The sequence below is a fragment of the Pseudundibacterium arcticum genome, assembly GCF_042646465.1.
Classification (GTDB): domain Bacteria; phylum Pseudomonadota; class Gammaproteobacteria; order Burkholderiales; family Burkholderiaceae_D; genus Undibacterium_A; species Undibacterium_A arcticum.
The window spans coordinates 1-56894 of the sequence record NZ_JBHRTP010000022.1 but is presented as its reverse complement, the minus strand read 5'-3'; the positions used below and the strand labels follow the sequence as shown (position 1 = coordinate 56894).

Sequence of the window (56894 nt, the reverse complement as noted above, 5' to 3'; positions counted from 1 at the left end):
CGATGACTTACAGCAATGCCTATGGTCGTTTCAGCGTCGCCGATAATCTGTGCGGACTGAGCTTCGGTGCCACCGGCGCCGCCACCTCAGCGACTCCAAATGCCCCCGTCGCCGCGGCAGCGGCAGCAGTGGCAGGCAGCTTCGGTACCGGCAACGGCGTGCCACCCACCGCCGGCATCAATATCATCAACAACCTGAGCGTCGGCGGACCGCTGCTCGACGCCGCGTCGTTCACCAGCGCCGGACTGCAGGACTACGACAGCGGCGCCGCCCTGTGCCAGCGCGAACTGGCGATCGGCAGCAGCGCCAATGCGAGACGGGTCCAGCAGGGCGTCAGCGAAGCGCTGCGCAATGGCAATCTGCATGGCAAGCCGGCGCTGATCGTGCATGGCCGCTCCGATACGCTGATTCCGGTCGCGTTCTCGTCGCGGCCCTATTTCGGCGTGAACCGCATGGTGGAAGGCAACACCAGCAAGCTGTCGTATATCGAAATCGAGAACGGCCAGCACTTCGACGCCTTCCTCGGTTTCCCAGGTTTCGCCAATCGATACATCCCGGTGCACCGTTACTTCATTCAGGCGATGGACCTGATGTATGCGAACCTGAAATCCGGCACCGCGCTGCCGCCGAGCCAGGTGGTGCGCACCGTGCCACGCGGCCTGAATGGCAGCATCGCCAACCCGATCGCGCTGGCCAATGTGCCACCGATTTCGATGACGCCGGTGGCCGCCAACCAGATTAGCTTCAATGCCAATGTGGTGATGATTCCGAACTGACGGCGGCGCCCGCCTGGCAGCGTGACGTCCGTACTCCGGGCGTCACGTTGTTGAAATTCATGGGAGTATAGTTAAATAGCGAAGGGTTTAACTGCGGATAATCAATATAATCATCAGGAGTATATTGCATCAGGGCGAGTGGCCGCAGCCGCGCACTGCACTGAGGCTGACCGCAATGGACAAGACCCGCGATGCGTCGCTGCATCGCGGGTCTTGTCCATTGCAATTGCCTGCTTACCTATGGCCCGCGGTTTCAATCCGCCAGTCCGGCTACTGCGCGGCGGACTTCTGCGGATCGTCGGCCGGGTTAATGTAGACGATATCGAGCGGCCCTTCGCCATTGTTCTGCACCACCGTCGGCGACTTGGTGAAGGCGTAGTGATGGGTCTTGCCCGGCAAGACATGAAAACCGCCAGCCTTGAGTGCGTGCGCATGCGCCGTGTCCATCTTGTCGCCTATGCCCATATACAGCGTGCCGGAAATGACCGTCAGGTTCTCGGTCTGCGTGTGCCAATGCGGCGGCACCTTGTAGCCGGCCGGCAGCTTCAGGCGCACCACGATCGGTCCTGCCTTGCTCGGGTCGCCGGACAGTACCGCGACCTTGGCTCCCTTGGGCATCGACGGCGGTGCATTCTCCCATTTGAGGTCGCCGCTATTGATCATGATCTGATCCGGTGCGGTATCGGCCGCCATTGCCGGCAGTGACGGTAGCGACGATACAAGCGCCGCCACGGCAAGGGACAGCGCGAGCGGGCGGGTGATGTGATGCAAGGCAATCATGATGGTCTCCTGTCTCGATGCGGCCATACTTTGTTGTTCCGGATGACGGATGGCGCGCGATACCGGTGTCCGGGTCGCAATGCCTGCGGTCCAGGCACTGCGTGCTGTAACAGTATCCAGAGAGTAGCCAATATGGCATGCGACCTGGTTCAGCATTGCGCTGAACCAGGCCCGGCGTTAGCGGCTTTGACCGTCGCCGTTGAGACTGGCCACGGCGGTGATCGCATAGCCTTTGGCATCGATTTGCTGCCGCAACCCCGCAATCGAAAAGCGCGGCAAGGCATCGGCGTTGTCATCCAGGTCGACGCTGCGCTCGGCCGGTTCCCAGTCGGTGTTGGTCGCCTCTTGCGGAATCAGTTTTCCTTCCGGCACGGCGAGATAACTGAATTGCCCTGCGCTTTCCGAGCGTTTGTAAATGTCCACACGCATACTTGCCTCCTGTCAATGTTGCGACCAGCCCATCCCTGCCAGGCTGGCGTTGCCGATCAACGATGCCCGGTGCATCGGGCAAAAGTCCCTATTACACAATAGCAGGTCAGGCGCCGCCTTGTCGGATCGGTCACAGACTTCAGCTGAATCCGTTTTTCAGGCTGGGCCGGGCGATGTTACTAGTGTTGAGAGTGGTGGCGAGGCCGTGGCGTTTCTATGCCCACTTGCGCAACAAATGACGATCCGGATCAGGGGTGGGGGTTGCCGGCGTGGTGGTCTGCACCACATACGCTGCAGCCGGCATTGCGGGCAATCGCGATCGAGGTCCACTCCATGCCGAGGGCATCCAGCAGCAGCAGCCGCCCGGCCAGCGACTGGCCGATGCCTGCCACCAGTTTCAGCGCTTCGGCCGCCTGCATGCTGCCGATGATGCCCACCAGCGGCGCGAATACGCCCATCGTCGCGCACGCGACTTCCTCGTATTGCTGCTCCGGCGGAAACAGGCAGGCGTAGCAGGGCGAATCGGCACGGCGCGGATCGAACACGCTGATCTGACCGTCGAAACGAATCGCCGCACCGGACACCAAGGGCACCTGGTTGGTGACGCAGGCCTGGTTGATCGCATGGCGGGTCGAGAAGTTGTCGCTGCAATCGAGCACCACGTCGGCGCCGCGCACCAGTTCGTGCAGGCGTTCGCCGGCCAGCCGCTCGGTCAGCGCCAGCACCGCGACTTCCGGATTGATGGCGGCCAGCGTCCGTTGGCCCGAATGCGCCTTCGGCTGGCCGACGCGCTCGGTGTTGTGCAGGATCTGGCGCTGCAGATTGGTCAGGTCGACGCTGTCATTGTCGACCAGCGTGATCCGGCCGATGCCGGCCGATGCGAGATACAAGGCCACTGGCGAGCCGAGTCCGCCAGCGCCGATTACCAGCGCATGCGCGGCCAGAAGGCGGGACTGGCCTTCGATGCCGATTTCATCGAGCAGGATATGGCGCGAGTAGCGCAGCAGCTGGTTGTCGTTCATGGCGTTGGATGGGTGTGGTGGGCGTATTGTGGTGGGCGTATTTAAGCGCAAATAAGCAAATTTGGGTTGGCTGCGATATGCCGTCAGGCTCCCACAAAACAAAAGGCCGCATTGCTGCGGCCTTCATTCGGCGCCTGTCGGCTGTCGCCATGGCCGACCAACAGCTTACTTCTTCACGCCATTCTTCTTGTCGTCTTTCTTGTCATTGATCGACATTTCCTTCTTCGGCTCTTCCTTGACCTTCGACAGTTGCACCGGCAGGCCTTTCAGCTGGTTCAGCGCTTGTGCCAGCTGGAAGTCTTCCTTGCTGCCGTAATCGAGCGGCTTGCGCTTGCGTTCCTGTGCGATCAGGCGCTGCTCTTCTTCCAGTTCGTCGCGTTTCACCTTGACTGCTTCCGGCACCTTGTCGAGGTCATTGCTCAGATGTTTCTGCAAATCGGCCTCGCGCACCCGCAGGCCATTGAGGCCGTCGCCGTCAGCGTATTCATCGACCATCAGGTCCGGCACGATGCCCTTGGCCTGGATCGAGCGACCGTTCGGTGTGTAATACCGCGCGGTGGTCAGCTTGACCGCGGTGTCGAGCGATAGTTGGCGGATAGTCTGGACCGAGCCCTTGCCGAAGCTCTGGGTGCCCATGATGGTCGCGCGCTTGTAGTCCTGCAGCGCGCCGGCCACGATTTCGGACGCAGAAGCCGAGCCGGTATTGACTAGCACGACCATCGGCACTTTCTTGACCGCATCCGGCAGCTTTGACAACGGATCGCCGGTGCCGCGCGATGCGTAAAACTCGCGTTTGGCATAGAAAGTGGCTTTCGAATCCGGCAATTGGCCGTTGGTCGACACCACCACTACATCCTTCGGCAGGAAGGCAGCGGCGACGCCGATCGCGCCCGGCAGCACGCCGCCCGGATCGTTGCGCAGATCGAGTACCAGACCCTTCAGATGCGGCTCCTGGGTGTACAACGCATTGATTTTCTTGGCCAGATCGTCGACCGTGGGTTCCTGAAATTGCGCGATGCGCAGCCAGACATAGCCGGGCTCAACCACCTTGCCCTTGACGCTCTGGACCCGGATTTCTTCACGCGTGATAGTCGCGATGATCGGCTTGTCCTCATCCTTGCGGGCGATGGTCAGCGTGATCTTGCTGCCCGGTTCGCCGCGCATTTTCTTGACCGCCTCGTCCAGCGTCAGGCCCTTGACCGGAGTCGAATCGAGCCGCGTGATCAGGTCGCCGGCCTTGATCCCGGCGCGGTAGGCCGGTGAGTCCTCGATCGGCGAGATCACCTTGACGTAGCCGTCTTCCATCCCGACCTCGATGCCGAGGCCGACGAATTTGCCCTGGGTGCCTTCCTTCAGCTCCTTGAATGCCTTCTTGTCGAGATAGGCGGAGTGTGGGTCGAGTGACGCCACCATGCCGGAAATCGCCTCGGTCAGCAGCTTCTTGTCTTCGACCGGTTCGACATAATCGGACTTGATCAGGCCGAATACATCGGCCAGCTGGCGCAGCTCATCGAGCGGCAGCGGCGCGCCGGCGTTTTTTTGCGCCATCGCCGAAAACTGCATCGACGCCGCAACACCGGCAATCATGCCTAAACCGATCAGACTGAAATTCTTGAGTTTGCTGCCCATGGTTCACCTAGTAGTTGTCCAGCTTTTTTTGCCTGGCGTATTTGCCAGGCGCATTTACCAAACTTATTGGTCAAACTTATTTGCTGAACTTAATTGCCAAACTTATTTGCCAAACTTAATTGCTCAGTCTGACCCAGCCGAGCGGGTCGAACGCGCGGCCTTGATGCCGCATTTCAAAGTATAAACCCGATTGTTCATTGCCGCCGCTATTACCTGCGCTGGCAATGGGTTCGCCGCTCTTGATGGCGTCGCCGGCACGCTTGAACAAGCTTTGATTATTGCCATAGATCGTCATGTATTGGCCGCCATGATCGATGATGAGCAGGTTGCCGAAACCGCGCAGCCAGTCGGCAAATACCACCCGGCCGCCGGCCACTGCCTTGATCTCGCTCCCTTCGGCGGCACGGATGAACAGCCCCTTCCAGCTCGGGCCGTCGTCGCGCGTGCTGCCGAATTTTGCCGCCAGCGTGCCACGCACCGGCAGTCGCAGCCGACCGCGCAACTGCGCGAAGGCCGCTCCTTGGAGGCTGGCGTCCGCGCTTAGTTCATTCTTTGATTCATTGCTACGGTCGGCGTTGGCGTCGCTCTTGCCATCGTGTTGCGCCACCACCCTGGCCGCTGGCTCGTCATCGTCGATGGCGTCCGGATTGGCCGGCTTGATCTTGCCGGCGGCCTGGCGCGACCGCTGGCGTTCTCGTTGTGCCTGGTTGCGCGCCTCCAGCTCGCGTGCCTTGGCCTGCGCCTGTTGCTGTTGGCGGCGTTTTTCCTGGGCCGCCGCATCGGCCTTCTGTTGTTGTTCGACCAATAGTGCCAGTTTGTCGACCAGTCCGGACAGGCGCTGCTCGTCACGTTGCAGATTGCCGGCCTGCTTGCGCTGCGCGCTCAACTTGCTGGACAGTTGCGCCAGCAGCGTGGCGCGGCGCGCCTGTTCCTTGAGCAGCAGCGCGCGCTGGTCGCGTTCTTCCTGGGCGATTTCGTCCAGTTCGTCGTTCGCGTTCTGGGTCGCGGCCTTGTTGCTTTCGACTGCCTGCAGGTTGGCGCGCAGTGACGTCACCAGCCGCGCCTGGGCCTGCGACAGATAGCCCATGTATTGCAGGTCGCGGTTGATACGGTTCGGGTTGTCGCCGGATAACAACAATTTGATCCGGTCCTCGTTGCCGGCGACGTAGTGTTCGCGCAGCAGTTTCGCGAGGCGTTGTTGCTGGGATGCAATAACATTGCTCAGGTCGATTTGCTGTTTCGACAATTGTTCGAGCCGCGCACGGGTCTGGCTCTGCTCGTCGCCCAACTCGCGCAGCGAGCGATTGGCGTCCGAGATGGCGGCTTCCGATTCGGCCAGGGTGTCGGTCGCACTGTCCCTGGCGCTCTCGGTCTGGCTGATATCGCGTTTCAGGCTCCGCAGCTGGTCGTGCAACTCGGCACGTTCCGCCTCGGCCGCACTTTTTTGCTTGCTGCGTTCGGTGACCTTGCTGGCCGCCAACGTGCTGCCGGACAGCGATAGCAATAGCGTCGCGATGCCGCAGACGGCCAGCAGCCGCCCGGCGGCAGCGCTAAGCCGGCCGCTGCGGCAGGCAGCGGTCAACCTGCCGGCGCGGATGACGGGGTGGATGCAGGTGTGGATGACGGTGAAAATTATCGCGCCTTGCCCTGACTCGCGACTGCCTGCTGCGCGGCCTCGATTGCGGCCGGATCGCCCAGGTAGTAGTGGCGGATCGGCTTCAGGTCGGCGTCCAGTTCATACACCAGCGGCTGGCCATTCGGAATGTTCAGGCCGACGATATCCTGATCGCTGATCCCGTCCAGCATCTTGATCAGCGCGCGCAGGCTGTTGCCGTGGGCTGAAATCAGGATCCGCTTGCCGCTGCGGATGGCCGGTGCGATCGCGTCATCCCAGGCCGGCATCACGCGCACCACCGTATCTTTCAGGCATTCGGTCAGCGGGATCTGTTCGCGCTTGAGACCGGCGTAGCGCGGGTCGTGGTACGAGGTGCGCGGATCGTTGACGTCGAGCGGGTCGGGCGGAGTGTCATAGCTGCGGCGCCACACCAACACCTGCTCGTCGCCATACAATGCGGCGGTTTCGGCCTTGTTCAGGCCCTGCAGCGCACCGTAATGGCGCTCGTTCAGGCGCCAGTCATGCTCGATCGGCAGCCACATCAGGTCCATTTCGTCGAGCGTCAGCCAGAGCGTGCGAATCGCGCGCTTCAGCACCGAGGTGTAGGTCAGGTCGAAGCTGAATCCGGCTTCGCGCAACAGCTTGCCGGCCTCGCGCGCTTCGGCTTCGCCCTTGGCGGTCAGGTCGACGTCGGTCCAGCCGGTGAAGCGGTTGTCGAGGTTCCAGGTGGATTCGCCGTGACGCATGAAAACAATTTTATACATAGGGGAGATTGGCTAGTGATTGGACAATGTGTGCGTTGACTTACCGAGATTTCCGGTCGCCGGGAATCGTGATCCCATCGCATCCTGCCATCTATTTTATAATGGCAGGATTGACTTAAACCATTGGAAATCCGTGAAATTCATCGTAGACAATATTTTTCTGATCGGCATTGCCCTGGTCGCGGGCGGCGCGCTGCTGTTTCCAAGCCTGCAGCGCCGCGGCAGCACACTGTCGTTGTTGCAAGCAACACAACTGATCAACAAGGGCCGTACCACCATCCTGGATGTGCGGGAACCGGCCGAGTTTGCCTCCGGTCATCTGCGTGACGCAAAAAACATCCCGCTGGTGGAATTGCCAAACCGGATCGGCGAACTGGAAAAGTCGAAAGCCAAACCACTGATCGTGGTCTGCCAAACCGGCACGCGGTCGGCCAAGGCCGAGGCGCAACTCAAGAAGGCCGGTTTTGCCGAGGTTTCTTGCCTCGGCGGCGGCCTCGCTGCATGGCAGGCGCAGGGCCTGCCGACTGTGAAATGAATAGCAATAAAGCAGAAACAAGCTGAAATAAGCTGAAACAAGCAGAAATAAGCTGAAACAAGCAGAAATGAAACAGGATTAATGACATGACCAACCCCGTTTTAATGTATGGCACCGCCGTGTGCCCGTATTGCGTGATGGCGGAGCGGCTGCTGAAGTCGAAGGGAGTCGACGCGATCGAAAAGATTCGTATCGACCTGGAGCCGGGGCAGCGCGAGGCGATGATGGAACGAACCGGCCGCCGTACGGTACCGCAGATTTATATTGGCGAAACTCACGTCGGCGGATTTGACGACTTGTCGGCGCTCGACAAGGCTGGCAAACTACTGCCTTTGCTGCAAGGTAGTTGAGGTGGTCTTATGATCCTGCCGCGCCGCGCCTTATCAAGTCTGGTTTGCTCGCCGTACCTTGGTACGGCGCTATCCATTGCCTTGATGCCGCGCCGTCCGCACCGGTTTTCTGAGCGCTCCGACCACATAACTCCCGGATGGCAATGCCGTCCATTCCCAATCTCATTGAAAGCGTTTCATGGCTGACGAAAATCTGCAACCCGTATTCCAAATTCAACGCGTGTACCTGAAGGATCTGTCGCTGGAACAGCCGAACTCACCGGCCATTTTCCTTGAGCAAAGCGCACCAACGATCGAAGTGTCGGTCGACGTCGGCGCCGAACAACTGGCCGAAGCGATCTTCGAATCGAGCGTCACCATCACCGTCACCGCCAAGATCAACGACAAGGTCGCGTTCCTGGTCGAAGGCAAGCAAGCCGGTATTTTCGAAGCACGCAATATTCCGGCCGACCAGCTCGACCCGCTGCTCGGAATCGGCTGCCCGAACATCCTGTATCCTTACCTGCGTGCCAATATTGCCGACGCCATCACCCGTGCCGGCTTCCCGCCAGTGCATCTGGCCGAGATCAATTTTGAAGTGTTCTACCAGCAGCGCCAGCAGTCCGGCGCCGCGCAGCAGGGCAACGGCGCAGCAGTGCCAAGCACCGAAGCAGCGAGCCCGACACTGAACTAAGTCGGCCTTGAGGCGACCTGCGGCCACGATGCATTGCATGGTGACCGGCAGGCTCGCCATCAGGTTCCAAGTTGAATCACCACACGCGCCGGCGTGCGCCATGTGTGCCAGAGCCAGTCAGGCTGATGGCGGTTCGGGCAGCGCGCTCCGGTAGCACATTCTGCTGAAGGCGCCGCATGAACTTCCCAGGCATCAAATCCCCTCGTGTCGTCACCTTCGCGACGCTGCTGCTGGCCGCCGCCGCGGTGCATGCGGTCGAGTTCAGGGCGATCGGTGCCGCGCCCGCGGTGCTGTATGACGCGCCCTCGGCCAAAGGCATCAAAGTCTTTGTCGCCCCGCGCGGCATGCCGGTCGAAGTGATCCTGACTTACGGCGAATGGAGCAAGGTGCGCGACGCTGTCGGCGGCTTGTCCTGGGTCGAGTCGCATGCGTTGGTTAGCAAGCGCAGCGTGGTCGTCACCGTCGCCAATGCCAAGATACGCAGCAGCGCCGACGAAGCGGCGGCCATCGTGTTCAGTGCCGACAAGGGCGTATTGCTCGATCTGGCCGAACCGGTCAGTTCGAGCTGGCTCAAGGTCAAGCATCGCGACGGCCAGAGCGGTTACGTCAAGGCGTCTGAAGTTTGGGGCGATTAGTCTTCGATCGGGCGTCGGATTGGCGCGCCCGATTCCCGGTCACGATCAAAATGGCGGCAGTATGCTCGAAAATACGGCTGCGCCCCATGTGATTTGGGCGAATTAGATATATACACCTGCCAGTATAATTCACGATCCAATCCAGAAGAGGCACCATGCAAAGCCATTCCGCCGACCAAGCCAGTCATCGCATGAACATCACCGTGCTCGGCGCCGGTGCCTGGGGCAGTGCAATGGCGATGGCGCTCGCCGCCCGCCACGACGTAATGCTGTGGGGCCGCAACCCGGCCGTCATGGGCGAACTGGCAACCCGGCGCGAGAACCACCCGTATTTGCCAGGATTCAGGTTGCCTGATGCGCTGACGGTGACGGCCGATTTCGACGCTGCGATCGACCATGTGGCATCGACGGCGAGCCGAGCGGGCTCGCTGCTGATTGCGGCCTGTCCGGTCGCCGGCCTGCGGCCATTGGCGCAGCGGTTGCAGGGGACGGCGATCGCGAACCTGGTCTGGCTGTGCAAGGGTTTCGAAGAAAACAGCCGGCTGTTGCCGCACCAAATCGTGCGCGAGGTATTGGGTGCGGACGTCGCAGGCGGCGCCTTGTCGGGGCCTTCGTTTGCCCAGGAAGTCGCGCGCGGCGCGCCGTGCGCGCTGACCATCGCATCGGAGTCGGCCGCATTGCGCGAACGGGTCGTAGCGGCGGTGCATAGCGGCAGTCTACGGGTCTATTCCACCGACGATGTGGTCGGTGTCGAGGTCGGGGGCGCAGTCAAGAATATCCTGGCGATCGCGACCGGCGTTGCCGACGGCCTCGGCCTCGGACTGAACGCGCGCGCCGCGCTGATCACACGCGGGCTGGCCGAAATCACGCGGCTCGGCGTTGCGCTCGGCGGGCGCGCCGAAACCTTCATGGGCCTGACCGGCGTCGGCGACCTGATCCTGACCTGCACCGGCGACCTGTCGCGCAACCGCAAGGTCGGCCTCGGCCTGGCGCAAGGCCAGACGCTGGACGCGATCGTCGCCGAACTGGGTCACGTCGCGGAAGGGGTGCGCTGCGCGCAGGCAGTGCGGGCGCTGGCGCAGCAGTATGGGGTCGAGATGCCGATCACCAATGCGGTGGCCGGCGTGTTGTTCGATGGCGATTCGCCGCGCGACATGGTGACGCGCTTGCTGGCACGCGATGCGCGCGACGAGGTCGATCGCAGCTAAAACCTGAACCCGGAGCACGGACGGGGTGCCGGCGCGCCTAGGCTGGGTGCAACAAGATGGTCAGCAGCGCGGTCGAGTTTTCAAGCGCCAGTAAGGCGTGCGGTGCGCCGCCAGCCAGGTAGACCAGGTCGTTGGCCCCGAGCTGGATGGCGCGGCCATGCGCGCTCAGTTCGATCGAACCGGCCAGGCATTGGAGTGTGACCGCTCCGGGGACTTGGTGCTCGGGCATTTTCTTGCCGGTCGGCATCGTCATTCGGATGACTTCCAGCTGTTCGGTCTTGATCAGCGCGATCGACGAAAATTCCGACAGAGGCGCGGGCGCCGGATCCAGATGCAGCAATTCGCCTGAGTCGGCATGGTGCAATGACATTGCGAACTCCTTGTCGTGTGTGACTGCGGTGCGCGATGCTGACGAACCTCGACCGAATATTGCAATCGCTCACTAACGCCAGTAGCCGTTAACATCGGCACTTTAGATAAATTATGCTGTCACATCTGTCAGTTGCCATTGCTCCGCATCAAAAATATCAATTGCCAAATGCGCGCAGCATGGTTCAAATCCCACTTCGGCCTTATACTTTGATTTTTGATTTCTTGTTGACAACAATTTTCCTATGATCACAACACAACTTCCCGCCGCTCGCCGCCCACTGGTTCGCGCTATCGCGCGCGGCTTCACGCTGATTGAGATCATGGTCGTGGTCGTAATCATGGGCATTCTGGCCGCGCTGGTGGTGCCCAAGCTGATGGGGCGCACCGACGATGCACGCATCATCGCCGCCAAGCAGGACATCGCGACCGTGATGCAGGCGCTCAAGCTGTACAAGCTCGACAACCAGCGCTATCCAACCACCGAACAGGGTCTGCAAGCCTTGATCGTGAAGCCGACCACCGGTCCGGCCGCGAACGGATGGAAGACCGGCGGCTATATCGACAAGCTGCCGAAAGATCCGTGGGGCAATGCCTATCAATACCTGTCGCCCGGCATCAAGGGTGAAATCGATGTGTTCTCCTTCGGTGCGGATGGTCAGGCGGGCGGCGCCGGCAACGATGCCGACATCGGCTCGTGGGAATTATAAGCAACGGCACTGCACGACGGCGGCAAATCCTCAGGCAGGATTCGCCGGGGTGCGGCATGGGCGGAGCGCGCGGCTTCACGCTGATTGAATTGCTGGTGGTGCTGGTGATCGTCGGCATCACGCTGGGCGTGGCCGCCTTCAACGCGATGCCGAGCGACCGCCAGGCATTGCAGAACGAGGCGCAGCGCATCGCCCTGCTGCTGCAACTGGCGCGCGATGAGGCGATCGTGCGCAATCGTCCGGTCGCGTTCGAGGCCGAGCCGCAGCGTTACCGTTTTCTGGTGCGCGACGACAATAGCTGGAACATCATCACGCAGGCGCAGGACGATCTGCTGCGCGAACGCGAGTTTCAGCGCGCCCCGGTCACGCTGTCGATCAACCCGCAACTATCGACCCAAACCAATCCGATGCGCATCGTTTTTGGCCGCGAACCGGTCGACAAACCTTTTGTGCTGACCTTCTCGGCCGGCGATGCCAGTGTCGCGATCCGCGCCGATGGCATCGGGCATTTTGTGGTCGAATGACATGAGCCATCGCCACCGCCACCGCGCCAGCGGTTTCACCATGCTCGAAGTGCTGGTGGCACTGATCATCGTCGCCACCGCGCTCGGTGCCAGTCTGCGCGCGGTCGGCAGCCTGACCCAAAACAGCAGCGGCTTGCGCGCGAGCATGATGGCGACCTGGGCGGCCGAGAATCATCTGGTGCAAATCCGACTCGCACATGACTGGCCGCCGATCGGCAAGAATTCGTCCGAATGTCCGCAGGGCGAGCTGAAACTGGTGTGCGAGGAAGAAGTGATCGCGACGCCAAACCCCAACTTCCGGCGGGTCGAAGTCAGCGTATTCGATACGCTCAGTCCGGAGCGGCGCATCATCAAGCTGGTGCAGGTGGTGCCCCATCTCTAAGCCTATGAAAAACTCCAGTACAGGTTTCACTCTGATCGAGCTATTGGTCGCGATCACGATCCTCGCGATCGTCGCGGTGCTCGGCTGGCGCGGACTGGATGGCATCGCGCGCGCGCGCGTTGCGCTCACCAGCGATCTGGAACAGACCCGTGGCATGCAGCTGGCGTTCGCGCAACTGCAAAGCGATGGCGAACATATCGCCAACACCACCAATATTGCCGGACGGCCGGTGCTGGCCGCCGACGACGGCCGCCTGACTCTGGTGCGCACGACATTGGCCGAGAACCAGCCGACCCGATTGCAGGTCGTGGCCTATCGCATCCGCGACGGCGTGCTGGAGCGGCGCGAATCAACCGCCGTCCGCGATCTGGCCGAACTCGATGCCATCTGGAGCGCGACCTTGGGCGACACCGACAACACGCAGGCGGTGGCCCTGCAAACCAATGTCGCATCGATGACCATGCGCTACTGGGCTGGCAACGGCCCTTGGGCCACGGCCACCGCCAGTGCGCAATCGGGCAAGGGCGCGGCCAACCTGAACCAGGCCACCGGCCTCGAACTCGAGTTGACACAAACCGGCCGCGATGGCGGCATGAGCAAGGTCTTTCTGTTGGGGGCGGTGTGAGGCCGCTGGCGCCGCAACGCGGGGTGGCGGTAGTGACGGCGCTGTTGCTGACCACGCTGGCGATCACGATTGTCGCCAGTCTGTTCTGGCAGCAACAGGTGCAGGTGCGCTCGATGGAAAACCAGCGGCTGCAATTGCAGGCCAAATGGATTCTGCGCGGCGCGCTCGACTGGTCGCGGCTGATCTTGCGTGAAGACGCAAGAAGTTCGAATGTGGATCATCTGGGTGAGCCGTGGGCGACACCGTTGGCCGACACCCGGCTCGACGACTACGTTGAAAAGGGCCGTTCCGACAGCGATACCAGCGACGCCACGTTGAGCGGCAATGTGGTCGATGCGCAGTCGCGCTTTAACCTGAACAACCTGGCCGAAAACGGGGTGGTCAAGCCAAAGGAGGTCGCGGTCTTTGCGCGTCTGCTGACCAATCTGCATGCCAGCCCGGCGCTGGCGATGGCGACGGCCGACGCGGTGGCGGCGGCGCAAAAGAAGCTGGTTTCCGGCGGTGACGCGACGGCAAAGCCGCCTGCCACTGCAGCGGCACCATCCGCCTCCGAGCCCGGGATGACCGGTGCCGGACTTACCGGCGCTACCAGCGGAACCAGCGACACCGCGGTCCCGACCGGCAACGCCAAAGCGCAGGCCGCCTCAGCGATCGCACTGACGCAGGTCGACGACCTGCTGGCGGTGCCGGGCTTTACCGCCGACACGGTCAACAGCGTAAAGGATTATGTCGTGATCCTGCCGGGAATCAGACCGATTAATGTCAATACCGCGTCGGCCGAGGTCATCGCGGCCAGAATTGATACACTGTCGCTGGCGGATGCCACGGCACTGGTGGCCGGCCGCGACCGGGCCTACTTCAGCGATCCGAACCAGATTGCGCAGCGCTTGCCGGGCAAGCAAATTGCAACGGAAAATGTGTCGGTCAGTACTGATTTTTTTATCGTGTATGGCAAGGTTCGCCTGGACCGCGCAACGCAGGAAATGCGGGCGCTGATCGATCGCAGCGGCGGTAATCCCAAGGTCTTGTGGATACGAGAAAACTAAAAATATAAAAATACAAAGGGAACCTCTTGAGCACACTGTATATATGCCACCCCTCGAAAGCCGCAGCCGACCATGCGCCGCCTGGAACCACACTGGCCTGTCCGTTCGCCTGGGTGTCGGACGCCGGCGCAATTTTGCGTGAAGGCAGTTCGGCGCTGTCGGCCTTGTCCGGCCTGATTGCAGAAGCCAAACGCGTGGTGCTGTTGTTGGCTGCCAGCGACGTGAGCCTGTTGCGGGTGACGGCGCCGCCGCTGTCGGCGCCGAGACTGAAGGCTGCACTGCGCAGTCTGGTCGAGGACCAGCTCATTTCCGATCCGGCCGACTGCGTGCTGGTTGCCGCTGCAGCCGATCCCGCAGCGGAAGGCGTGCGCACCGTCGCGGTAGCACAGCGCGCCTGGTTGACACAGCTGGCAAATAGTCTGACCAGTTTGGGCGCACGCCGGGTCGAGATGCTGCCGGCACAACTGTGTCTGCCATATCAGTCCGGCCAAGTGACGGCCGCAGTCAGCGAAGGCAACGAGGTCGAACTGACGCTGCGGCTGTCGGCGCAGGAGGGCATCGGCTTGCCGGTGCTGCCGGAACACGATGAAGCACGTGCCCAGGAAGTGCTGCAAAACCTGCGCGTGATCGTGCCGGCAGCGGCGGTGACGCTGTATGTGCCGGCCACCGAAGTCGGCGACTACCGCCGTCTCGCCGATCAGAATATGACGGTCGAAGCTGATCAATGGTCGTACTGGATTGCCGGGGCACGCGCAGCGACGCTGGACCTGATGCCGGAACTCGGCTTGGGCGGCGGATCGAGCATCGACTGGTATCGCTGGCGCTGGCCGCTCGGCCTTGGCTTGCTGATCGTGGTGATCAATGTCGTCGGCCTGAACATCGAGTGGTGGCGTATGAAGCGCGAGGGCGATAGCCTGCGCAACGCGATGGTACAGACCTTCAAATCGGCGTATCCGAAAGAAACCGTGATCGTCGATCCGATGGTGCAGATGCAGCAGAAGCTCGCAATCGCCAAACACAATGCCGGCCAGTCGGCGCCGGATGATTTCACGGCGCTGGCTGCGGCTTTCGGCGAAGTCTGGTCCGGTGTGATGCAAGGCAAGAGTGCTGAGGGCGGATCGCCTGCCGGCGCGTCCGGCATTGCGTCGCTGGAATACCGCGAGCGCAGTTTGTTGGTCAAGCTCAAGCCGGATAACAAGCTGACGGTGGATGCTATCAAATCCGCGCTTGCCGCGCGCAATCTGTCGGTGGCGCAAACGGCCGGCGGTGCCTGGCAGATCCGGAGCGGAAAATGAAGCCAACAACTGAACCTGACACCGGCACTAAAGCCGCAATAACTCCAACCAGACTACAGGCGCGGGCATGAACGGGACCAGCAAGAGCCATGGCGGCGGTGATGTCGCCCATCAATTCAAACTGGCGCTGGCTGGATTCTGGGCCATGCGCAACGCGCGCGAGCGCACGATGTTGGGGGCTGCCGCGGTGATCGTCGTGCTTGGCCTGTTGTATGCGCTGCTGATCGATCCGGCACTCAGCGGGCGGGTGCAGGCCAACAAGAATCTGCCGCTGCTGCGGCAACAGGTCGCCACCATGCAGGCGCTGGCGCAGGAAGCCGCCGCGCTATCCGGCAAGGCCGCCGTCAGCGTGCCGCCCATGACTAAACAGAGCGTCGAGGCCGGGTTGCAGCGCAAGGGTCTGAGCGCGCAGAGCGTGGTGATGAGCGGCGATTTTGCCAAAGTGCAGCTGACGTCAGCGTCGTTTGGCGCGCTGATAGACTGGCTCGACGAGGCACAAAAAACGGCCCGGCTGTCGGTGATCGACGCCAGCATCACCGCGCTGCCCGCGGTCGGCATGGTCGACGCCAACATCACGCTGCGTCAGCAAAAGAGCGAATAAAACTATGGTCAAAAAGTCATGCAGCAGCGACAATGCGAACGGCATTGAAAGCGCTATTGAAAGCGCTATTGAAAGCGCTATTGATAGCGATATTGACGGCAACGGGCACGAGGACCCTCAGTGCGGCAGCTGCTGACATGGCTGCTATTGGCGCTGCTGACTGTCGCGATTACCGTGCTGGCATTTTGTCCTGCAGCCTGGATCGCACCGGTGCTGGAGGCGCAAACTGCCGGTCGTTTGACTCTGGGCGATGTACAGGGCACGATATGGCGAGGTTCGGCGTTCATCGGTGGCGCGCCCAGCGGCAAGGGGCCGGTCACGCCGCTGCTGCCGGGCCGATTCGACTGGCGCATCTCGCCCTTGTTGTTGCTCGGGCAAGTCGATCTGCAACTGGACAATCCGTCAGCATTTGCGCGGCCGTTGAGCATCACCGGCAGCTGGAGCCAGTGGCAGGTCAGCGCCGATGCGATTACACTGCCGGCGGAGCGCCTGGCCGGTCTGGGCGCGCCGCTGAATACGCTGGCGCCGTCGGGGCAGATGAAGCTGTCGTGGGGTGCGTTGCAACTGACGCGCCAGGATCGGACGCTGGATGTGGTGGGAGCGATGACGATGGATTTGAGTAATATCGCGTCGCGCTTGTCCCCGATCAAACCGCTCGGCGCGTATCAGATGACGATCGACTGGCGCGGGCAACACGCCAGCCTGGCATTGAAGACCATCAAAGGCCCATTGCTGCTGTCCGGTACCGGCGCGCTGCGCAACGGCCGTTTGCAGTTTTCGGGCAAGGCCGAGGCCGAGGCAGGACAACAGGAGACGTTGGCTAATTTATTGAATTTGCTGGGCCAGCGCCGTAAAGAAGGTGACAAGACCGTAATCGGACTAGAGTTCAAATGATGAAAAACAGACCAATAATCGCGCAAAATTCCGGCCGCCACAACATGCTGCGCCACTGGCAACGACGCAGCGCGACGGCACTCTTGCTGTGCGCCGCTGCGGTACTAACGCCATCGATTGCGGCGCCGCCAGCCAATCCGCCGGCCAATGAAGCGGTACTTAATTTCGTCGGTGCCGACATCGAATCGGTGGTCAAGGCGGTCGGTCATTACACCAATATCACTTTCATCATCGATCCGCGCGTCAAGGGCACGATCAACCTGGTATCCGAAAAGCCGGTGACCAAGGCGCAAGCGTTCAGCCTGCTCAGCTCGGCATTGCGACTGCAGGGTTTTGCCGTGGTGACCACCGAGGGGTTTACCAAGGTGGTGCCGGAAGCGGACGCCAAGCTGCAGGCGGCGCCGACCCAGACCGGCGGTGCCAGCGTCAAGGGTGACCAGATCGCGACCCAGATATTCCGCCTCAATTACGAATCGTCGACCAATCTGCTGAGCGTATTGCGGCCACTGATTTCGCCGAACAACACGATTAATGCCAACCCCGGCAACAACACGCTGATCATTACCGATTACGCCGATAACCTGAAGCGGCTCGGCAAGATCATCGCTGCACTCGATGCGCCCGCCAGCGGCGATCTGGACGTGGTGCCGGTGCGTTATGCAGTCGCCAGCGATATCGCGGTGATGGCCAACAAGCTGCTGGAGCCGGGCAGTGCGGTTCCCGGCGCCGCCGATGCGGGCCGCATCAACCTGCTGGCCGATCCACGCACCAATTCGGTGATCGTGCGCGCGCCGTCGCTGGCCCGCGCCAACTTGGCCAAGACATTGATCGCGAAGCTCGACCAGCCAACCACCCAGCCCGGCAACGTGCATGTGGTCTACCTGAAAAACGCGGAAGCAGTGAAGCTGGCGCAGACCTTGCGCTCGGTGGTCTCGTCCGACGGCTCGGCACCGGCTGCGACGCCGGCACCGAGCACGCCGTCACCCACGCCCACCGGTGGGATGCAGGGCGGCGCTAGCCCCACGCCGCCATCCGCTACGCCGACTTCGCTGGCGAGCGGTGGCGCGGCCGGCTTCATCCAGGCCGATGCCTCGACCAACACCCTGATCATCACGGCCAGCGAACCGGTGTATCGCAACCTGCGCACCGTCATCGACATGCTCGACGTGCGCCGCGCCCAGGTGTATATCGAATCGATGATCGCGGAAGTGAGTGCCGACAAGGCCGCAGAATTCGGCATCCAGTGGCTCGGCTTGTCCGGCGACAGCACCAGCAATTACCGGATCGGCGGCGGTACCTCGTTTTCAACTGGTGGTAACAACATCATCAACCTCGCGACACAAACCGCGGCCGCCCCGGTGGCCCCAGGCAACGGCCTTTCGATCGGCATCTTTCGCCAGATCGGTGGCAAGCTCGGCCTCGGTGCAATTGCGCATGCGCTCGAAAACGATGCCAATACCAATATCTTGTCGACCCCGAACCTGATCACGCTCGACAACGAGGAAGCGAAGATCATCGTCGGCCAGAACGTGCCGTTCATCACCGGCCAGTACACGACACCCGGCGCAAGCAGTAGCGCCGGCGTCAGCCCGTTCCAGACCATCGAGCGCAAGGACGTCGGCCTGTCGTTACGGGTACGGCCGCAGGTATCCGAAGGCGGTACCATCAAGATGGCAATTTATCAGGAAAAATCCAGCGTCGACAGCACCACCAATGCCGCCGGCATCATCACCAACAAAAGCTCGATCGAGACCAATGTGCTGGCCGACGACGGACAAATCATCGTATTGGGTGGCATGGTTTCCGACAATGTGAGCGATGGCGTCGAGAAGGTGCGCGGCCTGGGCGATATTCCGATTATCGGCAACCTGTTCAAGTACCAGACCCGTGGCCGCAAGAAAAGCACCCTGATGGTGTTCCTGCGACCGGTAGTGATTCGAAGTACCGAGCAGAGCAGCAGCCTGGTCAGCGATCGTTACGACTACGTTCGTGGCACCCAAATGGCGAGCCAGCCGGAAAAGACGATTCTGTTGCCCGATACCGGCGCACCGATTCTGCCGCCGCTGCAGGACGGCCAGCCGGTCGGCGGCAACCTGGTGAAGCCGATTCCGCCCGCGATTGACAGTTTGATGCGGCCCACCGCGCCTGTGCCGGGCAGCGGCGAAGCGGCGCAGCCCTCGACGCCATCGCCAACGCAGTTCGCGAAGCCGAAGTGAAATCACTGCAACGAGTAATGCCATGACAGATGCCCGTCTTTTACCCTACGCTTTTGCGCGCGACTTTTCGCTGCTGGCGATGCGTAGCGAGGCCGCCGGCAGCGCGGTCGAACTGTGGGTGTCGGATGCGACGCCCTCGACCGCGATCGCCGAGGTCAGCCGTCGCTTTGGTCGTGTCAAACTGAAGTCGATGGCCCGCACCGAGCTGGAGGAAGCGATCGCCAGCGCCTATGCCGGTTCCGGCGGCGATGCGTCGCAGGTGGTCGGCGAGTTCGAGGCCGACGTCGACCTGACCAAGCTGTTGCAGGATCTGCCGGCGATCGAGGATCTGCTGGAATCGGCCGATGATGCGCCGGTAATCCGCATGATCAACGTGCTGCTGACGCAGGCGCTGCGTGATGGTGCATCCGATATCCATATCGAGCCATTCGAGCAGATCTCGGTGGTGCGTTTCCGGATCGACGGCAGCTTGCGTGACATCGTGCGGCCGAAGAAGGCGATCCACGCCTCGCTGATTTCGCGCATCAAGATCATGGCCCAGCTCGACATCGCCGAGAAGCGCTTGCCGCAGGATGGCCGCATTACCTTGCGGGTTGGCGGCAAGCCAGTCGACGTGCGGGTCTCGACCCTGCCGACCGGCCACGGCGAACGCGCGGTGCTGCGCTTGCTGGACAAGGAAGCCGGCCGGCTCGACCTGTCGCACCTGGGCATGAGCGAATCGACCTTGCCGCAGTTCGACCATTTGCTGAACCAGCCGCATGGCATCGTGCTGGTGACCGGGCCGACCGGTTCCGGCAAGACCACCACGCTGTACGCCGCGCTGTCGCGCTTGAATTCGACCACCACCAATATCCTGACGGTCGAGGACCCGATCGAATACGACCTCGAAGGCGTTGGCCAGACCCAGGTCAATCCGCGTATCGACATGAGTTTTGCCAAGGCGCTGCGGGCGATTCTGCGGCAGGACCCGGACGTGATCATGATCGGCGAGATCCGTGATCTGGAAACGGCACAAATCGCGGTGCAAGCCTCGCTGACCGGTCACCTGGTGCTGGCGACGCTGCACACCAACGATTCGGCGGCCGCGGTGACGCGTCTGCTCGATATGGGCATCGAACCGTTTTTGCTGTCGTCGTCGCTGCTCGGAGTGGTGGCACAACGGCTGGTACGCAAACTGTGCCCGCATTGCCGCCATTTCGACGGCCAGAGCTGGCAGGCGGTCGGTTGCGACCAATGCGGTCATACCGGCTATCAGGGCCGGGTCGGGGTCTACGAGTTGTTAACCACCACCGAGCAGATCCGAGCCCAGATCCACAACCAGGCGTCCGAGGCCGAGATCCGCACCGCCGCCCAGCAGGACGGCATGCGCACCATGCGCGAAGACGGCGAGCGCTGGGTGATGGATGGCACCACCACCCAGACCGAGCTGCTGCGCGTGACGAAGGACTAGGGTAGACCGTGCCAGCATTCCGCTACGAAGCCGTCGATCCGACCGGCGTTACCAAGAAAGGCGTGGTCAGCGCCGACAGCGCGCGGGCCGCGCGGGCCGACCTGCGTGCACAAGGCCTGGTCACCGTCGCGATCGATGCCATCACCACCCAGGTCGATGCGGCCGGTTCCGGTGCCGGCCTGCGTTTTGGCGAAAAACTGTCGACCACCGAACTGGCGCTGTTCACCCGCCAGCTGGCCAGTTTGCTGGAAGCCGGCTTGCCGCTGGAACAGGCGATGTCGGCGTTGCTGGAGCAGGCCGAGCGCACTTATTTGCGCGACCTGATCGCGTCGATCCGCTCCGAGGTGATGGGGGGGGTGTCGTTTTCCGACGCGCTGTCGCGCCACCCGCGCGACTTTGCCGATATCTACCGTGCGCTGGTCGCATCCGGCGAGCAGATCGGGCAGCTGTCGCGCGTATTGTCGCGCCTGGCCGACTATATCGAACGGCGCAATGCGCTGGTGCAAAAGGTCAAGCTGGCGTTCACCTATCCCGCCATCGTCACCGTAGTCGCGTTCGCGATCGTGATCTTTTTGCTGACCTATGTCGTGCCGCAGATCGTGTCGGTGTTTGCCAACACCAAACAGAAACTGCCGCTGCTGACCGTGATCATGCTGGCGATTTCGGATTTCGTCCGTCACTACGGCATCTATCTGCTGCTGCTGGTGGGAGCGGCCTTGTATGCGTGGCGCCGCGCGCTGAAGAATCCGGTGATCAAGCGGCGCTGGCATACCTGGCTGCTCACCGCACCGCTGTATGGCAAGTTCGAGCGCAGCCTGAATACCGCGCGCTTTGCCAGCACCTTGGCGATCACCACCGGCTCCGGGGTGCCGATCCTGCGCGCGCTGGAGACCAGTCGCGACACGCTGTCTAATGTCGCGATGCGCGAGCTGGTCGAGGAAGCCTCGAACAGCGTGCGGGAAGGGGTCAGCCTGGCGCGCGCGTTGTCGGTGCAGAAGCATTTTCCGCCGATGTTGATTCACATGATTCGCGCCGGCGAAATTACCGGCGAACTGCCGGCGATGCTGGACCGCGCCGCCAGCGCACAGGAGCAGGATCTGGAGCGCCGCACGCTGACCATCGCCGGCCTGCTGGAGCCGGCGCTGATCCTGGCGATGGGGGTGGTAGTGCTGCTGATCGTGCTGGCGGTGCTGATGCCGATCATCGAGATCAATCAGCTGGTGCGTTAGCGTGAGCGTCTGCCGCCCCGGGACTGCTCTTGGGCAATGGTGCGTACCGCGCCCTCTACGTTGAGAGAATAGAAAATGAAACGTCTGCCGTTGTTCGTCAGCTTGATCCTGTTCGTCGCGCTGTGCGCGTCGGCCGCCTACTGGGCCATGCAATTGTTCAAGCCGCCGGTACGGCCGGTCGCGGCGCAGCCGCAGGTGCAGCCAGAAGTCAATCTGGATGCGGCTGCCGCCTTGTTTGGCGGACGTGCTGGCGCCGTGGTGGTGGCCAGCAATTACCAGTTAAAGGGCGTGATTGACGCGCACGATGCGGCCGGCAGCGCCGCGATCCTGTCGGCCGATGGCAAGCCGGCGCAATCCTTGCGGATCGGCGATGAGGTCACGCCGGGCGTCACGGTCAAGGAAGTGCATGGTCAATATGTGTTGCTGTCGGACGGCGGCGTGACCAAGCGCGTCGAATTGCCGGAAAGTGCGGACCAGCAGGGCAACCCTGGCACGGCGGCGCCGATGGCGACCACCACGCTGGCGCCGGGCCAGCCCAACATGATGCAACCCGGCAATCTCAACAAACCCGCACCCGACAGCAACGCCGGCTTCCCGCAGCCACGTCCGCAGCCGCCCGCGCCGTCGCCGGGCCAGCCCAACGTGATGCAACCTGGCCAGCCCAACGTGATGCAACCTGGCAATCTCAACAAACCCGCACCCGACAACAACGCCGGCTTCCCGCAACCACGGTCGGTGCAGCCCGTGCCGCAGTAATTCATCCGGCGTTATTCACCCTGATGCTGCTGCGCGGCCGTCGCGTCAGTCTGCACACCATTCCTGGTTTGGTATGCTGGCTGGCAACCCATTCATAGACCATTTTCGGCGCGCTGCCGGATCGCGCTTAGTCCTGGCCGGGTTCGGTCAGTTTCTTGAGCAAGCTCCGCCGGTGCAATTGGCGTTGGGCCGAAGTGATTTTCTTGTGCGGGCCGGCGGCGCGTTGCTTGGCCGCGACCGCGACCGGTTTACGCAGTTTCTGTTGGGACGGTTCGATCCGGAATGTCAGCTTTTGTCTGGTGCCGAGGGTTTTGTTGGCCATGATGAAGTGAAACTATTCGGCAGCGTCAGATCAATTCTGTTTGCAGGCGCACTTTGATTTCGTCCTGCGGTGCGCCTGCTGGTCGATACCCACCGCAATTGAGCAGACAGCGGCCATCGTTACCTTGACCGCCGCGGTCCCCTCGCCTGCAACCTCGATTACAGCACGTAACGCGACAAATCCTCATTTTCCGCCAGCGCATCGAGTCGCTGGTTGACATAAGCGGCGTCGATTGCGATGGTTTGGCTGGTTGTTTCGTCGGCCGAGAACGATATTTCTTCCAGCAGCTTTTCCATCACGGTGTATAACCGGCGCGCGCCGATGTTCTCGGTTCGTTCATTGACGGCAAACGCGATCGCGGCGAGGCGCTCGATGCCGTCCGGCGTAAATTCGATATGCAAATTTTCGGTTGCCAGCAGCGCCTCGTATTGCTTGGTCAGGCAGGCATCGGTGCTGGTCAGGATGCGTTCGAAATCGGCAATCGACAGCGAGTCCAGCTCGACCCGAATCGGGAACCGACCCTGCAGTTCGGGAATCAGGTCGGATGGCTTGGCCATATGAAAGGCCCCCGATGCGATGAACAGGATATGGTCGGTGCGGATCATGCCGTACTTGGTGTTGACCGTGGTGCCTTCGACCAGCGGCAGCAGGTCGCGCTGGACCCCGGCGCGCGATACGTCGGCGCCGCCCACTTCCGAGCGCGATGCGATCTTGTCGATCTCGTCGAGAAACACGATGCCGTTTTGCTCGACGTTGGTGATCGCCCTTTGCTTGACTTCATCGTCGTTCAATAACTTGGCTGCCTCCTCGTCGATCAAGATCTTCATCGCATCCTTGATCTTGATCTTGCGCGGCTTCTTGCGACTGGCGCCGATCCCGGAGAACATCGATTTGATCTGCTCGGTCATTTCTTCCATGCCAGGCGGCGCCATGATTTCCATCTGCGGCCCGGACTCGCTCAGTTCGATCTCGATTTCGCGGTCATCCAGGCTGCCTTCGCGCAGGCGCTTGCGGAAGGTCTGGCGCGCCGTATTGCCGTTCTGCGGCTCGCCGTCGACCGGCACCTTCTGATCGACGTGGAAGCCAAAATCGCGCGCCGGCGGCACCAGGATATCGATCACGCGGTCTTCAGCCGCATCTTCGGCCCGCGCCCGCACTTTTTTCATTTCGGCTTCACGAGTCTGCTTGACGCCGATATCGATCAGGTCGCGGATGATGGTGTCGACATCGCGACCGACGTAACCGACCTCGGTGAATTTGGTGGCCTCGATCTTGATGAAAGGCGCGCCGGCCAGCTTGGCCAGCCGCCGTGCGATCTCGGTCTTGCCGACCCCGGTCGGTCCTATCATCAGGATGTTCTTGGGCGTGATCTCGTGGCGCAGCGGCTCGGCCACTTGTTGGCGCCGCCAGCGGTTGCGCAGCGCAATGGCGACAGCACGTTTGGCGAGCGCCTGGCCGACGACGTGTTTATCGAGCTCGGAGACGATCTCGCGCGGAGTCATGTTCATGGTTGTGCAATTCCGTAGGGTAAGGCGCGGCCGGCACCGCAGCGACGCGTGCCGGCCGGACGGTTATTCGAGGGTTTCGATCGTGTGCGACTGGTTGGTATAAATGCACAACTCGCCGGCGATGGTGAGTGCCTTCTTGACGATCTGCTCCGGCGTCAGGTCGGTGTTTTCCTGCAAGGCCTTGGCCGCCGACTGTGCATAGGTGCCGCCCGAGCCGATCGCGCCGATGCCGTCCTCCGGCTCCAGCACATCGCCATTGCCGGTGATGACCAGGGTCGATTCGCGATCGGCTACCAGCAGCATCGCCTCCAGCCGGCGCAGCATGCGGTCGGTGCGCCAGTCCTTGGCCAGTTCGACCGAGGCCCGCAGCAGGTGGCCCTGATGCTTTTCAAGTTTCGCTTCGAACAGTTCGATCAGCGTGAAGGCATCTGCCGTGCCGCCGGCAAAACCGGCCAATACCTTGCCGTGATACAAGGTACGCACCTTGCGCGCGGTACCCTTCATGACGATGTTACCGAGCGTGACCTGACCGTCTCCGCCCAACGCGACGCTATTGCCGCGCCGCACCGACAGGATGGTGGTGCCGTGAAATTGTTCCATGTTGACCTCACTGTTGCCGCGTGTTAACTCCAGGCGCCTACGACTGCGTGGACGCCGACATGTGATAAAAAATGGGGACGAGCAAGCCGATTACAAGATGTTATCGGCGTTACGGCAATCAGGAGGGGTGTGAAGTGGCACAGCGGCAATGCCGGATTGGTATTGCCGCTGTCAGTCGTTGATTGGTTCAGTACTTGCGCGGGAAGATCTGCGCGATATTGTTAATGCCCATGACATAGAATAGTGCGGTAACGAGGTGATTGACATCATGAAACTGGATCACCTTGCCATTGCCGACGATGGGCGCCAGGCCATTTAGCAACTGGCCGGCGGCGGTGAAGTCGACCCGTTTCAGGGTACTGCAATCGAGTCCGGCCGGTTGGTGCAGCACGCTATAATCGACAATTTCCCGCAGCAATTCGCTGGTGGCGCCCTTGATCGTATCGGGCATCACGTAACGGTTGGACGATGGGTCCTGTTGCACCGGCTCAACCACAGCGGCGACGACCCTACTCTGCTTGGGCGCCACGAACGGCGGCGGCGATACTTCGTAGGTGACGCAATAGTCGATGCTGGTTTCTTCGAAATCATGCTCGTGGTTCAGCAGCCGCAGGATTTCCAGCAGCAGCAGCCACGGCGCTTCATTGTCGTCCCGGCGGCCAATTTCCAGCGTAGCGCGAATCTTGGCGCCGAATTCGGCGGCGCCGACCAGGATCAGGTCGTGATCCGATTTCGCCAGCGCCTTGAGGGATTGCAGCAACAGTGCGCAACCTTCCGGATCGATCTCTGTCAGACGGCCGAATTCGAGCCGGAAGCTGCGGCTTTTTTCGCTCAGCTTGTGCATCCGTTCCAGTTGTTTGTCGATGCCGGCGTCGAGTCTGCCGGAAAATGCGATGGTCGGTGTGGCACCGGCCGGCTTCGTTTTTGCGTTCGGCTTGGCGGCGGACAGCCACGGCGGCGGCGAGGTTTCGAACTTGCTCGCGTAATCGAGCGACAGGTGATCGAATTCCGCATGTTTACCCATGATCTGGTAAAGGTCGAACAGCATCCACCAGGCGGTGTGGGTGGCACCGCCGAGGTCGTCTTCCTGAATCGCACTCTGCAGCATCTGTTCAACCAGCGCATCCTGCTCGTTGGCGAACAGGATCGCCGCTTCTTCGATCACCGGCGCGGTTTCCGAGCTTGACAGTTCGACCACGCCGGCGCCGCCGCCGATACCATGATCGACGGCATCGCCAAACAGCGCGTCGCCGACCAACTCCTCGAGCGGTCGGGTGGCCTCGAAATAGCCCTGATCCTGTTGCGCATTTTCGCGCAGCGGCACCACTTTTCCTGATCCGGTGACGACGGCTTGCAACTCGGGCAAGGGAATCGTGTTGCTGCGCAAGATGTCGAGCGTCATTTCCGATTCGATCGCGTCGATCTTGCGCGCGGTGGCGCGGGCAGCACTGCGCTGCGCCAGCTGCGAATTGGCGAACCGGTCGGTGCTATTGCCTTCGCTCTGCGTTACCGAGTTTTCTCCAGGCATGATGCGCACCAGATCGTCGTCATCAGGCGAATGCTCTTCCTGCTGTCGATTTTTCTTGCCAAATATCGAGAAAATCCCCACGTCGTCCTTGCCTCATTACCTTGGTTATCGACATCGCGCTACGCTGCGGCACGGATCCATCTGCATCCGTGGTTGAGGTAGCCGGTTAGTGGCCACTTGCGTTGTTAGTCGCGTGCTGCGTTGTTGTATTTTTGAAAACTGGACCATCCCGATGCGGGGGGATGGTTTTGATTCTACATGCTCAACCACGTAATACAAAGCGGTAACAGAATGCATGTTTCGGTTCTGTTCCGGATTACGTGGCCCTCGATGTTACGTCGCCGAGATTGGGCTCCGTATGTTGATAACGGTATAGCTGGCTGGAACTTGAATGTTTCGAATCTGGCAACAGCTTCCTTGGCCAGCATTGATCCGGGACCCTTCAGGCGTCGGAATGCGGTAGCGGTCGCTATGCTGCCGGCCGACGCGCCGATATGACCCGCTCGCGGAGCGATCTGGCGCGGTCGAGCCCGCGGTCGCGACAGGCCGGACACGTCGGACACCGACATGCCGTTGCGCAGCAACTTGAAAACAAGGGGGTATCAGTGCAAACAATGGACTACCGCGCGATTTTATTGCGGTAAAAAATAATACACCTGGGGGTATTATTTTTGCCTCGCTATGTGCAACATGGTTGCATTCTGCGGGGTAAAAAAACGAGCACGGTCGAGGTTCGCGCGCCGTTGGTCACTGGCTGGCCCCGGCCGTCCACCGTGCGGTGCTAAACACTGCCGATGGGGGCGGCCTGCCGGCGCAGATCAGTCGCCGTACAGCTTCTGCTTCAGTTCCCGGCGTTGCTGGGCTTCCAGCGACAAGGTCGCCGTCGGGCGCGCCAGCAGGCGCGGTACGCCGATCGGCTCGCCGGTTTCTTCGCACCAGCCGTAGTCGCCGGCGTCGATGCTGACGATCGACTGCTGCACCTTTTTCAGCAGCTTGCGCTCGCGATCGCGGGTGCGCAGTTCCAGTGCATGTTCTTCCTCGATCGTCGCGCGGTCGGCCGGATCCGGCACCAGCACGGTTTCGCGCAGATGCTCGGTGGTCTCGCCGGCATTTTTCAGCAGATCGCGTTCCAGCTGCTGCAGGCGCGCCTTGAAGAACGCCAGTTGCGCGGCGTTCATATAGTCCTTTTCGCCCATCTTGAGGAGTTGTTCCTCGGTGATCAGCGGCACTTCCGCACTGGCGGTGGTTTTGTTGGTTTTCGTGGTCACTTCGCTTGCTTTCGAGACGGCAGACGTGCTGACAGTCTTGTCAGCACTTTGGTTAATTTTATCAGCTAATTTGCTGGCGCTGACCGCCGGGGCTTCTGCCGGCTCCGATTTGGAGGGCGTTTTGTTGGCGCTCGGTTTCGCGTCCGGTTTGGCTGCGGTCTTGCCGCTTGCGGCGGCCTTGCCGGCTACGGCCGATTTTGACGGCGCCGCCACGCTAGCCGGCGTTGTTTTTTTGGCGGATTTTGTCACGGTTGTGTTCATCTTCCCCTCACCATTTATCAAAGTCCGATTCGCAGCACGTGACGACCGCCAGATGAGTGATCGTTACACCATGTTGCGGGTGGCGATTGTCATTGCGCAAGGCTGCAACAGTTTATACCAAACATTGTTCTAGTCCGCGAATAAAAATGTCTTTCGGCAGATTCTTGCCGATAAACACCATTTTGCTGCCGCGCACCTCGTCCTCGCCCCATTTGCCGCCGATATCGCTGCCCATGATCTGGTGCACGCCCTGAAACACGACCTTGCGGTCGGCGCCGTGCATTAACAATACGCCCTTGTAGCGCAACATGCGAGGACCATATACCTGCACGATGCCGCCCAGGAAATCGTCGAGCCGGGCAGTGTCGAATGGCCGTTCACTGCGGAACACGAAGGCCGCGATATCGTCGCTGTGCTGCGGCTGGTGGCGCGATTTGTGGTGATTATGCCGATGGCCGTCCTGATCGCCGTGCGCATGGTCGTCACCGCAAGCCGCACCGCATTCTGGGCCGTGCGCGTGATCATGCTCAGGTGCTTCCTCGGCGCGCAGGAACTCGGGATCGAGTTCCAGTTTGGCGTTCAGGTTGAAGCCGCGGATGTCGAGCACTTCGGCAATCGGGGTGCGGCCGAAATCGGCGCGGACGATCGGTGCGCGCGGATTGATCCGGGTCAACCTCAACTTCAGCGCGTCGATCGCGGCGGCATCGACCAGATCGGTCTTGGACAGCAGAATCTTGTCGGCGAAACCGACCTGGCGCTGTGCTTCCTCATGCTGGTCCAGCTGCGCCATCGCGTGGCGTGCGTCGACCACGGTGATCACCGCGTCCAGCATGTAGTGCAGCGCGACTTCATCATCCATGAAAAAGGTCTGCGCCACCGGACCGGGATTGGCCAGGCCGGTAGTCTCGATGATCACGCGGTCGAAGGCAATCTCGCCGGCGTCGCGCTTCTGCGCCAGCGCACTGAGCGCGAGGATCAGATCGCCGCGCACGGTGCAGCAAATGCAGCCGTTGTTCATTTCGACGATTTGTTCGGTGCGGTCCTGCACCAGGATTTCATTGTCGATATTTTCCTGGCCGAATTCATTCTCGATCACGGCGATCTTGTGGCCGTGCTGTTCCTGCAGAATGCGGTTCAGCAAGGTGGTTTTGCCGGCGCCGAGAAAGCCGGTCAGGATGGTGGTCGGGATCAATGCCATGGTCTTCTGTTGTTGAAATGTCAGCGGGTGTATTGGATCAATGCGCGCAATCGGCGCACCAGCCCTTGATGGTCAGTTCGATGTCGTGGCTGCGAAAGCCGGCGCCCAGGCTGGCCTGCAGCGCCGCCTGCAGTTGCCTGAGTGTCGCCAGTCGGGCCTGCTCGTCGGCTGCGGTCAGCACGCCCGCCACCAAGCCGGCCTGGCCGATGTCGTCGAGGCAAAACACCTTGGCGCAGCGAGTGCATTTGAAATGACTGTGCTGATGTTGCTGCGGCATCGACGCCGCTGTCGTTAACACATCGGCATCTACCGCACCGCGCTCCAGATGGTCGGTGCCGGCGCTGTAGCGAAACACACGGTCATCGCCGGCGATCTTGTGTGCCAGTCCGGCTTCGATCAGGCAATCGAGTGCGCGGTACAGCGTGACCCGGTCCAGGTCCGCGAACGCGTCCTGCATGTCTTGATGGGTGAAAGCGCGCCGCGCGCCGAGCAACGCCGCCAGCACCTTGAGTCGGGCCGGCGTCACGCGTACCGACGCCGCACGCAGCTGGACCTGCGCCAGCGCCGAGGCGTCGGGCGAAGCAGTAATATTGCTGGCAGCGATGTGCTTGCTGTTCATGGGCGATGACGAGTCTATATCGCCGGCATTATGCCGTGGTTTGCGATGAAGTTGCAACCAAGTTGCAATTCAATTGCAACTTGGTTGTAGATCAGCGATAGCCGCCTACGAGTCCTTTAGTTTTCATTAACACAAGATTCTACCTTGATGATCCGGGCAGACCGACTGCAGCATATCCTCGATTAAACGCGTCCGAAATTTGGCCGGGCGTGACGCAGCGCAAACTTGGGCGATCGCGCTCAAGTCGGTCGTTCTTCTGTGGAAAGCTTGACGATTGGTCGGCAGTATAGGCAAAACAGTAAGCGGCGGTATCGCGCCCGGTTAAACCTGCAGCCACCGCCAATCAACCCGGCGTCCTGATTGGATCTGTGCAATTTGAGGAAATGTGGGGCGTTACCTGATTCAAAGCAGTTCGACACTGCGCAGATTGAGATAGCAGCTTTCGCGCGTGCCGCCGACGAAATCGGCCAGATAGGGTTTGGCCGACATCTCCGGCAGGCATGCGGCATACAGGCGTCCGGTCAGGCCGGTTGGCGTAATGCGTTTTGCGAGTACGTAATCCCGGTTCAGATAATTCTGCGCCGCCCAGATCGGCAGGGTGGCGATGCCGCGTCTGCTGGCAACCAGTTGCAGCATCGCGACCGTTAATTCCGTGGTGCGGCGGGTGGTGTCCACACCGGCTGGTTTGAGCACTTGTCGCACCACATCCAGCATATCGTCCGGTACCGGGTAGGTAATCAGCGTGTCGCTGGCGAAGTCCTCTGCCACCAGATGGTCGCGTGCAGCGAGTGGATGGTCTTTCGCCACCAGCGCCACGATTTCGAAGCGAAACAGCGGGTGATAATCGACCTTCTCGTCCGGATCGATTTCCGACACGATCGCGACATCGGCACGATGACCGTACAGCAATCCGACCGGATCGGCCTGAAAGCCCGACACGATATCCAGTTCGACCTCCGGCCAGCGGCTGCGAAACACATCCATCGCCGGCATCAGCCAGTCGAAGCAGGTATGGCACTCGACCGCGATCCGCAATTGTCCTGCCACACCTTGCGCCAGCCGCACGAGATCCCGCGCCGCAGCTTCCACTTGCGGCAGCACCGCATCGGCCAGCTTCAACAACCGCTCGCCGGCGGGCGTGAAGCGTACCGGCACCGACTTGCGTTCGAACAGCGAGGTGCCGTGGTGATCTTCCAGTTGCTTGAGTTGATGCGATAGCGCCGATTGCGTGACGTTCAGCAACGTTGCTGCGCGCAACAGGTTGCCGGCTTCGCGCAACGCGAGCAGTGTTTTGAGATGGCGTAGTTCCAGGATCGATTGCATTATGAATTAAATTCAAGATGATTCTTAAAATATATCGTTTGAATCATAAATCAAGCTGCGCCAACATGGCAACCTTTGGAACTATTCATATTGGAGATGGCCATGGCACTTGCGCACACTTTGGGTTTCCCCCGCATCGGCGCGCACCGCGAATTGAAATTGGCGCTGGAATCGTTCTGGCGTGGCGACTCGAATGAGGCGGCGTTGCGGGATAGCGGCCGCACGCTACGGGCACGCCACTGGGCGCTGCAGGCCGACGCCGGAATGGATTTAGTCGCGGTCGGCGATTTCGCGTGGTACGACCACGTGTTGAATACGCTGGCCCTGTTGGGTGCGATCCCGGCGCGTTTCAAATTCGATCCGAAACGGCTGACGCTGTCCGACTATTTCACGCTGGCGCGTGGCAGCAAGGAACATTTCGCGATGGAAATGACGAAATGGTTCGACACCAACTACCACTATCTGGTGCCGGAATGGACGCCGAACGTCTGTTTCGATGGCGGCGTCGATTGGCTGTTCGATGAAATCGCAGAGGCGCGCGCGCAAAACCATCGCGCGAAGGTGGTATTGGTCGGCCCGTTAACACTGCTGTATCTCGGCAAGATCAAATCCGGCCTCACTCACAAGCTCGATCTGTTGCCGCGTATCGTGGCGGGTTATCAGAATGTGTTGAAACGCTTGCAGGCAATGGGTGTGGAATGGGTGCAAATCGACGAGCCGATCCTGGCACTGGACCTCGATACCGCTTGGCGCGATGCGTTTGCGCCGACCTATGCCGCGCTGACGAAAGCGGCGCCGCCGTTGCTGTTGGCAACGTATTTCGACGAAGTGCGCGCGCATGCGGCGCTGCTGCGCGACTTGCCGGTCGCCGGCGTGCATCTGGATCTGGTCCGCGGTGCAGATCAACTGGGGGATTTCCTGGGCGATTGGCCGCAAGATCGCGTGCTGTCCGTCGGCATCGTCGACGGCCGCAATATCTGGCGTACCGATCTGGATGCAGCACTGGTCAAGCTCGCGCCGATTCAGATCGCATTGGGCGACCGCTTGTGGATCGCGCCGAGCTGCTCGCTGCTGCATGTGCCGGTCGATTTGGCGCATGAGACCAAGCTCGATGCCGAACTCAAAAGCTGGCTCGCCTTTGCCACGCAAAAGCTCGACGAAATCGCCGTGCTGAAACGTGCGCTGAACCACGGGACCGAAACCGTGCAACCGCAGTTCTCGGCAGCCCGTGCCGCTGTCACTGCACGCCAACATTCCCCGCGTATCCACAATGGCTTGGTGCAAAAGCGGCTGGCGAAGGTGTCCGACGCCGATGCGCAACGCGGTGCGGCGTTCGGTGCACGCATCGTCAAACAACAGGCGAAATGGAATTTGCCGCCGTTTCCCACCACGACGATCGGTTCGTTTCCCCAAACGTCCGAGATTCGGCAGGCACGCGCCGCGTATAAACGTGGCGATATAGGCCATCTCGACTATCTCGACAAAATGCGCGATGAAGTGCGGCTGGTGGTGCGCAAGCAGGAAGAACTGGGCCTCGACGTGCTGGTGCATGGCGAGCCGGAACGCAATGACATGGTCGAATATTTCGGCGAACAGTTATGGGGGTACGGCTTTACCGCGAACGGCTGGGTGCAGAGCTACGGTTCGCGCTGCGTCAAGCCGCCGTTCATCTATGGCGATGTGTGCCGGCCGGAGGCGATGACGGTGAGCTGGAGCCAATTCGCGCAAAGCCTGACAGAGAAACCGATGAAAGGCATGCTGACCGGCCCGGTCACGATGCTGCAATGGTCGTTTGTACGCGACGACCAGCCGCGCGAAACCACGGCATTGCAGATTGCACTGGCGCTGCGCGAGGAGGTTTGCGACCTGGAAAAAGCCGGCATCGGCATGATACAGATCGATGAACCGGCGTTTCGCGAGGGCTTGCCGCTGAAGTCGCGCCACTGGCCGCATTATCTCGACTGGGCGGTGCGTGCCTTCAAGATGTGTGCATCGGGCGTGGCCGACGAGACGCAAATCCATACGCATATGTGCTATTCGGAATTCAACGACATCCTGCCGTGGATTGCGGCGATGGACGCGGACGTGATCACGATCGAGACGTCGCGCTCCGATATGAAATTGCTCGACGGTTTCGGCCAGTTCGCTTATCCGAACGATATCGGTCCGGGCGTCTACGACATCCATTCGCCGCGCGTGCCGAACAGGGAGGAGATGGCGCGCCTGCTGAAGAAGGCACGTGGCGTGATTGCGGATGCACGGCTGTGGGTCAATCCGGATTGCGGTTTAAAGACGCGCGGCTGGCCGGAAACCTGCGAAGCCTTGTCGAACATGGTGTTGGCGGCACGCATGCTGCGTCAGGAATTGCGCGAGCAGGGGCTAGTCAGCCATCAGGTCGGCACCGGCGCAAGCTAACCATGCATTCCTGGCTAAGACGGTGGTCGTCGCTTAAAAATACAGGGAGGAGGTTTTATTTCTTCCCGGCGCGCGGATGGGCCGCGTCGTACACCTTCGACAAGTGCATGAAGTCGAGCGCGGTGTAGACCTGCGTCGACGCGATCGAACTGTGGCCGAGCATTTCCTGCACCGCGCGCAGGTCGCCGGACGACTGCAGCACATGCGATGCGAACGAATGGCGCAACATGTGCGGATGGACATTGACCGGAATGCCGAGCGCCTGCGCATGTGCTTTCAGCCGTAGCTGGACCAGCCTCGCCGACATCCGGCTGCCGCGGCCACTGACAAACAGCGCGGCACCGTTGTTGGGGCAGTCGTCGCCGGCTTTCAATAACTGGGGCCGCACCGCCAGCCAGGCGCGCAGCGCATCGAGCGCCGGCTGCCCGACCGGCACGTCGCGCACCTTCTTGCCCTTGCCGGTGACCGTGACTTCGTGTTGATCGAGCTTGAGCCAGCCGAGCGAGGCATAACCGGCCTGCTGCGTGTGACGCACATCGAGTCCGACCAGCTCCGACACTCGCAGTCCACTCGAATACAGCAGTTCGAACATCGCGCGATTGCACAACTGATCCGGCGCGCTCGCGCTCAGGGACGCGGCGTCGACGCCGGAGCGGTGGTGCGATACCAGCCGCACGGCGTCGTCGGCCGACAGCGCCTTGGGCAAGGTCTTGGCGCGTTTCGGCGCCTTCACGCCAGCCACCGGGTTGGACGCCAGCGGGCTGGCCAGCAATTCGCCATGCGCCGCCAACCAGCCGAAGAAGCCGCGCCAGGCCGACAGCTTACGGGCGATCGAGCGCGGATTGAGTCCCTGCCCATGCAATTTGGCAGTGAACTTGCGAATCTGAAAGTGCGTCAGCAGCGGCAAGTCGGACCCGGATGCCGCTGCCGCCAGTGCGGACAACTGCGCCAGGTCGCGTCGGTAACCGTCGATCGTATGCGGCGACAGCTGGCGTTGCGTGACGAGCTGATCGAGGTAAGCATCGATCAACGCATTAGGCAACGGCGGCCGGCCGCTATCGTCCGCGTGGGGGTGGGCGCTGTCGCCGCTCTGCTCGCTCACGTCGACGCCATGGGTCGTCTAATCGAGCAGGCAGGCCAAGGCCGCACTGCTGGTGTCGCCGATATGGCCGAGGAAATCGGTCGCCATCGCCGCCGTGAAGCGCTGTGGGTCGGGCGAGCCGAGGATCAGCAGGCCGAACGCGTCGGATGCACCGTCGACGCGCAGCGGCAGGATCGCCGTTGAGCGCACCTGATCGGCGCCATCGAGCCAGCGCACCGCCTCAAAATCGTTGTTGGTGCCGCAATACGGCGCCACCAGGCCATTGGCAAACAGCCGGGTATCGTCGGACACATCCTGCACGAACCAGGTATGCGAATAGTCGGGGGCCACGCGCCACATCCGCAGCGTCACCTGGGGAACGTCGAAGATGGTGCGCAAACCGTCGATCAGGGTATATGGCAGATCGACATCGTTGCGCGCCAGCAGCAGCGCGCGGGTCCACAGGTGCAGCTTGTGCGTGATCGCGTCATTGTCCTGCGCCATGTGCAGCAACTCGGCCATTCGTAATTCGAGCGCCTTGTATTTTTCGCGCATCACTTCCATCTGGCGCTCCTGCAGCGACACCGCGCGACCCATCAGCGGACTGCTGAGCTGGACTTGCGCCAGCAGGCCGGCGTGCTCCTGGAAAAAAAGCGGATTTTCGGCCAGATATTGGGCGACGGTTGCGGAGTCCAGAGCAGTGGTCATGTGGTTGTGTTGAAAGTCAGGAAAATGGTGGGGCGGCACGATGTGATTGCCGGCGGTTAGCCCCAATTCTAACCGAGCAAGACGGCTGCACCGGTCCCTGCGATCAATAAAAAAGGCGCCCCGCGGGGCGCCAAATTGGCAGGTTCGATAACCATGCCGGGAATCGCGCCGCAGCGGCCGCTGCCGTTGCGGCGATTCCGCCGTCAGCTTCAGAACCGGTGACGCATACCCAGTTGCAGCGCCTTGCCGGCTTGCCCCCGCTCCCCAGTGAAGCCTCCCGGCGCGCTAGCCGCGCCCGGTGCGTACTGAGCCTCGTTCTGGTTCTTGATATACGCCAGCACCGTGTAGATGTCGGTACGCTTCGACAGATTGTAGTCGTAGCCGATCGCATACTGGGTCGCATCGTTATTGTTCGCGGTGCGGTCGTTCTGGCGGGCGATCGAGCCCATCAGGCGGCCGCTGCCGATCGTGTAATGCATGCCGAGCTGATAGCTGATCGCATCGAGCTTGAAGTTGTTAGCCAGGTTGGTCTTGAAGATCGACGTGTACGGGCCTCTGACCAGGCCGGTGACTGCAGGACTACCACCGCCGGCGGCGATCAGGGCCGGCGCAATCTGGGTATCCCAGGCGGCGTTGAAGACCGGGATCAGCACCGAGTTGTCGTTCTGCGCCTTCTCAACCCCGGCGAAGAACTTCATGGCGCCCGTCGTGTACGAGCCGCCGATGATGGACGTGACCAGGCCCCGGTTGCCATTCTGGTCGGTACCGTGGTTGTAGCCGGCGCCGACATCAAAGCCATTGGCCTTGTAGCGCAGGTTGGCGGCATAGAATTTGTCGTCGAGCCCGATATAGCCGGAATTCTTGAAGCCGTACATCACCGCGGCGCCGATGCCGTTCGGCAACTGGATGCGGTATTGCAGTGCCTTGTCGGAGCGGATCGCGACGTTGGCAGTCAGCAAGCCGCCAGCGCCGAGTGTGACGCCGCCCCAAGTGCCGGCGGTGCCGGTTTCAAAGGCGTCGGCCGCGGCGAACACTTCATAGGCCGGCGTGTACTGACGGCCGGCAAGAATGGCGCCGACCGGTGTGACCAGGCCAACCATCGCGGTGCGATCGAAGAGGGCGTTGCTGGTATTGACGTTGATCGCCGGTTGCGTTGCCGAGCGCGCCGCGCCCAATGCGCCGGCGGCAAGGGGTGCCGGTCCCGGGAAATTCATGCCCTTGGTCAGTGCAAAGCCCTGGTTGTCGCTGATATTGCCGGCTTGCTGGCGACCGGTATCGAGCTCGATGCGCGATTCCAGCGTGAAAATGGCCTTGTAACCGTCGCCCAGGTCTTCCAGGCCCTTGAAGCCGAGACGCGAGCCGTCGGCGATGCCGCTGACCAGTTTAGTGTTGCTGCTGTTGCCGCCGTTGCGTGACACCTGAATGCCGGCGTCGGCGATACCGTAGATCGTGATATTGGACTGTGCCAATACCGGTGCCGCAAAACACGCGCCAATCAATGTTGCCAATAATTTTATTTTCATTACATCTCCTCAGGTTTTTTTATAAAAACAAATAGAACGCACGTTCTTTTATTTGAATAAATAATGCCATTGTTCAAGCAGCTTGTATAGATGACGGGCCACTCATTTCGACCGTTCGTTCAAAAAACAACAGGGGGAAATGGCTGCGGTGACAGTGACCACGGCGGTGGCTGGAGAGTCGGCGCTGGCGGTCGACAGAAACCGCGCTGGTCGCAGAGCGGCATAAACCGAAAATTCGACTCCGGTACGGCAGGTGAAGATCAAGCGGGGAGCAACCCAAGCACCAACACGAAAGCGGCAACAAAACTGCAAGACCAGCCGCATCAACAATTCGCAGCCAATAAAAAACGGGCGTACATGATTGCTCATGTACGCCCGTCTATGCTGCCAGGCAATCAGGTCTGCTCTGATGGGCCGGCGCGCTTTCTGCGCCGGCTGCTTATCAAATCAGCCCGTATTGCTTAGAAGTTGTGATGGATGCCGACGTCGATTGTGTTCTTCGTTTGTGTACCCGATTGACGCGCATTCACGTAGTCGGTGTACACGAAGGTACGCTTCGACAGCTTGTACTCGTAACCGAGCGAAGCTTGCTTGATGGTACCAGCTTGTACTAGGCCGGAATCACCCTTCTTCTGACCGTAGCCGACCAGGACATTGCCTGGGCCGGCAACGATGTTCGCGCCGACCAGCCAAGCTTTGGTTTTTGCGTTAGGCGCTACAGCGATGCCCGATGCTCCGGTAGTTGCGGTAGCAGGTGTGAACGCGTTGGCATGATCAAACGACAGGCCGGTGGTGCCGAACTTGGTCTGAGCATACGATGCCATCAGGTTCGCTACGCCAACATTGTACGAACCAGCGATTTGGGCGTACTTGTCGCCGACTGCGTTACGCTCATAACCCAGCATTGCCGAGATCGGGCCGTTGTTGTAGGTGCCGGCCAGCGAGTATGGGACGTTTGTCGCGCCAAAAGGTACGCCGCCAACTGCCAACGTGCCGGTTTCTTTGGTTGCCACGGTGACGTTACCTTGGAAGCCGCCCATGACCGGGCTGTTATAGAACAGCGCGTTGCTGAAACGGTTTTGTGAGCCGTTAGCTGGGTTCAGCGGATCGGAACCATAGCCAGCGTCCATGATCGTAGGAACGAAGGTGCCGCGATTGCGGGTTGCGCCCCATGGATCGTAGGCACCGTCGGCATCTTGCACTGCTGTCAGGCCACGGCCCAGACGAACTTGACCGAACGCACCAGCCAGACCGACGCGGGTTTGACCTTGGAACAATGGACGTGTACCGCCGCCTTCGGTGTTGCCGGTGTCGGAATCCATGCGGATTTCAGCCTGGAACGTTGCAGACAAGCCGCCGCCCAGATCTTCCGAACCCTTGAAGCCGAGCTTGTTGTTGTCGCCGTTCACCATCGAAGTGGTGGAACCGGTGGTCTTGGACACGGCCAGATCCAGCGCGCCGTAGATGGTAACTTGTGATTGTGCTTGAGCAACACCAGCGAATGCGCCGAGAACTGCAAGTGCGAGTAGGGATTTTTTCATTTGATAGTCCTTTAAGTGAAATCTGTGAAAATCCGTAAATGTCGGTCGTGCTAAACAATCGGATGAGTGAACATTAATGGCTGGACGACAAGTCTTCAGTGGATTGGTCGACTATGTCGCTGTGATTTGGTCGAAACTGCAAAAACGGGATATCTATGTTGTATTTTTGTAACGCGACAATCATGGAAATGTTGGGAAGTTGGCACGTTTGGTGTAGATGCTTGTCTATTTATCTTTGGCATCCTGATAACTAATGCGGCGAAAAATAAGACTTTTAGCCAATTCTGGCGGCGATTTTTGTGCAGGGCAAAAATACCTGGTGTATCAGTAACCGTCTTTTAACAATGTGTTGATAGTGTGAGTCCTCTTGTTGTAACAAAGCGACTCTTCTAAATTAAATTTCCACATTTTTCAAATAAGGTTGAACTAACGTCTCATACTTTTGTCTTCACAGGGTCTTAACAAGAACACAATCAGCTATGGCAAATCGTGAGGAACTGGCAATCATTCGTGGTGCCCGCGGCGGTCAGGTGACGTCGCAACTGGCGCTCGGAAAACGTTATCTGTTCGGCGGCGAAGGCCTGCCGCACAGCGTTCCGACGGCGCTGCATTGGTTGGATCGGGCCGCGCGTCAGGAATGCCAGGAAGCCTGGATGTTGATCGGCAGCCATATCCCGTTTGCTGTGGCGCAGCAAAGCGCCGATCCGGTCGCGTTATGTATTTGGTACGAACGCGCTTTTGATGCCGGCGTGCCGGAAGCGGGACTGGTGTTGTCCCGGCTGGTGCTGGCGCAGGACCAGCAGGTGGTGGAGCACGCGCTGCGTGACAAGGCGCTCAAGGCGCTGCAGGCGGCCGCCCATGCCGGCCTGGCCGATGCGCAATGGCTGTTGGCGCAACACACCGCTGCCGATCTGACCACGATTTACAACGCTGGCGAACAGCCGTCGCCCGAGGAGCCGTCGGCGCAAGGGGTGACGCCCGAGGCGACAATCGCTGCCGCAGATCAAGAGGCGACGCTGGAATGGGCGGTGCGCGCGGCCGACGGCGGCGTGCTGCAGGCCCAGCGCGCGATGGCCGACCATGCATGGGAAATCGGCGATCACGCCGGTTTTCTGCGTTGGGCGCTGCCGCTGGCACGCCAGGTGGTGTATCGCGGCCAGTTTCAGATGCATGGGGCCGATGCGCCCAAACTCGCCACCCGCTATTTAACTGACGAAGACGTCAAATTGCTGTCGCGCTGCGCCCAGATCCTGACGCTGACCGGTGACGGCGAGCCGGTCGAGCCGGTCGATCCGGCCGAGGTGCACCGTTTCTGGGAAATCGCCGCGCAGGAAGAGGACAAGAGCGCGCAACTCGCGCTGGGGCTGTGGTTTGCCAGAATGGATGCCGACGGTATTCGGATCGCGTCCGGGTCCGGCGCATCGGCCAATTTCAAGAAGGCGATCCGCTGGTTGACCCTGGCCGGCGAACAGGGTCTGGCGGATGCCTGGTATGCGTTGTCGCGCATTTATTTGAAACCGGAATTTTCGCAGCGCAGTGTCGCAATGGCGCAAACCCACCTGGAGCGCGCCGCCGAAATGGGCCATGGCACGGCGCAGCTGGAATGCGGCGCCAGCGCCTGGCGCACCCGGCGCACCCAGGGCGGCGAGGCCAACGATGTGCGTGCGGTGTACTGGCTGCAAAAGGCGGCGGCGCAGGGTAGCACCGACGCGGTTGCACTGCTGGAAAAAATCGCGCTGCGGGCCCGCCCCGCCGCGTGGGCCGAACAGGCGTTGCGCCAGTTGACGCGCGACCAGATCAACAGCCATCCGTTCGTGGCGGCGCGCATCGAACTGGCCGCACTGTTCGGCCTGTCGCGCGCCGAGGCCCTGCTACTGGATTTGAATAGCGCAGACCAGGGACATTGCCTGCTGGTCGATATTCGGGCCAATTACGGTCGCAGCAAGCGCTACCTGATTTTGCTCGAAACCGGCCAGGAGCGGCAGGTGCTGGACCGCATCACACGCTTGTTCGAGGATGTCGATTGCGGCGTCAACGGACCGGAAGGCAATTACCGGCAACGGCTGTACCGCTTGAAGAGCCTGCTGCCCAGCGCTGATCAGGCCGATCCAGCCGAGGCGGAACAGGACGAGCAGCTGGCAGCGGCCTGGGGTTAGGCCCTCGCCCGCAGCGCATCCACAGGTTGCGCGCGATCAGATCTCGATTTCACCTTCAAACACGCTGACCGCCGGGCCTGTCATCAGTACCGGCTGGCCGACACCGGCCCATGCGATCGACAGCTGGCCACCGCGGGTCTCGACCCGAACCGGCGACGCCAGCAGGCCGCGCCGGATTCCGGCCACCACCGCCGCGCAGGCGCCGGTGCCGCAGGCCAGCGTTTCGCCGGCGCCGCGCTCATAGACCCGCAGCTTGATCCTATGCCGGTCGACCACTTGCATGAACCCGGCATTGACGCGGCGCGGAAAGCGCGGATGGTGTTCGATCAGCGGTCCGTCGACCGCGACCGGCGCGCGCTCGGCGTCGGCGACCTGCTGCACCGCATGCGGATTACCCATTGACACCACCGACACCAGCACGGTTTTGTGCTGCGCCGCCGCTTTCGGCAGACTCGGCTGCGCCAGCGCGTATTCAATTTCAAGCGCAAGATCAAGCGGCCACAGCGTGTCGTCGCCCTCGGCCCGGGCCTGCAGGCCGGCGGCATCGAACGGCACCTCGGCCGGGTTCAGCACCGGTGCGCCCATGTCCACCGTCACATTGCCGTCGGCTTCAAGCCGCGGTTCGATCAGGCCGGCCATGGTCTCGACCCGGATACAGGTCTTGGCGGTCAGCTTTTTGTCGGTGACGAAGCGCACAAACGCGCGTGCGCCGTTGCCGCACTGCTCGACCTCGCCGCCGTCGGCGTTGTAGATCCGGTAGCGGAAATCGACGCCGGGCGTGTTCGACGGTTCGACCACCAGCATCTGGTCGGCGCCGACGCCGAAGCGGCGGTCGGCCAGCTGCTGCCACTGCGCAGGGCTGAAATCGATATGCTGGTTGATCGCGTCGATGACCACGAAGTCATTGCCGGCGCCGTGCATTTTGGTGAATTTGAGTTTCATATGGCGATTATAAGGGTCGGCGCGTGATGTCCGTAACTGCGGGCCCGATGTTGCTGCGTCAGTGTAACTATTTAGCCTGCAGTGAAGGGTTGAATGATTGGCACACAAAAGTCCGGTCATCTTGAGCAAATCCGTTCGCCCTGAGTAGGTCCGTTCGCCCTGAGTAGCGAAGCGTATCGAAGGGAGCGTATCGAAGCCTTCGATACGCCCGATGGGCTACTCAGGACGAACGGCTTGTTGGGATTGCTAGATCAATGCTAGCTGCGCGCTGAACAATTCCGCGGCAGTAGAATTTGTGGGGAGTATGCCTCAAAATACCGGTTGAGCCGCTGATGTTATCTGCGGCGTTTAAATATACATCTACCAGTATATTTTAGGTGCCGGGGCGGCTGCGGAGCCAGCATTTTGGCCTCAAGACTGCAGCGGCAGCGTCGCCGGGCCTTCATGCTCGTACACGCTCGGCACGCCCGGCGGACGCGTCTTGAAGCGCTTGTGGGCCCAGAAATATTCGGACGGTGCCTCCAGCACGCGCGCTTCGATGAAGGCATTCATTTGGCGCGTCGCGGCGACCATATCGTCGCCCGGATAGTTTTCCCATGCCGGATAGAACCGTACCTTCCAGCCCTGATAATTGGGCAGGAAAGTCGCGATCACCGGGATCACCTTGGCACCGGTGGCGGCGGCGATGCGCGCCGGCGCGGTCAAGGTAGCGGCCGGCGTACCGAAGAACGGAATGAATTCCGCATCCTTCTCGCCGAAGTCCATATCGGGCAGCATGAAGAACGGCAGGCCGCTGCGTAGCGCGCGGATGATCGGTTTCACGCCTTCGGCGCGCGAGAACAGCTTACTCGGATGAAAGCGCGAACGGCCGCGGCGCAGCGCGGCGTCGAACACCTTGCTCTTCTGGCTGGCGTAAATCGAGCAGCCTGCCACCTCGAGCGCGACCGCCATGCCGCCGACGTCGAGGCTGACGAAATGCGGGCACAGCAGGATGGTCGGGCCGGCGGCGATCTGTTCGAACGGGAAGGCCGGCTCGACCTGGATCAGCCGGCGCAGCCGCGCCTCCGGCGCCCACCACAGGATGCCGCGCTCCAGCACGCTGCGCGCATAGGCCTGGAAATGCTGCTTCGCAATGGCGCTGCGCTGTGCGTCGGACAGGTCCGGCAGGCATAGCCGCAGATTGGTCAGCGTGATATGACGGCGCGCCGGCACGAGCGCGAACAGCAGGCTGCCGACCGCTTCGCCGACGCGTCCCAGCAGCGGCAGCGGCAACCAGTGCAGCAGCCACATCAGGGCCAGTAACAGTCTCATCGGGGCTCCTGTTGCGAATGCGGATCAGGCGCTGTGCCCGCTGCGTTCGGTTCCGCGGCGGCGGCGACGCCGCTCGGGGTCTTGTAGCGGTTGTAGCTCCACAGGTACTGCGCCGGACAGCGTGCGATCAGTTTTTCCATCGCCAGATTGATCGCGCGCGCCTGCTGTTCGGCGCTGTCGCCCAGCACTTCGCCGAATGGCGCAAAGCGGATCACAAAGCCTGCGCCGTGCGGCAGCCGCTCGGCATACGACAGGATGATCGGGGCACCGGTCATCTGCTGCAGTTTGGCCGACAGCGTCATGGTGTAGGCCGGTTTGCCGAAGAAATCGGCCCACACGCCTTCGCCATGCTGCGGCACCTGGTCCGGCAGCAGGCCGATCGCCTCGCCCTTTTTCAGCGCCTTGAGCAGGCTGCGCACACCGGACAGATTGGCCGGCGCCAGCAGCAGATTGCGCCGCGCCCGTGCGCCTTCGATCAGGGGTTTCAGCGCTGCCTTGCGCGGCGGCCGGTACAGCGCGGTCAATCGGGTTTGCGCGGCGATCGCTTGTGCGATGATTTCAAAGCAGCCCAGGTGCGGCGTCAGGAAGATGACACCGCGTTTGGCATCGAGCGCGGCCTGCGCCAGTTCCCAGTTTTCGATGCGGGCGCTGCTTAGTACCCGCTGCGGCGGAGCGCACCAGACGAAGGTCAGTTCGAGGATGTTCTTGCCCGATTCGCGGATTGCCGTCGGCAGATGCTGCGCGTAGCCGGCGCGGCCCAGGTTGTCGCGCAACCGCCGCCGGTAGGACGGCGAAGCCAGGTATACCAGCCAGCCGAGCGCGCTGCCGAGCGCGTGCAGCACGGATAACGGCAGGGTCGACAGCAGGCGAAACAGGGTGACAAGCATAGGGAAGACCGGCCTAACGAGGAATCGATAGCGTTGAGGACGCGCAAGGACACAAAACTGCAAGAGGCGTAAAATAGCACATTGGAGCAGGGCAATGAGTCCGCTGCGCCAGATTTATCCGCCGAGTTAATAGACAACTTGCGAGGCGGAATACAAATTTCGCTAAAGCGTCGCAGGCTCATTCGGTTGGCTGCGACAGTGTCACTAACGCGTCACCAACTTGTTATGGAGTTTGCAATGTCAAATGATTATCTATTTACCTCTGAGTCGGTGTCGGAGGGCCATCCGGACAAGGTCGCCGACCAAATTTCCGATGCCATTCTCGATGCCATCCTGACTCAGGACCCGACCGCCCGCGTCGCCGCCGAAACCCTGTGCAACACCGGTCTGGTGGTGCTGGCCGGTGAAGTGACCACGCACGCCAATGTCGATTACATCCAGGTTGCGCGCGAAACGATCAAGCGCATCGGCTACGACAACACCGATTTCGGCATCGACTATCGCGGTTGCGCGGTGCTGGTCGGCTATGACAAGCAGTCGCCGGACATCGCGCAGGGCGTCGATGAAGGCAAGGGCCTCGACCTCGATCAGGGCGCCGGCGATCAGGGCCTGATGTTCGGCTATGCCTGCGACGAGACGCCGGAACTGATGCCGGCCGCGATCTACTACGCACACCGGCTGGTCGAGCGCCAGTCGCAACTGCGCAAGGACGGCCGCCTGCCGTGGCTGCGCCCGGACGCCAAATCGCAGGTCACCTTGCGCTACGTCGACGGTCGCCCGGTCGCGGTCGACACCGTGGTGTTGTCGACCCAGCACGCGCCGGAGATGGAGCACAAGGCGATCGAGGAAGCCGTGATCGAAGAAATCATCAAGGCGGTGCTACCGCGCGAATGGCTGGTCAACACGCGCTATCTGGTGAACCCGACCGGCCGCTTCGTGGTCGGCGGCCCGCAGGGCGATTGCGGCCTAACCGGCCGTAAGATTATCGTCGACACCTATGGCGGCGCCTGCCCGCACGGCGGCGGCGCGTTTTCCGGCAAGGATCCGTCCAAGGTCGACCGCTCGGCTGCCTATGCGGCGCGCTACGTCGCCAAAAACATCGTCGCCGCCGGTCTGGCGCGCCAGTGCCAGATCCAGGTCAGTTACGCGATCGGCGTCGCCAAGCCGATCAATATCACGGTCTACACCGAAGGCACCGGCGTCATTTCGGACCTGCAGATCGCGGCGCTGGTACAGGAACATTTCGACCTGCGTCCGAAAGGCATCGTGCAGATGCTCGACCTGCTGCGGCCGATTTATCAAAAGACCGCCGCCTACGGTCATTTCGGCCGCGAAGAGCCGGAATTTACCTGGGAACGCACCGACAAGGCCGCAGCGCTGCGTGCCAGCGCCGGGCTGTAACGACTACCGGCCAGACCCATGAAAAACGCGCTCATCGCAGGATGAGCGCGTTTTTTTGTGCCGCCATTATTGAGCCGCCGTCGGGCAGTGCTGTTGTGCCGATGGCAACCGCACCGCGACCCACCTCACCTGCGGCTCCTGTTCGCTGGCGATGTTGGCGGGCAAGGCACCAGTGGTTCTGTCTATCGTGGGATACCAGCAAGACAAATTCGCCCATATCTACGGTATAATTTCACCCCCAAGGAGCGATGCAGCGCGGCACAGCCGCGCCAGGCTTGGACCGCATTTCCGCAACGGCGCTCACGTTACTTTTTTTCTAACGAAAGGAGGGCGTGATGAACGCCGTCGTATCTCAAGCTAGCGCAGCAAAAATCCATCATTCCGAGTTGCACGATACGCACGATTACCACGTGGCCGACATCAGTCTGGCCGCCTGGGGCGACAAGGAAATCCGCATCGCCGAAACTGAAATGCCGGGCCTGATGGCGATCCGCGAAGAGTTCGCGGCGGCACAGCCGTTGCAGGGCGCGCGCATTACCGGCTCGCTGCACATGACGATCCAGACCGCGGTGCTGATCCAGACCCTGAAAGCGCTCGGCGCGCAGGTGCGCTGGGCCTCGTGCAACATTTATTCCACGCAAGACCACGCCGCCGCCGCGATTGCCGCTGGCGGCACGCCGGTGTTTGCGTTCAAGGGCGAGAATCTCGACGAGTACTGGGACTTCACGCATCGCATCTTCGAGTGGCCGGGCGACGCCCACACGCAGCAGGCCAACATGATCCTCGACGACGGCGGCGACGCCACGCTGCTGCTGCATCTGGGCGCGCGCGCCGAGCAGGATGCCAGCGTGCTCGAGCATCCCGATTCGGAAGAGGCGGTGTGCCTGTTCAATGCGATCAAGAACAAGCTGGCCGGTGCGCCGAAGTGGTACTCGACCCGCCTGGCGCAAATCAAGGGCGTGACCGAGGAAACCACCACCGGCGTGCATCGTCTGTACCAGATGCACAAGGAAGGCAAGCTGGCGTTCCCGGCGATCAACGTCAACGATTCGGTCACCAAGTCCAAGTTCGACAACCTGTACGGCTGCCGTGAATCGCTGGTCGATGGCATCAAGCGCGCGACCGACGTGATGATCGCAGGCAAGGTCGCGGTGATCGCCGGTTACGGCGATGTCGGCAAGGGTTCGGCGCAGGCCATGCGCGCACTGTCGGCGCAGGTCTGGGTCACCGAGATCGACCCGATCTGCGCACTGCAGGCGGCGATGGAAGGCTATCGCGTGGTGACGATGGATTACGCGGCCGAACGCGGCGACATCTTCGTGACCTGCACCGGCAATTATCACATCCTGACACACGACCACATGCGCCGCATGAAGGATCAGGCGATCGTCTGCAACATCGGCCACTTCGACAATGAAATCGACGTCGCGGCACTCAAGCAATACCCGTGGGAAAACATCAAGCCGCAAGTCGATCACGTGATTTTCCCCGACGGCAAGCGCATCATCCTGCTGGCCGAAGGCCGGCTGGTCAATCTCGGTTGCGGCACCGGTCATCCGTCGTATGTGATGAGCTCGTCGTTCGCCAACCAGACCATCGCCCAGATCGAGTTGTATGCCAATACTGCGGCTTACCCGGTTGGCGTGTACACGCTGCCGAAACATCTGGATGAAAAGGTCGCGCGTCTGCAACTGAAGAAACTCAATGCGCAACTGAGCGAGTTGACCGACGAGCAGGCTGCGTATATCGGGGTGAATAAGAACGGCCCCTACAAGGCCGATCATTATCGGTATTGATGGCCTGAGTTCCCTCCCCTTCAAGGGGAGGGCTAGGGGTGTAGCAGGGAATTCAGGCGACATGTCGCCTGCCTGCGGAACGACACTGGCTTGCAAGCCAGTGTGCGCCCTGCAAGGGGGATGGGTTTCTTGCGAGTTCCTGATATTTTTGCAGGCACCCATCCCCATCCCAACCTTCCCCTTGAAGGGGAAGGAGCTTCAAGGCGTCGTTTTACGTTATTTGTTTAACGAAAATTCAATCAAGAAAACGGAGATCCCCATGCGCCTGCTCGCCACTTGGCTGATCAACGCCGTCGCCTTACTGGCGCTGCCCTACCTGATGCATTCCGTGGCGATCGACAGTTTCGTCACCGCGCTGATCGTTGCGCTGGTGCTCGGCTTCGTCAACACCATCATCCGTCCGGTGGTGGTGCTCTTGACCTTGCCGGTGACGTTGCTGACGCTCGGTTTGTTCATCGTCATCATCAACGGCTTGCTGTTCTGGATGGTGGTCAATCTGATCGACGGCTTTCATGTCGCCGGTTTCTGGTCGGCCGTTGGCGGCGCATTGCTGTATGGCGTGATCTCGTGGTCGCTGTCTGCCCTATTATTGAAAAACAATGAACCCGCATAATTTCAGCATAGAATTTTTCCCGCCCAAGACGCCGGAAGGCGCCGAGAAGCTGCGTGTCACCCGCGCCAAACTGGCCGAGTTGCAGCCGACGTATTTTTCAGTCACCTTCGGCGCCGGCGGCAGCACGCAGCAAGGTACGCTCGACACCGTGCTCGAGATCCGGCGCGAAGGGCATGACGCCGCGCCGCACCTGTCCTGTGTCGGCGGCTCGCGCGACTCGATCCGCGCGGTTCTGGAGCAGTACCAATCGCACGGCATCAAGCGGCTGGTGGCATTGCGTGGCGATTTGCCGAGCGGCTATGGTGCGTCCGGCGAATTTCGTTACGCTAATGAGCTGGTCGAATTCATCCGCGCCGAGACCGGCGACTGGTTCCGGATCGAAGTGGCGGCCTACCCCGAAGTGCATCCGCAGGCGCGCTCGCCGCAAGACGACTTGCAGAATTTCGTGCGCAAGATGCAGGCCGGCGCCGATGCCGCGATCACCCAGTATTTTTACAACGCCGACGCGTATTTCCAGTTTGTGGACGCCGCACGAAGGGCGGGCGTGACGGCGCCGATTGTGGCCGGGGTGATGCCGATCACCAACAGCAGCCAGATCATGCGTTTTTCCGAGATGTGCGGCGCCGAGATTCCGCGCTGGGTGCGTCTGAAGCTGCTCAGCTTCGGCGACGACAGCGCGTCGATCAAGGCCTTCGGGCTGGATGTGGTGAGCGCGATGTGCGAGCGTTTGCTGGCCGGCGGCGCGCCTGGGCTGCATTTCTATAGCCTGAACCAGGCCGCCGCGACCAGCGAAATCTGGCGCCGCCTGGTGCGGTAATCGCGGCCCTGACGCAATATATACTCCACCATAGTCCTGCCATTATCCGCAAATAATTGGCGGGAACATTGAATAGACTGGTGGTGGGCGCGTAAATGTCAGAGCAAGCCGGCTTCGGTGACGATCGCATCGAGCGCCACATCATGCGGCGCGGCGGCGAACTCGGCGGCCAGGCAGCGGTAGGCGATGCCGACCGTCTGCGGCCGCGGCGTGGCCGCCAGCGTGCGGTCGTAGTAGCCGCCGCCATAGCCGAGCCGATAGCGCCCGGCATTGAAGCCGACGCAAGGAATTAGCAGCGCCGCCGGACGCTCGACCAGTTGCGGCTCGGCGTGGTTCGAGACGCCCATCGTATCCTTGACCAATTCGTGGTGCGGCGCCCACTGCGCGAACTGCAGCGGCGCATCCGACGCAGTGACCCTGGGCAACGCCAGCGGCATGCCGCGTGCCGCCAGCGTTGCATACAGCGCACGCAGATCCGGTTCGCCCGCCATCGGCCAGTAAATCCCGAGTGAGGCGACCTGCTGCAGGTCCAGCCAGAACAACACCTGGTCGCACAATGCGGCGTCCCATTCACGGCGCTGCTGATCGTGGATGCCGCGCCGCAGCGCCAGCAGGCTGCGCCGCAATGCCGTTTTATCGAGCCCGTTTTCCGGCGTGAGCGCAGCCGGATCGCGTGCTATGCTTGGTTCAAGACTCATGTGCGTAATTCCATTTCCAAGTCAAACGTGCACTTTGTTGTCAGCTCTTGCCTTACTAAACGTAATGTCTGCGAGCCTCCGCCGCGTTCACATTTGATTTAGAAATGGAATAAGCTTTTTTTGTTGTGTTCTTTGTTATATCAAATTCGTTCGGATTGAGAGTCGCGATGTTCCCGAAAAAATGGATCGCCAGCCTGTTGGTGGCTGGCATCCCCGCACTGATGGTGCTGCCGCAGGCGCAGGCGCAAAAGCCAGACGCCAGCTTCTTCGCCAACGACGACGATGTATTCATGGCACTGCGCGACGCCGCGCGCCGCGATGATGCCGACAAGACCGCCGAACTGGCTGGTCGTCTGCCCGATTATGCCATCCCGTCCTACATTGACTATTATCGGCTGAAGCCGCGTATCAAGACCGCATCGGAAGACGAGATCCGGCAATTCCTGACGCGTTATGCCGGCAGCGCGATCGCCGACCGTTTGCGCAACGACTGGCTGCTGGAGCTGGGCCGGCAGCGCGACTGGGCGGGCTTCGACGAGCAATATCCGTTGTTCGCGCTGAACGACGACACCCAGCTCAAATGTTATGCGCTGATGTCGAAGGCGGTCCAGGGCCGGACTGTGGATGCCGACGCGCGCGCGTTGCTGGTGGCGCCGAAGGACTATGGCGACGGCTGCATCGCGTTGATCACCTTGCTGACCCAAAACGGTCAATTCAAGGCCGACGACGTGTGGGCGCAGGTGCGGCTGGCAGTGGAAATCAATGCGCCCGGCGTGGCGCGCCGCATTGCTGCCAATACCGACGCCACCGATCGTCAGCTGTCGCAGGCGCTCGACTTTTCCGCCATCACGGTGGCGCGCGGCCTTGGCGCCGGTCGTACCGCGCATGAGATATATCTGTTGGCACTGGGCCGGGTCGCGCGAAACAGTCCGCCGCAGGCCGCCGATGCACTATCGAGTGTGGCTGACCGGCTGACTGCGCAGGAGCAGGCGCAGGGCTGGGCCCAGATCGCGTTGCAGGCTTCGTATAATCTGGCGCCGGAAGCACGCGACTACTGGCGCCGGGCGCAAGGCGCGACGCTGTCGCTGCACGGCTATCAGTGGCGGGTGCGCAACGCGCTGCGCGCCGGCGACTGGAAGCTGGTGCAGGGCGGCATCGACGCGATGCCGGAAGGCTTGCGCCAGGATCCGGCCTGGGTCTATTGGCACGGCCGCGCATTGCAACAGGACCGGACCTCGGCCGCCAGCCAGGAGCTGGCACAACAGCAATTCACATCGATCGCCGACCAGACCAATTTCTACGGCCAGCTGGCGCTGGAAGAGCTGGGCCAGCAGATCACGGTGCCGAATGCGCCGTTGCCGTTGACTGCGGACGAAATCGCACCGATGGCAACCAACACCGGCTTCCAGCGCGCGCTCAAATTCTTTGCGATGAACCTGCGCTTCGAAGGCACCCGCGAATGGAACTGGGAATTGCGCGGCATGAGCGAGCGCGAACATCTGGCGGCGGCTGAATTCGCGCGCCAGAACAATGTGCTGGACCGGATGGTGAGCACCTCGGAGCGCACCAAGACCGAAGTCGATTTCAGCCAGCGCTTTCCGACCCCGCACAGAGACATCATGCAGGAGATGACGCAAAAACTCGGGCTCGACATGGCCTGGGTCTACGGTCTGATCCGGCAGGAATCGCGCTTCATCAACAATGCCCGCTCGCAAGTCGGCGCGTCCGGCCTGATGCAGATCATGCCGGCGACGGCCAGTTATGTCGCGAAGAAAATCGGCTTCGGCGACTACAGCCGCGACCGGGTTAACGAGATCAATACCAACATCCTGCTCGGCACCAATTACCTGAGCATGGTGCTGGACGACCTGGACGGCTCGCAGGCACTGGCCACCGCCGCCTACAACGCCGGCCCGGGCCGTTCCCGCGCCTGGCGCGCGAGCTTGAGCGGACCGGTCGAGGGCGCGATCTTCGCGGAGACCATCCCGTTCGCCGAGACCCGCGGCTATGTGAAAAACGTGCTGTCGAACGCGACCTACTATGCCGCGCTGTTCGAGCACCAACCGCAATCGCTGAAGGCGCGGTTGGGAACCGTAACACCGAAGGGGTTTGTCGCCAGCGAATTGCCTTGACCTGTATCAATCGATGTGGAGGGCGCGAAAATGACATACCGTATGGTCCTGGTCATCGGTGGCACCGGATTCATCGGCAGCCACATCGTCGCGCAACTGGCGGCGGCGGGGGTTAGCATCGTGGTGCCGACCCGTCACTATGAACGCGCCAGGCACCTGCTGGAGCTGCCCACGGTCGATCTGGTCCAGGCCGATGTACACGATGCCGCAGCGCTGCATCAATTGATGCAGGACGTTGATGCCGTCATTAACCTGGTCGGGATTCTGCATTCCAGGCCGGGCGTGCCCTACGGTCCGGACTTTGCGGCTGCCCATGTCGCGCTGCCGACGAAAATTGTCGCGGCTTGTGCCGCCACCGGGGTCACGCGTTATTTGCACATGAGCGCGCTGGGGGCGTCGCTCACGGCCGCTTCGATGTACCTGCGCTCCAAGGCCGATGGCGAGACCGCGGCCTTTTCCCGGCCCGAAGTGAAGACCACCGTGTTCCGGCCGTCGGTGGTGTTCGGGGCCGAGGACCATTTTCTGAATATGTTCGCGGCGATGCAAAAATGGTTTCCGGTGATCCCGCTCGGTGCGGCGGACGCAAAATTTCAGCCGATTCATGTCGAGGATGTGGCCCGCGCCTACGTCCATGCGCTGGATAACCCCAGGACCATCGGTCAGGTGTATGAGCTGGCCGGACCCAAGGTGTATACCCTGCGCAAACTGGTGCAGCTGGCCGGACAGTACTCGGGCCATGCGCGCCCGGTGATCGCTCTGCCCAGTACGTTGGCGCGCTGGCAGGCATGGCTGCTTGAGCATGCGCCGGGCGAGCCGCTGATGACGCGCGACAATTTGGACTCGATGCGCTGCGATAATGTCGCCAGTGGCCCGATCGCAGCCGAACTCGACATCCAGCCCGCCGCGCTGGAGGCAGTCGCTCCACATTATCTGGCGGGGCGCGATCAGAGTGGCCGACTGGATGCCTATCGGCGTAATGCCAAACGTTAATCAAACTACCAACAAATCCCTAGAAAGGATGCAATGCAGACCACGGAACTAGACCAGACCCTGTCCGAGACGCTCAAGGATGCCAACAAAACCGGCCTGAAATTGGTTATCGCCAACAAGAATTACTCGTCATGGTCGATGCGGGCATGGGTCGCCATGCGGGCATTCGGCATACCGTTTGAAGAAATCCGCATCCTGTTCGACCGGCCCGACACTGCCACGCGGATCGCCGAATATTCGTCTGCCGGGCGGGTGCCGGTGCTGCTCGCCGGTGACCTCACGATCTGGGATTCGCTGGCGATCTGCGAGTACCTGGCCGAACAGTTTCCGGAGAAAAACATGTGGCCGCGGGACGTGGCGGCGCGCGCGATCGCGCGCAGTGTCTGTGCCGAGATGCACTCCGGTTTTGCCGCACTGCGCTCGGACATGTCGATGAGTTTGCGGATGAGCCTGCCGGGCAAGGGGCGAACGCCTGGCGCGCAAGCCGACATCGGGCGCATCAGCGAGATCTGGGAGGATTGTCTGGCCCGCTTTGGCCATCATCGATTCCTGTTCGGCGAATTCTCGATCGCCGATGCCTACTTCGCCCCGGTCGTGATGCGCTTCCGGATCTATGCGGTGACGCTGGCACCGGCCTTGCAAGCCTATGCCGATCGCGTCAGCGCCCACCCGGCGGTGGCGCAGTGGTTGCAGGAGGCGCTGGCCGAGACTGAAGTCGCGCCCGAGCATGACGCCGAGCTGGAATAATTATCTGCCGTTGTTGACAAGCTAATCCATTGATGAAGATTTATACCGTCGGCGGCGCGATTCGTGACGCGCTGCTCGGCTTGCCGGTACAGGACCGCGACCATGTCGTGGTGGGCGCCACCCCCGACCAGATGGTGGCGCGCGGCTTCACGCCGGTCGGCAAGGATTTTCCGGTCTTCCTGCATCCGCGCACGCACGAGGAATACGCGCTGGCACGCACCGAGCGTAAGACCGCGCCGGGCTACAAGGGCTTTGTATTTCACACGGCGCCGGAGGTGACGCTGGAGCAGGATCTGATCCGGCGCGATCTGACCATCAATGCGATGGCACGCTTGCAGGACGCCGATGGCCAGGAGGTGGCGGACGCGCCGATCGTCGATCCGTTCGGCGGTCAGGCCGATTTGCAGGCCCGCGTGTTGCGCCATGTGTCGGCCGCGTTCGCCGAGGACCCGGTGCGGATACTGCGGGTGGCACGGTTTGCCGCGCGCTTTGCCGAATTTACGGTGGCGCCCGAAACCAATGCCTTGATGCAGCAGATGGTGGCCAACGGTGAAGTCGACGCGCTGGTGCCGGAGCGGGTCTGGCAGGAACTGGCACGCGGTCTGATGGAGGCGACGCCGTCGCGCATGTTTGCCGTGCTGCGCGATTGCGGCGCGCTGGCGCGAATCCTGCCCGAACTCGGTGCACTGTGGGGCGTGCCGCAACCGGCCGCGCATCATCCGGAAATCGATACCGGTGTGCACGTGATGCTGGTGGTCAATTATGCGGCCCGGCAGCAGCACCCGCTGCCGGTGCGCTTCGCGGCATTGCTGCATGATCTGGGGAAGGGCGCGACGCCGCCAGCCGAATGGCCCAAGCATCACGGGCATGAAGGCGACGGCGTGAAACTGGTCGATGCGCTGTGCCAGCGCCTGCGCATACCGGGCGACTGCCGCGAGCTGGCGCTCATGACGGCACGCGAACATGGCAACGTCGGGCGCGCACTGGAATTGCGCGCCGATACCATCGTCACGCTGTTCGAGCGTTGCGATGCGTTCCGCAAGCCGCAGCGTTTTGCCGACATGCTGGCCGCGGCCGAATGCGATTTCCACGGTCGCGGTGTCGGCGCCGGGATTGCCGAATTTGCCGCACGCCCTTTCCCGCAGGCGGCGCATTTGCAGCGCGCCTTGGCCGCGGCGCAACAGGTCGATGCCGGTGCGATCGCCGCACAGGCTGCGCAGCGGTATCCGGGCCAACCGCAACGGATTGCCGAGGCGATCCACGCGGCACGGGTGGCCGCCGTGACTGGAATGGCGCCGTGACGATCCAGCGCTTGCGCCTTGTGCTGGTGGCGGTGCTGATGCCGGCAGCAATGCTGATGCTGGCATTTCTGTATAGCAAGACGCAGGCGCTCGATGTCGATCTGCAAAATCAGATTGAAAAGGATATCCGCCAGTTGCGCCAGTTCGACGCCGAATTGGATGTCAACCTCCTGCGCGCGCGCCTCGGCACCAGTGCCGACTACGCCAAGCTGAAACTGCCGCTGAACCCTCTACAGAGCCTGGAACAGGATCTGGGCCAGGCGTCCTACACCAAACAGTCAGCGCTGCTGCAGCAGGCGCTGCAGCAACTGAAGGTCAGCTTCGGGCTCAAGCAGCTGCTGGTCGGGCAGTTCCTGGCACAAGATGCAACGCTGAAAGACGCGATCATCAACTTTCCCGGCGCGATTGCACAGTTTCAGGCGCTGCTGGTCAAGACCGCGGCCACCGGCTCGCCGCTGGAGGGCCAGTTGCTCGACGCGCTGGGCAACAAGGTCAATAATCTGCTGACCGTGATCTTCCGCTTCAATCTGACGCCGGATCAGGCGCTGGGCGAGCAGACCATCGCCGCGATCGACGAGATCGAACGCTATCAGACGGCCTATCCGCCCGATGTCCGACTGCGGCTGGAGCAGGTGCTGCGGCATGCGCGCACCATCCTCAGCCAGCGCATTGTCGAAGACCAGCTGATCGCCAACATCGCTGCCGCGCCGACCGTGGTCAGCGTAAATGCGCTCAGCAGCGCGCTGGACCAGGTGTTCACCCAGGCACTCGACGACAAGCAGCGCTATCGCAGCTACCTGTTCGCCTACGCCGGTGTGTTGCTGGTGCTGTTGCTGTATCTCGGCCTGCGCCTGGTGAAAAGCTATCAGGTGATCGCGCAGGTCAACAAACGCCTGCAGGCATCCAACGAGACACTGGAACGGCGCGTCGCCGAACGCACCGCCGCGCTGGAACAACAATCGGCACAGATGAAGCAGCTGGCCACGCGCGATGCGCTGACCGGCCTGATCAACCGACGCCAACTGATGGACCTGCTGGCGCATGCATTGCAGCGCGCCGAGCGCCGTGCCAGCGTGGTAGTCGTGATGTTCTTCGATCTGGACGGCTTCAAGGCGGTCAACGATACCTATGGCCACGCTTGCGGCGATCTGGTGTTGCAGGAAGTCGCACAGCGGGTGCAGCGCCATATGCGGCAGGAGGATTGGCTGGCCCGACTCGGTGGCGACGAATTCGTGATCCTGCTGGAGGAGGTCCGCACCCGCGACGGTGCATTGCGGGTTGCGGAAGAGACGCTCACTGAAATCGAGAGCATCACCCAGATCGACGGCCACCCGATTGCGATTTCGGCCAGCATCGGCATCAGCAGCGCATTGGGTCGCGCCAGCATCCGTGTCACGCCCGATGAGCTGCTGAACCAGGCAGACCACGCGATGTACCAGGCCAAGCAGGACGGCAAGCGCTGCTATCGGTTCAGTGCCGATGCGAACTGGAGCGAGGCGACCTAGCAGGCGGTCGGACTTGCGGCTCGGCGCCCCCGGAGCATCGGCCGCAAAATGCGCCGAACGGACGATATCTCACCGATTTTTGCTCAATCGCACGCTATTGGCGCTCAAATCGGGCAAAATTTGTCCTGGCTCGGTGCATTTTTCGCGTCGATTCCGCAACGCCGACAGCCGCCCGGCGTGTTGCCGACGGTGCTGATTACCATCGACTATTCCTGCGCTGCGGACTGCCTCGGCGAGAAACCCGACCAGGGACTACAATGCAATGGTGCGGCGCACAAAAAGCGCCACCTCCGTCCCATCGTCCAGCTACCAGAAGGACTGCAGATGAACCCCAACGATCCAAACCAGAAGGATGACACCCCGCTTGACGCGACCCTTGCCGAGGCGCGCAGCATACCGTCGGTGCGGGTCAAGGAACTGGCTGAGCGCGATCGCCGGCGGATGCTGAACCATTTTCTTGCGCTCGACCAGGACGACCGGCTGCTGCGGTTTGGTTCGGTGCTGCCGGACGAGATCATCACGACGTATGTGCAGAAGATCGACTTTGCGCACGATACCGTGTTCGGCGTCTACAACAGCAAGTTCAAGCTGGTTGGGGTCGGTCATCTGGCATTCGCTGCGCGCGATGAGCGGCCGGACCTGAGCGTCGCCACCACCAAGGACAAGGTCGCCGAATTCGGCGTCTCGGTATCGGCCAGCGCGCGCGGCCTGGGTGTCGGCAGCAAGCTGTTCGAGCGCGCGGCGATCCATTGCCGCAATGCCGACGTCGACACGCTCTACATGCATTGCCTGTCGTCGAATCAGACCATGATGCATATCGCGAAGAAGGCCGGCATGCAGATCCAGCGCGATTACGGCGAAGCCGATGCCTACCTGCAAATACCGCCGGCCAGTCCGGGCAGCATGCTGAAGGAAGCGGTCGAGGAACAGGTTGCCAGCCTCGATTACGCGCTTAAGGCGAATACCCGCGCCGCCACCAAATGGCTGGGAAAACTGCCTGGACTGAAAGACAACTGAGCGCGCATCAACTGCGGCGAAGTGTGGGTGCTGAATATACTGGCGACAGTATTTTTAAATCCGCCGCGGATTCAGACACGAAGTGCAACTTTGATTATTCGGTTGAAGGGCCAGATGCGGTAGCATTCGCGCCTTTTGACCAGCCAGTCGAAAGTTGCCGAATATGCGCTACA

General features: G+C 61.5%; 56 protein-coding genes and 1 riboswitch (1 of these 57 running past the window's edge). Of the genes, 32 read left to right on the top strand and 24 right to left on the bottom strand.

Features of this window, described 5'->3' with window-relative positions; all coding sequences use genetic code 11:
- Nucleotides 1-776, top strand: the 3' end of a protein-coding gene (locus ACFOFO_RS07895) for a D-(-)-3-hydroxybutyrate oligomer hydrolase (protein ID WP_390322055.1). The gene continues 1327 nt to the left of window position 1, outside the view; the window shows 776 of its 2103 coding nt (coding positions 1328-2103); its start codon lies off the left edge, out of view; it ends in the stop codon at nt 774-776.
- Between the two features lie 270 nt (nt 777-1046).
- Here the strand turns inward: ACFOFO_RS07895 and ACFOFO_RS07890 are convergent, their stop codons facing one another.
- The 6 genes from ACFOFO_RS07890 to gpmA form a co-directional block, all read right to left on the bottom strand.
- The gene (locus ACFOFO_RS07890; RefSeq protein ID WP_390322056.1) at nt 1047-1556 is read right to left on the bottom strand and encodes a cupin domain-containing protein; all 510 of its coding nucleotides are present in this window, start codon (nt 1554-1556) and stop codon (nt 1047-1049) included.
- A 177-nt stretch (nt 1557-1733) separates the two neighbouring features.
- Entirely contained in the window at nt 1734-1985 is a 252-nt protein-coding gene (locus tag ACFOFO_RS07885; RefSeq protein WP_390331301.1) for a DUF6139 family protein, read from the bottom strand.
- Nucleotides 1986-2233: 248 nt separating this feature from the next.
- Complete coding sequence (locus ACFOFO_RS07880) at nt 2234-3007, bottom strand: HesA/MoeB/ThiF family protein (RefSeq protein WP_390322057.1); 774 nt, start codon at nt 3005-3007, stop codon at nt 2234-2236.
- Between the two features lie 165 nt (nt 3008-3172).
- Entirely contained in the window at nt 3173-4636 is a 1464-nt protein-coding gene (locus ACFOFO_RS07875; RefSeq protein WP_390322058.1) for a S41 family peptidase, read from the bottom strand.
- A gap of 115 nt (nt 4637-4751) precedes the next feature.
- On the bottom strand, nt 4752-6152 hold the full coding sequence (locus ACFOFO_RS07870) for a murein hydrolase activator EnvC family protein (RefSeq protein WP_390327840.1): 1401 nt from the start codon (nt 6150-6152) through the stop codon (nt 4752-4754).
- A gap of 116 nt (nt 6153-6268) precedes the next feature.
- A complete protein-coding gene (gpmA, locus tag ACFOFO_RS07865) occupies nt 6269-7015 on the bottom strand; it encodes a 2,3-diphosphoglycerate-dependent phosphoglycerate mutase (RefSeq protein WP_390322059.1) in 747 nt (248 codons plus the stop codon).
- 133 nt (nt 7016-7148) lie between these two features.
- On the opposite strand from gpmA, the gene ACFOFO_RS07860 reads away from it, so the two are divergent.
- The 5 genes from ACFOFO_RS07860 to ACFOFO_RS07840 all read left to right on the top strand — a co-directional run bounded on the left by ACFOFO_RS07860 (nt 7149) and on the right by ACFOFO_RS07840 (nt 10416).
- The gene (locus ACFOFO_RS07860) at nt 7149-7550 is read left to right on the top strand and encodes a rhodanese-like domain-containing protein (protein WP_390322060.1); all 402 of its coding nucleotides are present in this window, start codon (nt 7149-7151) and stop codon (nt 7548-7550) included.
- Nucleotides 7551-7636: 86 nt separating this feature from the next.
- Nucleotides 7637-7900 carry a glutaredoxin 3 gene (gene grxC / locus ACFOFO_RS07855; protein WP_390322061.1) on the top strand — a complete coding sequence of 88 codons (264 nt, stop codon included), beginning with the start codon at nt 7637-7639 and terminating at the stop codon, nt 7898-7900.
- A 178-nt stretch (nt 7901-8078) separates the two neighbouring features.
- Nucleotides 8079-8573, top strand: a complete 495-nt coding sequence (gene secB / locus ACFOFO_RS07850) for a protein-export chaperone SecB (protein ID WP_390322062.1) — start codon at nt 8079-8081, stop codon at nt 8571-8573.
- 176 nt (nt 8574-8749) lie between these two features.
- Nucleotides 8750-9208: an SH3 domain-containing protein gene (locus ACFOFO_RS07845; protein ID WP_390322063.1), complete on the top strand. Its 459-nt coding sequence runs from the start codon at nt 8750-8752 to the stop codon at nt 9206-9208.
- A gap of 191 nt (nt 9209-9399) precedes the next feature.
- Nucleotides 9400-10416, top strand: coding sequence for an NAD(P)H-dependent glycerol-3-phosphate dehydrogenase (locus ACFOFO_RS07840; RefSeq protein ID WP_390327841.1), 1017 nt, complete (start codon nt 9400-9402; stop codon nt 10414-10416).
- Between the two features lie 37 nt (nt 10417-10453).
- Here ACFOFO_RS07840 and ACFOFO_RS07835 read toward each other — a convergent pair whose 3' ends face one another.
- Together ACFOFO_RS07835 and ACFOFO_RS07830 are read right to left on the bottom strand one after the other, a co-directional pair.
- The gene (locus ACFOFO_RS07835) at nt 10454-10786 is read right to left on the bottom strand and encodes a cupin domain-containing protein (RefSeq protein WP_390322064.1); all 333 of its coding nucleotides are present in this window, start codon (nt 10784-10786) and stop codon (nt 10454-10456) included.
- A gap of 111 nt (nt 10787-10897) precedes the next feature.
- On the bottom strand, nt 10898-11020 hold the full coding sequence (locus ACFOFO_RS07830) for a hypothetical protein (protein ID WP_390331299.1): 123 nt from the start codon (nt 11018-11020) through the stop codon (nt 10898-10900).
- A gap of 10 nt (nt 11021-11030) precedes the next feature.
- Here ACFOFO_RS07830 and gspG point away from each other — a divergent pair, with 10 nt between their 5' ends.
- The 12 genes from gspG (at nt 11031) to ACFOFO_RS07770 (ending at nt 22513) form a co-directional block, all read left to right on the top strand.
- A complete protein-coding gene (gspG, locus tag ACFOFO_RS07825) occupies nt 11031-11495 on the top strand; it encodes a type II secretion system major pseudopilin GspG (protein ID WP_390322065.1) in 465 nt (154 codons plus the stop codon).
- A gap of 56 nt (nt 11496-11551) precedes the next feature.
- Nucleotides 11552-12019 carry a type II secretion system minor pseudopilin GspH gene (gspH, locus tag ACFOFO_RS07820; protein WP_390322067.1) on the top strand — a complete coding sequence of 156 codons (468 nt, stop codon included), beginning with the start codon at nt 11552-11554 and terminating at the stop codon, nt 12017-12019.
- Nucleotide 12020: 1 nt separating this feature from the next.
- Nucleotides 12021-12401, top strand: coding sequence for a type II secretion system minor pseudopilin GspI (gene gspI / locus ACFOFO_RS07815; protein ID WP_390322069.1), 381 nt, complete (start codon nt 12021-12023; stop codon nt 12399-12401).
- A gap of 4 nt (nt 12402-12405) precedes the next feature.
- The gene (locus ACFOFO_RS07810) at nt 12406-13026 is read left to right on the top strand and encodes a prepilin-type N-terminal cleavage/methylation domain-containing protein (RefSeq protein ID WP_390322070.1); all 621 of its coding nucleotides are present in this window, start codon (nt 12406-12408) and stop codon (nt 13024-13026) included.
- Nucleotides 13023-14072 (top strand): type II secretion system minor pseudopilin GspK, encoded by a 1050-nt coding sequence (gene gspK / locus ACFOFO_RS07805; protein ID WP_390322072.1) that lies wholly within the window; start codon nt 13023-13025, stop codon nt 14070-14072. Before ACFOFO_RS07810 ends, gspK begins: the two co-directional genes overlap by 4 nt.
- A gap of 26 nt (nt 14073-14098) precedes the next feature.
- On the top strand, nt 14099-15367 hold the full coding sequence (gene gspL, locus ACFOFO_RS07800; RefSeq protein ID WP_390322073.1) for a type II secretion system protein GspL: 1269 nt from the start codon (nt 14099-14101) through the stop codon (nt 15365-15367).
- Between the two features lie 67 nt (nt 15368-15434).
- Nucleotides 15435-15968 carry a type II secretion system protein GspM gene (gene gspM / locus ACFOFO_RS07795; protein WP_390322074.1) on the top strand — a complete coding sequence of 178 codons (534 nt, stop codon included), beginning with the start codon at nt 15435-15437 and terminating at the stop codon, nt 15966-15968.
- A gap of 120 nt (nt 15969-16088) precedes the next feature.
- Nucleotides 16089-16862, top strand: coding sequence for a type II secretion system protein N (locus tag ACFOFO_RS07790; RefSeq protein ID WP_390322076.1), 774 nt, complete (start codon nt 16089-16091; stop codon nt 16860-16862).
- On the top strand, nt 16862-19078 hold the full coding sequence (gene gspD / locus ACFOFO_RS07785; protein ID WP_390331322.1) for a type II secretion system secretin GspD: 2217 nt from the start codon (nt 16862-16864) through the stop codon (nt 19076-19078). The genes ACFOFO_RS07790 and gspD overlap by 1 nt, the downstream gene beginning before the upstream one ends.
- A gap of 22 nt (nt 19079-19100) precedes the next feature.
- Nucleotides 19101-20528, top strand: coding sequence for a type II secretion system ATPase GspE (gene gspE, locus ACFOFO_RS07780; RefSeq protein ID WP_390322079.1), 1428 nt, complete (start codon nt 19101-19103; stop codon nt 20526-20528).
- Nucleotides 20529-20536: 8 nt separating this feature from the next.
- Complete coding sequence (gspF, locus tag ACFOFO_RS07775) at nt 20537-21757, top strand: type II secretion system inner membrane protein GspF (protein WP_390322080.1); 1221 nt, start codon at nt 20537-20539, stop codon at nt 21755-21757.
- A 75-nt stretch (nt 21758-21832) separates the two neighbouring features.
- Nucleotides 21833-22513, top strand: coding sequence for a type II secretion system protein N (locus tag ACFOFO_RS07770; protein WP_390322081.1), 681 nt, complete (start codon nt 21833-21835; stop codon nt 22511-22513).
- A gap of 127 nt (nt 22514-22640) precedes the next feature.
- Here ACFOFO_RS07770 and ACFOFO_RS07765 read toward each other — a convergent pair whose 3' ends face one another.
- From ACFOFO_RS07765 to dksA, 5 genes are all read right to left on the bottom strand, one after another.
- The gene (locus tag ACFOFO_RS07765) at nt 22641-22835 is read right to left on the bottom strand and encodes a hypothetical protein (RefSeq protein ID WP_390322082.1); all 195 of its coding nucleotides are present in this window, start codon (nt 22833-22835) and stop codon (nt 22641-22643) included.
- Nucleotides 22836-22993: 158 nt separating this feature from the next.
- Nucleotides 22994-24343: an ATP-dependent protease ATPase subunit HslU gene (hslU, locus tag ACFOFO_RS07760; protein WP_390322083.1), complete on the bottom strand. Its 1350-nt coding sequence runs from the start codon at nt 24341-24343 to the stop codon at nt 22994-22996.
- A 63-nt stretch (nt 24344-24406) separates the two neighbouring features.
- Entirely contained in the window at nt 24407-24943 is a 537-nt protein-coding gene (gene hslV / locus ACFOFO_RS07755; RefSeq protein ID WP_390322085.1) for an ATP-dependent protease subunit HslV, read from the bottom strand.
- Between the two features lie 187 nt (nt 24944-25130).
- Nucleotides 25131-26552: an STAS domain-containing protein gene (locus tag ACFOFO_RS07750; RefSeq protein ID WP_390331298.1), complete on the bottom strand. Its 1422-nt coding sequence runs from the start codon at nt 26550-26552 to the stop codon at nt 25131-25133.
- Nucleotides 26553-27289: 737 nt separating this feature from the next.
- Nucleotides 27290-27739, bottom strand: a complete 450-nt coding sequence (gene dksA / locus ACFOFO_RS07745; RefSeq protein WP_390322090.1) for an RNA polymerase-binding protein DksA — start codon at nt 27737-27739, stop codon at nt 27290-27292.
- Between the two features lie 25 nt (nt 27740-27764).
- On the opposite strand from dksA, the gene ACFOFO_RS07740 reads away from it, so the two are divergent.
- Nucleotides 27765-28133, top strand: a complete 369-nt coding sequence (locus tag ACFOFO_RS07740) for a hypothetical protein (RefSeq protein ID WP_390331297.1) — start codon at nt 27765-27767, stop codon at nt 28131-28133.
- Here the strand turns inward: ACFOFO_RS07740 and ACFOFO_RS07735 are convergent.
- From ACFOFO_RS07735 to ACFOFO_RS07725, 3 genes are all read right to left on the bottom strand, one after another.
- Nucleotides 28113-29198 (bottom strand): CobW family GTP-binding protein, encoded by a 1086-nt coding sequence (locus ACFOFO_RS07735; RefSeq protein ID WP_390322093.1) that lies wholly within the window; start codon nt 29196-29198, stop codon nt 28113-28115. The two genes, ACFOFO_RS07740 and ACFOFO_RS07735, sit on opposite strands and share 21 nt — an antisense overlap.
- Before the next feature lie 37 nt (nt 29199-29235).
- Nucleotides 29236-29817, bottom strand: coding sequence for a Fur family transcriptional regulator (locus ACFOFO_RS07730; RefSeq protein ID WP_390322094.1), 582 nt, complete (start codon nt 29815-29817; stop codon nt 29236-29238).
- Between the two features lie 402 nt (nt 29818-30219).
- On the bottom strand, nt 30220-31140 hold the full coding sequence (locus tag ACFOFO_RS07725; RefSeq protein ID WP_390322095.1) for a LysR family transcriptional regulator: 921 nt from the start codon (nt 31138-31140) through the stop codon (nt 30220-30222).
- A gap of 102 nt (nt 31141-31242) precedes the next feature.
- Between ACFOFO_RS07725 and metE the strand changes: the two genes are divergently transcribed.
- The gene (gene metE, locus ACFOFO_RS07720; RefSeq protein WP_390331295.1) at nt 31243-33555 is read left to right on the top strand and encodes a 5-methyltetrahydropteroyltriglutamate--homocysteine S-methyltransferase; all 2313 of its coding nucleotides are present in this window, start codon (nt 31243-31245) and stop codon (nt 33553-33555) included.
- Nucleotides 33556-33610: 55 nt separating this feature from the next.
- On the opposite strand, the gene ACFOFO_RS07715 is transcribed toward metE, so the two are convergent.
- The 3 genes from ACFOFO_RS07715 to ACFOFO_RS07705 all read right to left on the bottom strand — a co-directional run bounded on the left by ACFOFO_RS07715 (nt 33611) and on the right by ACFOFO_RS07705 (nt 36867).
- The gene (locus ACFOFO_RS07715) at nt 33611-34597 is read right to left on the bottom strand and encodes a tyrosine recombinase XerC (RefSeq protein ID WP_390327843.1); all 987 of its coding nucleotides are present in this window, start codon (nt 34595-34597) and stop codon (nt 33611-33613) included.
- A gap of 78 nt (nt 34598-34675) precedes the next feature.
- Complete coding sequence (locus ACFOFO_RS07710; RefSeq protein ID WP_390322097.1) at nt 34676-35344, bottom strand: DUF484 family protein; 669 nt, start codon at nt 35342-35344, stop codon at nt 34676-34678.
- 209 nt (nt 35345-35553) lie between these two features.
- Nucleotides 35554-36867 (bottom strand): porin, encoded by a 1314-nt coding sequence (locus tag ACFOFO_RS07705; protein WP_390322098.1) that lies wholly within the window; start codon nt 36865-36867, stop codon nt 35554-35556.
- A 90-nt stretch (nt 36868-36957) separates the two neighbouring features.
- On the opposite strand from ACFOFO_RS07705, the gene ACFOFO_RS07700 reads away from it, so the two are divergent.
- Nucleotides 36958-37332, top strand: coding sequence for a hypothetical protein (locus ACFOFO_RS07700; RefSeq protein WP_390322099.1), 375 nt, complete (start codon nt 36958-36960; stop codon nt 37330-37332).
- On the opposite strand, the gene ACFOFO_RS07695 is transcribed toward ACFOFO_RS07700, so the two are convergent.
- The gene (locus ACFOFO_RS07695; protein ID WP_390331294.1) at nt 37329-38408 is read right to left on the bottom strand and encodes a porin; all 1080 of its coding nucleotides are present in this window, start codon (nt 38406-38408) and stop codon (nt 37329-37331) included. The two genes, ACFOFO_RS07700 and ACFOFO_RS07695, sit on opposite strands and share 4 nt — an antisense overlap.
- A gap of 479 nt (nt 38409-38887) precedes the next feature.
- On the opposite strand from ACFOFO_RS07695, the gene ACFOFO_RS07690 reads away from it, so the two are divergent.
- On the top strand, nt 38888-40564 hold the full coding sequence (locus ACFOFO_RS07690) for a tetratricopeptide repeat protein (RefSeq protein WP_390322102.1): 1677 nt from the start codon (nt 38888-38890) through the stop codon (nt 40562-40564).
- Between the two features lie 36 nt (nt 40565-40600).
- Here the strand turns inward: ACFOFO_RS07690 and dapF are convergent, their stop codons facing one another.
- From dapF to ACFOFO_RS07675, 3 genes are all read right to left on the bottom strand, one after another.
- Nucleotides 40601-41506 carry a diaminopimelate epimerase gene (gene dapF / locus ACFOFO_RS07685; RefSeq protein ID WP_390322103.1) on the bottom strand — a complete coding sequence of 302 codons (906 nt, stop codon included), beginning with the start codon at nt 41504-41506 and terminating at the stop codon, nt 40601-40603.
- 411 nt (nt 41507-41917) lie between these two features.
- Nucleotides 41918-42817, bottom strand: coding sequence for an LpxL/LpxP family acyltransferase (locus ACFOFO_RS07680; protein WP_390322104.1), 900 nt, complete (start codon nt 42815-42817; stop codon nt 41918-41920).
- On the bottom strand, nt 42814-43704 hold the full coding sequence (locus ACFOFO_RS07675; protein WP_390322105.1) for a lysophospholipid acyltransferase family protein: 891 nt from the start codon (nt 43702-43704) through the stop codon (nt 42814-42816). The genes ACFOFO_RS07680 and ACFOFO_RS07675 overlap by 4 nt, the downstream gene beginning before the upstream one ends.
- A 237-nt stretch (nt 43705-43941) precedes the next feature.
- Here ACFOFO_RS07675 and metK point away from each other — a divergent pair, with 237 nt between their 5' ends.
- The 4 genes from metK (at nt 43942) to metF (ending at nt 48331) form a co-directional block, all read left to right on the top strand.
- Nucleotides 43942-45105: a methionine adenosyltransferase gene (gene metK, locus ACFOFO_RS07670; RefSeq protein ID WP_390322107.1), complete on the top strand. Its 1164-nt coding sequence runs from the start codon at nt 43942-43944 to the stop codon at nt 45103-45105.
- 234 nt (nt 45106-45339) lie between these two features.
- Nucleotides 45340-45414, top strand: a riboswitch (S-adenosyl-L-homocysteine riboswitch).
- 26 nt (nt 45415-45440) lie between these two features.
- Nucleotides 45441-46901, top strand: coding sequence for an adenosylhomocysteinase (gene ahcY, locus ACFOFO_RS07665; RefSeq protein ID WP_390322108.1), 1461 nt, complete (start codon nt 45441-45443; stop codon nt 46899-46901).
- 259 nt (nt 46902-47160) lie between these two features.
- Nucleotides 47161-47514, top strand: a complete 354-nt coding sequence (locus ACFOFO_RS07660; RefSeq protein ID WP_390331292.1) for a phage holin family protein — start codon at nt 47161-47163, stop codon at nt 47512-47514.
- Nucleotides 47501-48331 (top strand): methylenetetrahydrofolate reductase [NAD(P)H], encoded by an 831-nt coding sequence (metF, locus tag ACFOFO_RS07655; protein WP_390322112.1) that lies wholly within the window; start codon nt 47501-47503, stop codon nt 48329-48331. The genes ACFOFO_RS07660 and metF overlap by 14 nt, the downstream gene beginning before the upstream one ends.
- A 98-nt stretch (nt 48332-48429) precedes the next feature.
- On the opposite strand, the gene ACFOFO_RS07650 is transcribed toward metF, so the two are convergent.
- Entirely contained in the window at nt 48430-49029 is a 600-nt protein-coding gene (locus ACFOFO_RS07650) for a 5-formyltetrahydrofolate cyclo-ligase (protein WP_390322113.1), read from the bottom strand.
- Nucleotides 49030-49196: 167 nt separating this feature from the next.
- Here ACFOFO_RS07650 and ACFOFO_RS07645 point away from each other — a divergent pair, with 167 nt between their 5' ends.
- The 6 genes from ACFOFO_RS07645 (at nt 49197) to ACFOFO_RS07620 (ending at nt 56721) form a co-directional block, all read left to right on the top strand.
- Complete coding sequence (locus ACFOFO_RS07645) at nt 49197-51161, top strand: lytic transglycosylase domain-containing protein (protein ID WP_390322114.1); 1965 nt, start codon at nt 49197-49199, stop codon at nt 51159-51161.
- Nucleotides 51162-51191: 30 nt separating this feature from the next.
- Nucleotides 51192-52151 carry a complex I NDUFA9 subunit family protein gene (locus ACFOFO_RS07640; protein WP_390322116.1) on the top strand — a complete coding sequence of 320 codons (960 nt, stop codon included), beginning with the start codon at nt 51192-51194 and terminating at the stop codon, nt 52149-52151.
- 33 nt (nt 52152-52184) lie between these two features.
- Entirely contained in the window at nt 52185-52898 is a 714-nt protein-coding gene (locus ACFOFO_RS07635) for a glutathione S-transferase family protein (protein ID WP_390322117.1), read from the top strand.
- Between the two features lie 32 nt (nt 52899-52930).
- A complete protein-coding gene (locus ACFOFO_RS07630) occupies nt 52931-54199 on the top strand; it encodes a multifunctional CCA addition/repair protein (RefSeq protein WP_390322118.1) in 1269 nt (422 codons plus the stop codon).
- Complete coding sequence (locus tag ACFOFO_RS07625; RefSeq protein ID WP_390322119.1) at nt 54196-55704, top strand: diguanylate cyclase domain-containing protein; 1509 nt, start codon at nt 54196-54198, stop codon at nt 55702-55704. Before ACFOFO_RS07630 ends, ACFOFO_RS07625 begins: the two co-directional genes overlap by 4 nt.
- 324 nt (nt 55705-56028) lie before the next feature.
- Nucleotides 56029-56721, top strand: a complete 693-nt coding sequence (locus tag ACFOFO_RS07620; protein WP_390331320.1) for a GNAT family N-acetyltransferase — start codon at nt 56029-56031, stop codon at nt 56719-56721.
- Nucleotides 56722-56894 lie beyond the last annotated feature (173 nt).

Coding starts and splice junctions, on each gene's coding strand:
- ACFOFO_RS07725 (WP_390322095.1), bottom strand. CDS start 31,140: ATGCAATCGATCCTGGAACTACGCCATCTCAAAACACTGCTCGCGTTG.
- gpmA (WP_390322059.1), bottom strand. CDS start 7,015: ATGTATAAAATTGTTTTCATGCGTCACGGCGAATCCACCTGGAACCTC.
- grxC (WP_390322061.1), top strand. CDS start 7,637: ATGACCAACCCCGTTTTAATGTATGGCACCGCCGTGTGCCCGTATTGC.
- ACFOFO_RS07620 (WP_390331320.1), top strand. CDS start 56,029: ATGAACCCCAACGATCCAAACCAGAAGGATGACACCCCGCTTGACGCG.
- ACFOFO_RS07810 (WP_390322070.1), top strand. CDS start 12,406: ATGAAAAACTCCAGTACAGGTTTCACTCTGATCGAGCTATTGGTCGCG.
- ACFOFO_RS07875 (WP_390322058.1), bottom strand. CDS start 4,636: ATGGGCAGCAAACTCAAGAATTTCAGTCTGATCGGTTTAGGCATGATT.
- metF (WP_390322112.1), top strand. CDS start 47,501: ATGAACCCGCATAATTTCAGCATAGAATTTTTCCCGCCCAAGACGCCG.
- ACFOFO_RS07640 (WP_390322116.1), top strand. CDS start 51,192: ATGACATACCGTATGGTCCTGGTCATCGGTGGCACCGGATTCATCGGC.
- gspG (WP_390322065.1), top strand. CDS start 11,031: ATGATCACAACACAACTTCCCGCCGCTCGCCGCCCACTGGTTCGCGCT.
- ACFOFO_RS07765 (WP_390322082.1), bottom strand. CDS start 22,835: ATGGCCAACAAAACCCTCGGCACCAGACAAAAGCTGACATTCCGGATC.
- ACFOFO_RS07730 (WP_390322094.1), bottom strand. CDS start 29,817: ATGAACAGCAAGCACATCGCTGCCAGCAATATTACTGCTTCGCCCGAC.
- metK (WP_390322107.1), top strand. CDS start 43,942: ATGTCAAATGATTATCTATTTACCTCTGAGTCGGTGTCGGAGGGCCAT.
- secB (WP_390322062.1), top strand. CDS start 8,079: ATGGCTGACGAAAATCTGCAACCCGTATTCCAAATTCAACGCGTGTAC.
- ACFOFO_RS07735 (WP_390322093.1), bottom strand. CDS start 29,198: ATGGCATTGATCCCGACCACCATCCTGACCGGCTTTCTCGGCGCCGGC.
- ACFOFO_RS07840 (WP_390327841.1), top strand. CDS start 9,400: ATGAACATCACCGTGCTCGGCGCCGGTGCCTGGGGCAGTGCAATGGCG.
- ACFOFO_RS07705 (WP_390322098.1), bottom strand. CDS start 36,867: ATGAAAATAAAATTATTGGCAACATTGATTGGCGCGTGTTTTGCGGCA.
- gspE (WP_390322079.1), top strand. CDS start 19,101: ATGACAGATGCCCGTCTTTTACCCTACGCTTTTGCGCGCGACTTTTCG.
- ACFOFO_RS07835 (WP_390322064.1), bottom strand. CDS start 10,786: ATGTCATTGCACCATGCCGACTCAGGCGAATTGCTGCATCTGGATCCG.
- gspM (WP_390322074.1), top strand. CDS start 15,435: ATGAACGGGACCAGCAAGAGCCATGGCGGCGGTGATGTCGCCCATCAA.
- ACFOFO_RS07675 (WP_390322105.1), bottom strand. CDS start 43,704: ATGCTTGTCACCCTGTTTCGCCTGCTGTCGACCCTGCCGTTATCCGTG.
- ACFOFO_RS07680 (WP_390322104.1), bottom strand. CDS start 42,817: ATGAGACTGTTACTGGCCCTGATGTGGCTGCTGCACTGGTTGCCGCTG.
- ACFOFO_RS07880 (WP_390322057.1), bottom strand. CDS start 3,007: ATGAACGACAACCAGCTGCTGCGCTACTCGCGCCATATCCTGCTCGAT.
- ahcY (WP_390322108.1), top strand. CDS start 45,441: ATGAACGCCGTCGTATCTCAAGCTAGCGCAGCAAAAATCCATCATTCC.
- ACFOFO_RS07660 (WP_390331292.1), top strand. CDS start 47,161: ATGCGCCTGCTCGCCACTTGGCTGATCAACGCCGTCGCCTTACTGGCG.
- ACFOFO_RS07890 (WP_390322056.1), bottom strand. CDS start 1,556: ATGATTGCCTTGCATCACATCACCCGCCCGCTCGCGCTGTCCCTTGCC.
- gspI (WP_390322069.1), top strand. CDS start 12,021: ATGAGCCATCGCCACCGCCACCGCGCCAGCGGTTTCACCATGCTCGAA.
- ACFOFO_RS07635 (WP_390322117.1), top strand. CDS start 52,185: ATGCAGACCACGGAACTAGACCAGACCCTGTCCGAGACGCTCAAGGAT.
- ACFOFO_RS07845 (WP_390322063.1), top strand. CDS start 8,750: ATGAACTTCCCAGGCATCAAATCCCCTCGTGTCGTCACCTTCGCGACG.
- hslU (WP_390322083.1), bottom strand. CDS start 24,343: ATGAACATGACTCCGCGCGAGATCGTCTCCGAGCTCGATAAACACGTC.
- hslV (WP_390322085.1), bottom strand. CDS start 24,943: ATGGAACAATTTCACGGCACCACCATCCTGTCGGTGCGGCGCGGCAAT.
- metE (WP_390331295.1), top strand. CDS start 31,243: ATGGCACTTGCGCACACTTTGGGTTTCCCCCGCATCGGCGCGCACCGC.
- gspH (WP_390322067.1), top strand. CDS start 11,552: ATGGGCGGAGCGCGCGGCTTCACGCTGATTGAATTGCTGGTGGTGCTG.
- ACFOFO_RS07700 (WP_390322099.1), top strand. CDS start 36,958: ATGACGGGCCACTCATTTCGACCGTTCGTTCAAAAAACAACAGGGGGA.
- ACFOFO_RS07650 (WP_390322113.1), bottom strand. CDS start 49,029: ATGAGTCTTGAACCAAGCATAGCACGCGATCCGGCTGCGCTCACGCCG.
- ACFOFO_RS07690 (WP_390322102.1), top strand. CDS start 38,888: ATGGCAAATCGTGAGGAACTGGCAATCATTCGTGGTGCCCGCGGCGGT.
- ACFOFO_RS07695 (WP_390331294.1), bottom strand. CDS start 38,408: ATGAAAAAATCCCTACTCGCACTTGCAGTTCTCGGCGCATTCGCTGGT.
- ACFOFO_RS07710 (WP_390322097.1), bottom strand. CDS start 35,344: ATGACCACTGCTCTGGACTCCGCAACCGTCGCCCAATATCTGGCCGAA.
- dapF (WP_390322103.1), bottom strand. CDS start 41,506: ATGAAACTCAAATTCACCAAAATGCACGGCGCCGGCAATGACTTCGTG.
- ACFOFO_RS07630 (WP_390322118.1), top strand. CDS start 52,931: ATGAAGATTTATACCGTCGGCGGCGCGATTCGTGACGCGCTGCTCGGC.
- ACFOFO_RS07885 (WP_390331301.1), bottom strand. CDS start 1,985: ATGCGTGTGGACATTTACAAACGCTCGGAAAGCGCAGGGCAATTCAGT.
- ACFOFO_RS07645 (WP_390322114.1), top strand. CDS start 49,197: ATGTTCCCGAAAAAATGGATCGCCAGCCTGTTGGTGGCTGGCATCCCC.
- ACFOFO_RS07770 (WP_390322081.1), top strand. CDS start 21,833: ATGAAACGTCTGCCGTTGTTCGTCAGCTTGATCCTGTTCGTCGCGCTG.
- gspD (WP_390331322.1), top strand. CDS start 16,862: ATGAAAAACAGACCAATAATCGCGCAAAATTCCGGCCGCCACAACATG.